General features: G+C 60.7%; 53 protein-coding genes, 1 tRNA gene and 1 pseudogene (1 of these 55 cut by a window edge). 33 read left to right on the forward strand and 22 right to left on the reverse strand.

Features of this window, described 5'->3' with window-relative positions; translation table 11 throughout:
* Positions 1–69, forward strand: the 3' portion of a protein-coding gene (locus tag L1O03_RS02735) for an NAD(+) diphosphatase (protein WP_236117873.1). The gene continues 711 nt to the left of window position 1, outside the view; the window shows 69 of its 780 coding nt (coding positions 712–780); the start codon falls outside the window, past its left edge; its stop codon occupies positions 67–69.
* Positions 62–2,122, forward strand: a complete 2,061-nt coding sequence (locus L1O03_RS02740) for an ATP-dependent DNA helicase UvrD2 (RefSeq protein ID WP_236117874.1) — start codon at positions 62–64, stop codon at positions 2,120–2,122. Before L1O03_RS02735 ends, L1O03_RS02740 begins: the two co-directional genes overlap by 8 nt.
* Positions 2,123–2,132: 10 nt before the next feature.
* Here L1O03_RS02740 and L1O03_RS02745 read toward each other — a convergent pair whose 3' ends face one another.
* The 3 genes from L1O03_RS02745 to L1O03_RS02755 all read right to left on the reverse strand — a co-directional run bounded on the left by L1O03_RS02745 (position 2,133) and on the right by L1O03_RS02755 (position 5,047).
* Positions 2,133–2,987, reverse strand: a complete 855-nt coding sequence (locus L1O03_RS02745; RefSeq protein WP_236117875.1) for a hypothetical protein — start codon at positions 2,985–2,987, stop codon at positions 2,133–2,135.
* An 85-nt stretch (positions 2,988–3,072) separates the two neighbouring features.
* On the reverse strand, positions 3,073–3,546 hold the full coding sequence (locus L1O03_RS02750) for an Hsp20/alpha crystallin family protein (RefSeq protein WP_236118054.1): 474 nt from the start codon (positions 3,544–3,546) through the stop codon (positions 3,073–3,075).
* Between the two features lie 91 nt (positions 3,547–3,637).
* Positions 3,638–5,047 carry a zinc-dependent metalloprotease gene (locus L1O03_RS02755; RefSeq protein WP_236117876.1) on the reverse strand — a complete coding sequence of 470 codons (1,410 nt, stop codon included), beginning with the start codon at positions 5,045–5,047 and terminating at the stop codon, positions 3,638–3,640.
* A gap of 82 nt (positions 5,048–5,129) precedes the next feature.
* Here L1O03_RS02755 and L1O03_RS02760 point away from each other — a divergent pair, with 82 nt between their 5' ends.
* On the forward strand, positions 5,130–6,179 hold the full coding sequence (locus L1O03_RS02760) for a YlbL family protein (protein WP_236117877.1): 1,050 nt from the start codon (positions 5,130–5,132) through the stop codon (positions 6,177–6,179).
* A gap of 53 nt (positions 6,180–6,232) precedes the next feature.
* On the opposite strand, the gene L1O03_RS02765 is transcribed toward L1O03_RS02760, so the two are convergent.
* The gene (locus L1O03_RS02765) at positions 6,233–6,889 is read right to left on the reverse strand and encodes a hypothetical protein (protein WP_236117878.1); all 657 of its coding nucleotides are present in this window, start codon (positions 6,887–6,889) and stop codon (positions 6,233–6,235) included.
* Positions 6,890–6,944: 55 nt separating this feature from the next.
* Positions 6,945–7,448 (reverse strand): PPA1309 family protein, encoded by a 504-nt coding sequence (locus L1O03_RS02770; protein ID WP_236118055.1) that lies wholly within the window; start codon positions 7,446–7,448, stop codon positions 6,945–6,947.
* Positions 7,449–7,580: 132 nt separating this feature from the next.
* Between L1O03_RS02770 and L1O03_RS02775 the strand changes: the two genes are divergently transcribed.
* Complete coding sequence (locus tag L1O03_RS02775; RefSeq protein WP_236117879.1) at positions 7,581–10,541, forward strand: UPF0182 family protein; 2,961 nt, start codon at positions 7,581–7,583, stop codon at positions 10,539–10,541.
* A gap of 70 nt (positions 10,542–10,611) precedes the next feature.
* On the opposite strand, the gene L1O03_RS02780 is transcribed toward L1O03_RS02775, so the two are convergent.
* Complete coding sequence (locus L1O03_RS02780) at positions 10,612–11,115, reverse strand: MerR family DNA-binding protein (RefSeq protein ID WP_236118056.1); 504 nt, start codon at positions 11,113–11,115, stop codon at positions 10,612–10,614.
* Between L1O03_RS02780 and L1O03_RS02785 the strand changes: the two genes are divergently transcribed.
* The 5 genes from L1O03_RS02785 (at position 11,080) to dmpG (ending at position 15,211) form a co-directional block, all read left to right on the forward strand.
* The gene (locus L1O03_RS02785) at positions 11,080–11,361 is read left to right on the forward strand and encodes a hypothetical protein (RefSeq protein WP_236117880.1); all 282 of its coding nucleotides are present in this window, start codon (positions 11,080–11,082) and stop codon (positions 11,359–11,361) included. The two genes, L1O03_RS02780 and L1O03_RS02785, sit on opposite strands and share 36 nt — an antisense overlap.
* A gap of 123 nt (positions 11,362–11,484) precedes the next feature.
* Positions 11,485–12,414, forward strand: coding sequence for a 3-carboxyethylcatechol 2,3-dioxygenase (locus L1O03_RS02790; protein ID WP_236117881.1), 930 nt, complete (start codon positions 11,485–11,487; stop codon positions 12,412–12,414).
* A gap of 44 nt (positions 12,415–12,458) precedes the next feature.
* Positions 12,459–13,241, forward strand: coding sequence for a 2-keto-4-pentenoate hydratase (locus tag L1O03_RS02795; RefSeq protein ID WP_236117882.1), 783 nt, complete (start codon positions 12,459–12,461; stop codon positions 13,239–13,241).
* Positions 13,242–13,262: 21 nt separating this feature from the next.
* On the forward strand, positions 13,263–14,198 hold the full coding sequence (locus tag L1O03_RS02800; RefSeq protein ID WP_236117883.1) for an acetaldehyde dehydrogenase (acetylating): 936 nt from the start codon (positions 13,263–13,265) through the stop codon (positions 14,196–14,198).
* Positions 14,195–15,211 carry a 4-hydroxy-2-oxovalerate aldolase gene (gene dmpG, locus L1O03_RS02805; protein ID WP_236117884.1) on the forward strand — a complete coding sequence of 339 codons (1,017 nt, stop codon included), beginning with the start codon at positions 14,195–14,197 and terminating at the stop codon, positions 15,209–15,211. Before L1O03_RS02800 ends, dmpG begins: the two co-directional genes overlap by 4 nt.
* A 14-nt stretch (positions 15,212–15,225) precedes the next feature.
* Here the strand turns inward: dmpG and L1O03_RS02810 are convergent, their stop codons facing one another.
* Entirely contained in the window at positions 15,226–15,990 is a 765-nt protein-coding gene (locus L1O03_RS02810; protein WP_236117885.1) for an IclR family transcriptional regulator, read from the reverse strand.
* 138 nt (positions 15,991–16,128) lie between these two features.
* Here L1O03_RS02810 and L1O03_RS02815 point away from each other — a divergent pair, with 138 nt between their 5' ends.
* Entirely contained in the window at positions 16,129–16,983 is an 855-nt protein-coding gene (locus tag L1O03_RS02815) for an alpha/beta fold hydrolase (protein ID WP_236117886.1), read from the forward strand.
* A 78-nt stretch (positions 16,984–17,061) separates the two neighbouring features.
* Here the strand turns inward: L1O03_RS02815 and mhpA are convergent, their stop codons facing one another.
* Together mhpA and L1O03_RS02825 are read right to left on the reverse strand one after the other, a co-directional pair.
* Positions 17,062–18,783 carry a bifunctional 3-(3-hydroxy-phenyl)propionate/3-hydroxycinnamic acid hydroxylase MhpA gene (gene mhpA / locus L1O03_RS02820; protein ID WP_236117887.1) on the reverse strand — a complete coding sequence of 574 codons (1,722 nt, stop codon included), beginning with the start codon at positions 18,781–18,783 and terminating at the stop codon, positions 17,062–17,064.
* Between the two features lie 134 nt (positions 18,784–18,917).
* Positions 18,918–19,235: a hypothetical protein gene (locus L1O03_RS02825; protein WP_236117888.1), complete on the reverse strand. Its 318-nt coding sequence runs from the start codon at positions 19,233–19,235 to the stop codon at positions 18,918–18,920.
* Positions 19,236–19,550: 315 nt separating this feature from the next.
* Here L1O03_RS02825 and L1O03_RS02830 point away from each other — a divergent pair.
* Positions 19,551–19,624: transfer RNA gene (locus L1O03_RS02830), tRNA-Met, on the forward strand.
* Here the strand turns inward: L1O03_RS02830 and L1O03_RS11635 are convergent.
* Positions 19,584–19,916: a helix-turn-helix domain-containing protein gene (locus L1O03_RS11635; RefSeq protein WP_420830283.1), complete on the reverse strand. Its 333-nt coding sequence runs from the start codon at positions 19,914–19,916 to the stop codon at positions 19,584–19,586. The genes L1O03_RS02830 and L1O03_RS11635 overlap by 41 nt on opposite strands.
* Positions 19,917–20,013: 97 nt before the next feature.
* Between L1O03_RS11635 and L1O03_RS11640 the strand changes: the two genes are divergently transcribed.
* The 19 genes from L1O03_RS11640 (at position 20,014) to L1O03_RS02920 (ending at position 39,004) form a co-directional block, all read left to right on the forward strand.
* Positions 20,014–20,229, forward strand: a complete 216-nt coding sequence (locus tag L1O03_RS11640) for a helix-turn-helix domain-containing protein (protein WP_420830284.1) — start codon at positions 20,014–20,016, stop codon at positions 20,227–20,229.
* 154 nt (positions 20,230–20,383) lie between these two features.
* Positions 20,384–21,664 (forward strand): helix-turn-helix domain-containing protein, encoded by a 1,281-nt coding sequence (locus L1O03_RS02835; protein ID WP_236117889.1) that lies wholly within the window; start codon positions 20,384–20,386, stop codon positions 21,662–21,664.
* Between the two features lie 90 nt (positions 21,665–21,754).
* Positions 21,755–22,939, forward strand: coding sequence for a hypothetical protein (locus tag L1O03_RS02840; RefSeq protein WP_236117890.1), 1,185 nt, complete (start codon positions 21,755–21,757; stop codon positions 22,937–22,939).
* A gap of 17 nt (positions 22,940–22,956) precedes the next feature.
* On the forward strand, positions 22,957–23,727 hold the full coding sequence (locus L1O03_RS02845; RefSeq protein ID WP_236117891.1) for a DUF8176 domain-containing protein: 771 nt from the start codon (positions 22,957–22,959) through the stop codon (positions 23,725–23,727).
* Positions 23,724–25,379 carry a cutinase family protein gene (locus L1O03_RS02850; RefSeq protein WP_236117892.1) on the forward strand — a complete coding sequence of 552 codons (1,656 nt, stop codon included), beginning with the start codon at positions 23,724–23,726 and terminating at the stop codon, positions 25,377–25,379. The genes L1O03_RS02845 and L1O03_RS02850 overlap by 4 nt, the downstream gene beginning before the upstream one ends.
* Positions 25,376–26,050 carry a hypothetical protein gene (locus L1O03_RS02855; RefSeq protein WP_236117893.1) on the forward strand — a complete coding sequence of 225 codons (675 nt, stop codon included), beginning with the start codon at positions 25,376–25,378 and terminating at the stop codon, positions 26,048–26,050. Before L1O03_RS02850 ends, L1O03_RS02855 begins: the two co-directional genes overlap by 4 nt.
* A 5-nt stretch (positions 26,051–26,055) precedes the next feature.
* Positions 26,056–26,325 carry a hypothetical protein gene (locus tag L1O03_RS02860; RefSeq protein ID WP_236117894.1) on the forward strand — a complete coding sequence of 90 codons (270 nt, stop codon included), beginning with the start codon at positions 26,056–26,058 and terminating at the stop codon, positions 26,323–26,325.
* A gap of 16 nt (positions 26,326–26,341) precedes the next feature.
* Positions 26,342–26,590: a hypothetical protein gene (locus L1O03_RS02865; protein WP_236117895.1), complete on the forward strand. Its 249-nt coding sequence runs from the start codon at positions 26,342–26,344 to the stop codon at positions 26,588–26,590.
* Positions 26,591–26,594: 4 nt separating this feature from the next.
* Positions 26,595–27,188 (forward strand): DUF8175 domain-containg protein, encoded by a 594-nt coding sequence (locus tag L1O03_RS02870; protein WP_236117896.1) that lies wholly within the window; start codon positions 26,595–26,597, stop codon positions 27,186–27,188.
* Entirely contained in the window at positions 27,185–28,006 is an 822-nt protein-coding gene (locus L1O03_RS02875) for a DUF8175 domain-containg protein (protein ID WP_236117897.1), read from the forward strand. Before L1O03_RS02870 ends, L1O03_RS02875 begins: the two co-directional genes overlap by 4 nt.
* Positions 27,994–29,529 (forward strand): TrbL/VirB6 family protein, encoded by a 1,536-nt coding sequence (locus L1O03_RS02880; protein WP_236117898.1) that lies wholly within the window; start codon positions 27,994–27,996, stop codon positions 29,527–29,529. The genes L1O03_RS02875 and L1O03_RS02880 overlap by 13 nt, the downstream gene beginning before the upstream one ends.
* A complete protein-coding gene (locus tag L1O03_RS02885) occupies positions 29,526–31,010 on the forward strand; it encodes an SCO6880 family protein (protein WP_236117899.1) in 1,485 nt (494 codons plus the stop codon). The genes L1O03_RS02880 and L1O03_RS02885 overlap by 4 nt, the downstream gene beginning before the upstream one ends.
* Positions 31,011–31,023: 13 nt before the next feature.
* Positions 31,024–32,814, forward strand: coding sequence for a hypothetical protein (locus L1O03_RS02890; RefSeq protein WP_236117900.1), 1,791 nt, complete (start codon positions 31,024–31,026; stop codon positions 32,812–32,814).
* 17 nt (positions 32,815–32,831) lie between these two features.
* Complete coding sequence (locus L1O03_RS02895; RefSeq protein WP_236117901.1) at positions 32,832–34,592, forward strand: peptidoglycan DD-metalloendopeptidase family protein; 1,761 nt, start codon at positions 32,832–32,834, stop codon at positions 34,590–34,592.
* The gene (locus L1O03_RS02900) at positions 34,592–35,251 is read left to right on the forward strand and encodes a hypothetical protein (protein WP_236117902.1); all 660 of its coding nucleotides are present in this window, start codon (positions 34,592–34,594) and stop codon (positions 35,249–35,251) included. Before L1O03_RS02895 ends, L1O03_RS02900 begins: the two co-directional genes overlap by 1 nt.
* Positions 35,252–35,266: 15 nt before the next feature.
* Entirely contained in the window at positions 35,267–35,953 is a 687-nt protein-coding gene (locus L1O03_RS02905; RefSeq protein WP_236117903.1) for a hypothetical protein, read from the forward strand.
* 4 nt (positions 35,954–35,957) lie between these two features.
* Positions 35,958–37,691, forward strand: coding sequence for a type IV secretory system conjugative DNA transfer family protein (locus L1O03_RS02910; RefSeq protein ID WP_236117904.1), 1,734 nt, complete (start codon positions 35,958–35,960; stop codon positions 37,689–37,691).
* 3 nt (positions 37,692–37,694) lie between these two features.
* Positions 37,695–38,162, forward strand: coding sequence for a DUF4913 domain-containing protein (locus L1O03_RS02915; protein ID WP_236117905.1), 468 nt, complete (start codon positions 37,695–37,697; stop codon positions 38,160–38,162).
* Positions 38,159–39,004 carry a hypothetical protein gene (locus tag L1O03_RS02920; protein WP_236117906.1) on the forward strand — a complete coding sequence of 282 codons (846 nt, stop codon included), beginning with the start codon at positions 38,159–38,161 and terminating at the stop codon, positions 39,002–39,004. The genes L1O03_RS02915 and L1O03_RS02920 overlap by 4 nt, the downstream gene beginning before the upstream one ends.
* Before the next feature lie 380 nt (positions 39,005–39,384).
* Here L1O03_RS02920 and mobF read toward each other — a convergent pair whose 3' ends face one another.
* The gene (mobF, locus tag L1O03_RS02925; RefSeq protein WP_236117907.1) at positions 39,385–43,779 is read right to left on the reverse strand and encodes a MobF family relaxase; all 4,395 of its coding nucleotides are present in this window, start codon (positions 43,777–43,779) and stop codon (positions 39,385–39,387) included.
* A 255-nt stretch (positions 43,780–44,034) separates the two neighbouring features.
* On the opposite strand from mobF, the gene L1O03_RS02930 reads away from it, so the two are divergent.
* Positions 44,035–44,409, forward strand: a complete 375-nt coding sequence (locus L1O03_RS02930; RefSeq protein WP_236117908.1) for a hypothetical protein — start codon at positions 44,035–44,037, stop codon at positions 44,407–44,409.
* 310 nt (positions 44,410–44,719) lie between these two features.
* Positions 44,720–44,797 (forward strand): annotated as a pseudogene (locus tag L1O03_RS11645) (hypothetical protein); the annotation flags it as partial.
* Positions 44,798–44,830: 33 nt separating this feature from the next.
* Here L1O03_RS11645 and L1O03_RS02935 read toward each other — a convergent pair.
* The 6 genes from L1O03_RS02935 to L1O03_RS02960 all read right to left on the reverse strand — a co-directional run bounded on the left by L1O03_RS02935 (position 44,831) and on the right by L1O03_RS02960 (position 47,916).
* Complete coding sequence (locus L1O03_RS02935) at positions 44,831–44,998, reverse strand: hypothetical protein (RefSeq protein ID WP_236117909.1); 168 nt, start codon at positions 44,996–44,998, stop codon at positions 44,831–44,833.
* A 268-nt stretch (positions 44,999–45,266) separates the two neighbouring features.
* Positions 45,267–45,650, reverse strand: coding sequence for a hypothetical protein (locus L1O03_RS02940; RefSeq protein WP_236117910.1), 384 nt, complete (start codon positions 45,648–45,650; stop codon positions 45,267–45,269).
* A gap of 67 nt (positions 45,651–45,717) precedes the next feature.
* Positions 45,718–46,344: a helix-turn-helix domain-containing protein gene (locus L1O03_RS02945; RefSeq protein ID WP_236117911.1), complete on the reverse strand. Its 627-nt coding sequence runs from the start codon at positions 46,342–46,344 to the stop codon at positions 45,718–45,720.
* A 212-nt stretch (positions 46,345–46,556) separates the two neighbouring features.
* Entirely contained in the window at positions 46,557–46,946 is a 390-nt protein-coding gene (locus L1O03_RS02950) for a helix-turn-helix domain-containing protein (protein WP_236117912.1), read from the reverse strand.
* Between the two features lie 13 nt (positions 46,947–46,959).
* A complete protein-coding gene (locus L1O03_RS02955; RefSeq protein ID WP_236117913.1) occupies positions 46,960–47,166 on the reverse strand; it encodes a type II toxin-antitoxin system HicA family toxin in 207 nt (68 codons plus the stop codon).
* A 180-nt stretch (positions 47,167–47,346) separates the two neighbouring features.
* The gene (locus L1O03_RS02960; RefSeq protein WP_236117914.1) at positions 47,347–47,916 is read right to left on the reverse strand and encodes a recombinase family protein; all 570 of its coding nucleotides are present in this window, start codon (positions 47,914–47,916) and stop codon (positions 47,347–47,349) included.
* Between the two features lie 428 nt (positions 47,917–48,344).
* Here L1O03_RS02960 and L1O03_RS02965 point away from each other — a divergent pair, with 428 nt between their 5' ends.
* Positions 48,345–49,022, forward strand: a complete 678-nt coding sequence (locus tag L1O03_RS02965; RefSeq protein WP_236117915.1) for an Abi family protein — start codon at positions 48,345–48,347, stop codon at positions 49,020–49,022.
* Positions 49,023–49,111: 89 nt separating this feature from the next.
* Here L1O03_RS02965 and L1O03_RS02970 read toward each other — a convergent pair whose 3' ends face one another.
* From L1O03_RS02970 to L1O03_RS11650, 5 genes are all read right to left on the reverse strand, one after another.
* A complete protein-coding gene (locus tag L1O03_RS02970; protein ID WP_236117916.1) occupies positions 49,112–54,988 on the reverse strand; it encodes a helicase-related protein in 5,877 nt (1,958 codons plus the stop codon).
* A 196-nt stretch (positions 54,989–55,184) separates the two neighbouring features.
* On the reverse strand, positions 55,185–55,586 hold the full coding sequence (locus L1O03_RS02975) for a hypothetical protein (RefSeq protein ID WP_236117917.1): 402 nt from the start codon (positions 55,584–55,586) through the stop codon (positions 55,185–55,187).
* A 53-nt stretch (positions 55,587–55,639) separates the two neighbouring features.
* Positions 55,640–55,870, reverse strand: a complete 231-nt coding sequence (locus L1O03_RS02980) for a hypothetical protein (RefSeq protein WP_236117918.1) — start codon at positions 55,868–55,870, stop codon at positions 55,640–55,642.
* Entirely contained in the window at positions 55,863–56,453 is a 591-nt protein-coding gene (locus tag L1O03_RS02985; RefSeq protein ID WP_236117919.1) for a ParA family protein, read from the reverse strand. Before L1O03_RS02985 ends, L1O03_RS02980 begins: the two co-directional genes overlap by 8 nt.
* Entirely contained in the window at positions 56,450–57,310 is an 861-nt protein-coding gene (locus tag L1O03_RS11650; protein ID WP_420830274.1) for a tyrosine-type recombinase/integrase, read from the reverse strand. The genes L1O03_RS02985 and L1O03_RS11650 overlap by 4 nt, the downstream gene beginning before the upstream one ends.
* Between the last annotated feature and the right edge of the window lie 97 nt (positions 57,311–57,407).

Consider the following 57,407-nt stretch of genomic DNA (forward strand, 5'->3'; position numbering starts at 1 on the left):
CCGGGATCCATCGCTTATCGACTCATCGATCGCTGGGTACGCGCCCAGGGAGGAACACTGCGTGATTAATCTGGAGGATCTTGACCCGCAGCAGCGGGTCGCCGCACAGGCGCCGCGCGGCCCGGTGTGCATCCTCGCGGGGGCGGGGACGGGGAAAACCCGGACGATCACCTACCGGATCGCCCACCTCATTGACCAGGGATTTACCGATCAGCGGCGGGTCCTTGCGCTCACCTTCACTACCCGGGCGGCCGGGGAAATGGCGCAGCGCCTGCAGCGCATGGGCATCGGCGGAGTCCAGGCGCTCACCTTCCACGCCGCGGCGCTGCGCCAGCTCCGCTACTTCTGGCCGCGCCTCTTCGGCTCCCTCGACTGGCGGCCGCTGGAATCCGCCTTCCGCCCGGCCATGCGCGCGGCCCAGCAGGTGGGCCTCGGTACGGATACGGCCACGGTGCGCGACGTTCTCAACGAGATCGAATGGGCCAAGAGCTCCCTCATCACCCCGGAGCGCTACCCCGAGGTCGCCTCCGCACTGCGCCGGGAGATCCCCGGCGATCCCCAGACCATCGCCCAGGCCTACCGCGCCTACGAGGACCTCAAGATCCAGGGCTCCATGGTCTCCCTCGACTTCAGCGATTACCTCCTCTACATGGCCGCCGCCATCGAAAACAACCGCTCCGTCGCCGAGGAGTTCCGCCACCAATACCGCACCTTCATCGTCGACGAGTACCAGGACGTCACCCCCCTCCAGCAGAGGGTTCTCGACGCCTGGCTCGGCGAGCGCGATGACCTCACCGTCGTCGGCGACGCCAACCAAACCATCTACTCCTTCGCCGGCGCCACCCCGCGCTACCTCCTCGACTTCGCGCGGACCTACCCTAACGCCACGGTCGTCAAACTTGAGCGGGACTATCGCTCGACGCCGCAGGTCGTCGACCTCGCCAACAAGACGATCTCCCAGGCGCGCGGCCGGGCCGCCGGCACCCGCCTCCGCCTGCACGGTATGCGCCCGCCCGGACCCGAGCCCGAATTCCACGGTTACGACGACGAGCCCACCGAGGCCCGCGAAGTCGCCTCCGCCATCGCCACGCTCCTTCGGCGCGGCGTCCCCGCCCGCGAGATCGCCATCCTCTACCGGGCCGGCGCCCAATCGCCCGCCTTTGAGCAGGCCCTGACCGAGGCCGGCATCATGTACCACGTCCACGGCGGGCGCTCCTTCTTCCAGCGCCCGGAAATCCGCCGGGCCCGCGAGCGGCTCACCCGCGTCGCGCAGCAGATGGTGGAGGACGAGGCGTACGTCGGGCCCCGCCTCCACGAGCTCGTGCGCGAGGTCCTCGCCGGAGAAGGCCTCACCAGCGAGCCGCCCGAGGGGCAGGAGATGCGCGCCGTGTGGCAGTCGCTCTCCGCGCTGGCCACCCTCGCCGAGGAAGCCGGCCAGAAGAACCCGAGCCTCACGCTGCAGGGATTCCTCCAGGAGCTCACGGACTCCCAGCAGGCCTCCACGGTCCCCGCGATCGACAGCGTCACGCTCTCCACCATGCACGCGGCGAAGGGCCTCGAGTGGGACGCCGTCTTCCTCGTGGGGCTCAGCGACTCGATGCTGCCCATCAGCTACGCCCAAAAGCTAGGCCAGGAAGCCATCGAGGAGGAACGCCGTCTCTTCTACGTGGCCATCACCCGGGCGCGGATTCTCCTCCATTGCTCCTGGTCACTCGCGCGCAAGGAGAACGGGCAGAAGAGGCACCAGCGGACGCGATTCCTCGACGGCATCCTCCCTGAGGTGGACGTCACCTCCGTCCCGCCGCGCTCGGTGCGGCCCAAGCGCTGCCGCAACTGCGGCCGGATGCTCAGCACCCCGCAGGAGAAGGTCGTGGGCCGCTGCTCCTGCTGCCCCTCGGACGCGGATCCCGGCGTCTTCGCCGCGCTGCGAGAGTGGCGCAGCTCCGTCTCCCGTGAGATGAACGTCCCCGCGTACATCGTGTTTACCGACGCCACCCTCGTCGCCATCTCCGAGGCCATGCCCGAAACCCTCGCGGACCTCCACGACATCTCCGGGATCGGCCCGGTGAAAATTGAGAACTACGGGGAACAGATCCTCGAGGTCCTCAGCCCATTCCGCTAGCCTCCTTTCGCTAGAGCCCTTCCGCTTCGAGGACACCCCGTCGGAAGCACGAGGGGCAGCCGGGATGAACCGCCCAGAGCTCCTCATCCACCGCGTGCGCATAGGGGTCGACGCGCATCATCATCCCCGGGTAGGGCAGCAGCGGCGACGTGCTGCTGGGCGGCGGGCAATCGTCGAGCAGCACGTGAAGGAGGCTGAGGAGCCGGGCGGCGAGGCTCGTCGCGCTGAGCGGATCGGAGAGCGCCGGGAGGGCCTGGGCGCTGGCGCTCAGCTGGGGGAGAAGGGGATCCGAGTGCTGCCAGTGGAGGTCGGCGCACAGTGGGCAGGGGCCCTCGCCGCGCAGGTGCACGGGCCCGATGAAGCCGTGCCCGTCCCAGGTGCTCGCCGGGATCCAGGTGCGGCCGGGTTCGTCGAGAGCACCCGCGACGTGGATCGCCTCCCCGACGAGATTGAGGAGGAGGATCGGGGTGTCGAGAGCCTGGTGGGAAAGAAAGCTACTGGGCTCCTCGCCGCGCAAAGGCTGGCGGACGCGGATGCCGGCGTCGTCGAGGAGGTGCGTCATGAGCGTAGCCAGCCGCCCCCGACCGAGGAGGGCCACCTCCCGGCGGCGGGCGCTCACCGTGCGCAGGACGCGAAAGGCGAGGAGTTCGTCGAGGAGATGCCGCGCCTCATCCGGATCCAGCCCCACCGCGCAGAGGCGGCCGTGGATCTCCTCGCGCGGAAGCGGGCGGCGCGCCCGGATGAGCTCCCGGACCAGGGCAGGGGCCAGCGGGTGGCTGATTACTCCGCAGCGTCGCGCGTCGACACCACACTGCAGGGAGGTGGGGCTGCGCACAAAAATGTGGGAGGCGGGAGTCAATTGCACAAGGCTCATACCTTGGTGAGACTCCGCCTCCCACGCGGGGGATCCCTGCCGGCCTCAGATGATCAGCCGGCCCGGGACTCGGCCCTTAGCTCTCGGCGCCTTCGGAGGCGTCGATTTCCTTCGGGGCGTCACCATCGCCCTTGGGGGCGCGCATGACCTGGATCTTGCGGGCCTTGGCGCGCTCGGCGAGCGGGAGGGTGAGCCGCAGGATGCCGTCGGCGTAGTGCGCGGAGATGCGCTCCGTGTCGACGGAATCGCTGAGGGTGAGCTGACGACGGTAGCTGCCGGTGGCGCGCTCGTTGAGAACCCACTGGACGGATTCGGATTCGGGGAGGACGGAGCGCTCCGCGGCGATGGTGAGCACACCATTGTCTATATCAATGTCGATACTGTCTGGATCGACACCCGGGAGGTCCGCGGTGAGGATGTAGGAGCTGCCGTCCTTGTAGAGGTCCATGGGCATAAAGCGCGGGGCGCGGCTCTGGCTGGCCACTCCGCCCAGCAGCTGGCGGGCGAGGGAATCAAGCGGGGTGAAGGGGTCGGTGTTGAGGTTGCTCATGATGCCTTCTTTCTCGTTGTGGGAATCAGTGACGATCACTGACACCAAGCACAACGCCCCGGCCCAAAGTGTATTCCACCACGCTCAACTTTTAGCTGTTATCCCCCTCTTTGCCCTGCTCATCGGGGGTGTCTCCTGAGTCACCCTCGGACTCCTTCTTCTCCGCTTCCTCACGTTGGAGCCGCTCGATCTCACTGATGGGGTCGAAGTCCTCGCCATCTGCCTCGCCGAGGAGGCCGTCGATAAACTCCGCGGAGTTGTCCAGGTCCTCGGCCGAGGGCATGAAGTCCGGGTGCTCCCACACGGCATCGCGCTTAGTGGTTCCGACGGCCACCTCCACGCGCCGCCACAGTTCGAGGGCCTCGGCCACCTTGGGGGCGTTGAGCTCAATGCCCACCACCCGCGCGAAGGCCTTCTCCGCAGATCCGCCGGTGGCTCGGCGCCGCCGCCACGCTTCGTTGAGTGCGCCGGTTGCTGGGATGCGCTCGCCCATGGCCTGGGTGACGACGAATTCCACCCAGCCCTCCACGAGCGCGAGGAGGGTCTCCAAGCGGGCGGCCGCCGCGGCGTTTCGCGAGGTGATCGTGGGGGAGAGGTCCATGTTCTGGAGGTTTTGCATGGCCTCCTGGATCTGCGCGGGGTCCCCGGACTCGATGTTGAGCCCGCGGGCGGCCTCCTCGATGTGGGAGGTGTCAATGACGAGCCCGTTCGCATACTCCTCCACGGAGGAGACGAGCCGCTCGACCAGCCACGGCACGTGGCGGAAGAGCCGCTGGCGGGCTGCCTCGCGGGCGCTGATGTACACCATGACGTCGCGCGAGTTGATGCCCAGGTCCTTGCCGATCTGGTCGATGTGTTCGGGCAGGATTGCGGTCACCCCGGTCGGCGCGACGGGCAGGCCAAAGTCCGAGCCCGTGAGGGCCTGGGTGGACAGCTCGCCGAGGGCATGGCCCAGCTGCACCCCGAAGCTCATGCCCGACATGTGATTCATCATGGAGAGCATGGGGCCCATCATCTCCCGGGCTTCCTCCGGAAGGGAGGCCAGCTGGGCCTCATTCATGTTCTTCGCCACGGGGGTGACCATGCGCTTCCACATGGGAAGGGTGCGGCTGAGATAATCCGAGGCGTTCCAGGCCTCGACGCTCCCCTCGGCGGTGGGCAGCTCGGTGACGTCGTCGAGCCACAGCTCGGCGAGGCGGACGGAATCAATGACCGCGGCGCGCTGCTGCGGGCTCACTGAGGGGGAGTGCTCGGTCTGCTGCCGGGCGATGCGCTCGGCCATGTCGTAATTGACGGGCTCGCCCTCCTTCTGGGAGTTGAGGGAGGCCCCCATCCCGGAAAGCATGTGCCCGAATTGGTTGAGAATATCGCCTAATCCCCCGGAGCCTCCGCCGGAAAACCCGAACGCTCCGAAGGGATTCTGATTCTGGTTGTCGCGATTCTCGCGATCATCATCATCGTCATTATTGCCAAAGGAGAATCCGAATCCATGGGTGCTCATGCCTTTACAGTACCGACCCCGCCGTGCTCCTAGCCACGACAAAATCTATGCTCTGAGCGAACACCGGGTAGGGTAGACATTCGTGTCACGACGAATTCGAACCCTCGCTTGCGGAGCCGTGCCCGTCATCGTCCTGGGTGCCTTGGTGGGAATGCGCCACATTCCCGGGACAGATATCGCCCTGACCGCCCCCTATGCTGCAGAAGGCCCGGGGCCCAGCTTCAACACCCTCGGGGAAGTGGATGGGCACCAGGTCGTCGACATCCAGGGGGCAGAGACCGACGCCACCTCGGGCAACCTCAACATGACGACGGTGGCCGTCCGCTCCGGCATGAGCATCCCGGAGGTCTTCTCCCGGTGGATGCAGGGGGACAGCATCGTGCCCATCGAGGAGGTGTTCCCCGCCGGCCAGAGCGAGGAGGAGGTACAGCAGCGCAACGCCGCGACCTTCGCCGAGTCCGAATCCGCCGCGACGATCGCCGCCATGAATTACCTGCACCGGGACGTCGTCGTCGAGGTGAAGATGGTTCTGCCGGAGAGCGCCGCTTCGGGCGTTCTCTCGGAGGGGGATCGCATCCTGGGGGTCGATGGCAGCGCCACTCCCACGCCGGAGGATGTGCAAGCGAGCGTCGCCTCCCATGAGCCCGGGGAGTCCGTGGACATCGACGTCGAGCGCGTCGACGGCCACCGCGAGACCCTCAGCGTGGAGCTCGGGGAGGACCCGGATCACTCGGGGCAGCCGCTGCTCGGCGTGACGATGGTGAGCGCCCCCGCGGACGGGATCTCCATTGATTACAACCTCAAGGAGATCGGCGGTCCGAGCGCCGGTATGATGTTCTCGCTCGCGGTCATCGACAAGCTGAGCCCGGGGGAGCTCAACGGCGGGAAGTTCGTCGCCGGGACGGGCACCATCTCCCCCGACGGGACGGTGGGGCCGATCGGCGGCATCCGCCACAAGGCGGACGCGGCGGAGGACCTGGGCGCAGAGCTCTTCCTCGCGCCGAAGGAGAACTGCCGGGAGCTTGGTGATCACAAGGGCTCCATGACCATCGTGGCCGTCGGGAATCTCGACGACGCGATCGCCCAGATGAAGGCCTATGCCGAGGGTGGGGAGCTCAGCACCTGCCACTAGGCGCCGAGCGCGCTGGGCCAGCGTCCGCGGCCCGCGGCTCCCCGCGCCCCGCGCTAGTTCTTGCGGCTCGTCGTGGTGGTGGAGCTGGGTTCGCTGCTCTCGCTGGAGTGCTGGCCCGCCTTATCAGAGAGGCCGAGCTCTTTGATACGGGTTTCCGGCTCCTCCTGGTCGGAGGACACCATCTGTTGCATGACGAGGCCCTTGTCGTTGTCCACCACTGTGATGACGGCGGTGGTCCCCAGGGTGGACCAGCCGACCACCCGGGACCCTGTGTCCTCGACCACGCGGGAGGAGCGAAGCTCGGTGAGCAGCTGCGTGGTGGAGGCCGCCTTGGCGGAGGACTTGAAGAACTGGAACTGGCCGACCTCGGATCCGGAGCACTGGAAGGAATCAGTAATGCCGCTGGGATTGCAGGTGTCCAGCTGATCGAGGAGCGAGTCGGGCGCCACGGAGCTGAAGACTTCCCTCACCCGGTCGAGGTCTGAAGTGCCCTCTGAGCTTGTGGCTTCCTTCGCGGATGAGCTCGGCGTGGAGCTCTCCGCATCCTCCGTGGGATCAGGGGAGGGCGTCTGGGTTGCCGTGGCGTCGGGGGAGCCGTCGGCGCTCGTATCCTTCTCGGAGGAGCAGCCGCTCAGAGCCGCCCCCGCGAGGGCGAGCGCTGCGAGGGCGCAGGCGAACGGGCGAACACGGCGATGAGGCGATGCGAGCACGAAAAACTCCTCGGAAGGTGGGCTGCGGAAAATAGTCCGGCTTAGAGTCTAGCCTTTAGCTCTCGTCCTCCACGATGGACGGATCCTGCTCGAGGCTGAAGCGCAGCGCCTCGATGACGGCGGGGGCAACCTCGGGGCCCCCGCGCAGCTCAATGCGGTCCTCTGCGAAGGGCCCCTGCTCCTCGAGCTCCTCCTCGGAGGGGCGGAGTTGAAGAAGGGTGAGCTCCGCGCCGTCGCGCAACACCCCGGAGAAGAGGCGCGCCGGGCGCGGCTCCGTCTGGGCGGGGTCGGAGGTGTCCCGGTAGCGGATTTCCTGGGCCAAGACGATGCCCTCGACGGCCGTCGGCCACACGGTGCGCGTGAGATAGTCGGCGAGTTCGGGGGAGCCGGGCCGGATCGTCGGCGGGAGGGGATCCTGCACGACGAGGGTGAGCGGCGTGGTGTCTTCGTCGACGTCAGGGAGCTCGACGCTCATGAGCGCGGTGGGAACGAGGGCGAAGAGCGTGGGGGAGTCGGCGTCCCAGCCCTCCGCGTGGATGTACTCCACGGCTTCCATCATGGCTGTGTTGAGAGCGTTGGGGCTCTGCGCGCTCACTGCGCCTCCTCTGGGAAAGTCTGAGTAGTCAGAACCGACGATCGGGCCGTAGAGTTAGGACATTACCACCCGTAACTCTCGTGAAGGAGCCTGACGTTGGCGACAGGTATGCCGCAGCCACCCTTAAGAATGAAGCGCCCACCTCGGAAGTTGGGCATTCTTTTGGGGATCATCGCCGTTCTGCTCATCGTGGCACCGGTGCTGGTCTCTTTCTATACCGAGTGGCAGTGGTTCGGTGAGGTGGACTTCCGCGTCGTCTTCGGGAAGACCCTGCTCACGCGGATTGCGCTTTTCGTCGGCGTGGGCATCGTGGTGGGGCTCATCACGTTCCTCGCGTGCTGGCTCGTGTGGCGCACCCGGCCGCGGAGCATGAGCCACCTGGATCCGGATTCGCCTATCCATCATTATCGACGGGCTATCGAGCGCAGCGTTCGCCTGCTCTTCATCGTCCTCCCGCTGCTCGTGGGGATCTTTGCGGGCGTGGCCGGGCAGAGCCAGTGGCGCGCCGTGCTCATGTTCTTCAACGCCCGCGACTTCGGCCAGACCGATCCCCAATTCGGGCATGACCTGGGCTTTTATGCCTTCTCCCTGCCTGTGCTCAACCTGCTTGTCGACGGCCTCTCCCTCGCCCTGCTCGTCGCCTTCCTCATTGCTCTGGCGGGGCATTACCTCACTGGCGCCATTCGGATCGGGAACCGCCTGGCGGGCATCAAGGGCGGGGTGAGTTCCGCGGCGCGCATCCAGCTGGCGGTGACCGGCGGTCTGTGGATGCTTCTGCGGGTGGCGTCCTACTGGCTGGACCGCTATGACCTGCTGGGCCAGGAACACGACATCATGACGGGTGCCTCCTACACGGACATCAACGCGGTCTTCCCGGCGAAGATCATCATGATGGTCATCGCGGCTGTCGTCGCCGTCGCCTTCTTCGCGGCGATTGTCCTCAAGGACCTGCGGATCCCGGCGCTGGCCACGGTGCTCTTGCTGCTGAGCTCCATCGTGGTGAGCAACGCGTGGCCGCTGCTGCTGGAGCGCTTTTCCGTGCAACCGAACCGCTCGGAGAAGGAGGCGGAGTACATCGCGCGGAATATTGCCTCCACGCGGGAGGCCTATGGCCTCACCGAGGAGAACGTCTCTTACACGGAGTGGGGCACCTCCGAGGCCACGACGAAGGACGCCAAGGATGACAAGGCGACCATCTCGAACATCCGCCTCCTCGACCCCGAGGTGCTCACCCCCACCTTCACCCAGCAGCAGCAGCTGCGGAACTTCTATGGCTTCCCGGACACGCTCGCGATTGACCGCTACTCGGTGGATGGCCAGCTCCGCGACTTCGTCGTCGCGGCCCGCGAGCTGGATCCGAACTCCCTCCAGGAGAACCAGTCTGACTGGATCAACCGCCACACCGTGTACACCCACGGCAATGGCTTCATCGCGGCGCAGGCCAACCAGGTGGATGAGGTGGCGCGCGACGTCGGTTCCACCCGTGGCGGCTACCCGGTGTATACGGTCTCTGACCTGCAGTCGAATGAGGCGCAGGAGCAGAGCAAGGAGTCGGAGAAGCTCGGCATCAAGGTGGACGAGCCCCGCATTTATTACGGCCCGGTGATCGCGGGCGCCAAGGATGGGGCGGATTATGCCGTCGTCGGCGGCTCGGAGCCGGTCGAATATGACACAGACACGAGCAACTACACCTATCAGGGCAAGGGCGGCGTCCCGATCGGCAACATCTTCCAGCAGGCCGTCTTCGGGCTCAAGTACCAGGAGCTCAAGCTGCTGCTTTCTGATCGGGTGAATAGCGACTCGAAGATCCTCTTCGACCGCGACCCGCGCCACCGCGTGGAGAAGGTCGCCCCGTGGCTCACCACCGACTCCCGCACCTACCCGGCGGTCATCAATGGCCGGATCAAGTGGATTGTCGACGGCTACACCACCCTCGACTCCCTGCCGTACTCCGAGAAGACCTCGCTGACGGAGGCCACGGAGGACGCGCTCTCCCCCGAGGGGACCAACCAGCGCCTCATCACGGACAAGGTGGGCTACATCCGCAACTCCGTGAAGGCGACCGTGGACGCCTATGACGGCACGGTGGACCTCTACGAGTTCGACACCCAGGACCCCGTCCTCAAGGCGTGGGAGTCCGCGTACCCGGGGACGGTGCGCCCGGCTTCGGACATCTCCGATGAGCTGCGCAACCACTTCCGCTACCCGGAGGACCTCTTCAAGGTGCAGCGCAAGCTCCTGGCCCGCTACCACGTCGATGACCCGCGGACCTTCTACACCAACGACGCCTTCTGGTCCGTGCCCGCCGACCCGACGGCCACCGGGGAGCGCCAGGAGCTCGACCAGCCGCCGTACTACGTCATGGCGGCCGACCCCGACACGGGCAAGCCGAGCTTCCAGCTCATCACCCCGTTCCGAGGCCTGCGCCGCGAGTTCCTCGCCGCGCACATGTCGGTGTCCTCGGACCCGGCCACCTATGGCAAGATCACCGTCCGCGTGCTGCCCACCGACACCCAAACCCAGGGCCCCCGCCAGGCACAGGACACCATGATGTCCTCCGACCAGATCGCCCGCGACCGCGGCCTCTGGGAGAGCACCAACCTCCTGCGCTACGGCAACCTGCTCACCCTGCCAGTGAGCGGCGGCCAGGTCCTCTACGTGGAGCCGCTCTACTCGCAGCGCAAGGACCAGGACTCCGCCTTCCCGAAGCTCCTGCGCGTCCTCGTCTCCTTTAACGGCAAGGTGGGCTACGCCCCGACGATCTCCGAGGCCCTCAGCCAGGTGGGGCTCGACGCCAGCAAGGCGCAAGACATCGCGGAGGCTCCGGGATCCGGCGAGAGCTCCACCGAGACCTCGGGAAGCTCGCAGGAGAATGAGTCGGAGAAGAAGCCCGAGCAGTCCGGCGGCGCCACGGCCGGGACGCCGGAGGCGGTGCGCAAGATCAACGACGCGCTGGCCAACCTCAAGAAGGCCGAGAGCGGGACGCACGAGGAGTACGGCAGGGCGCTCGATGAACTCGACCGCGCTGTGCAGGAATACCAGAAGTCCCAGGGCTAGAAGAGCACAGCCCAATCAGAGCCCCAGGCGGTGGACGGACCACTGCCTGGGGCGTTGCCGTGCGCGCGGATCACTCCGGGGGATCGCAAGAGGCGCCCCGGCCGGCGAGGACCTCGCGATAATACTCCTGCTTGGCATCGATGGACGCGAGCGCGCCCTCCAGGGTGGCGATGGACGCGTGGAGGGACTCGCGCTGGCCTTCGAGGAGAGCGATCCGCTCGGGGATCGTCTCCTCCCCGGCGAGGGCCAGATCCATAAACCGCTTCATCTGCGCGATCGACATGCCGCACTCGCGGAGGCGGCAGAGCCCGCGCAGCCAGGCCAGGATGAGCTGCGCCGGGGTGGCGTCGTGCTGCTGAGCGATGCTGACGAGCTCCGGGGTGCTGAACATGTCCTGGCGTCCCTCGCCGAAGGGGGCCCAGGCCTCCACGAGGACCCCGTGTTCCTGCAGCTGGGAGACGCGTCGGGACTGTTGGTGGCGGGGGTTGACCTCGATCTGGTTGACCATGGGGTAGACCTCGCTGAAGGAGCCGAGGTCGTGGAGCCTGGCCGGGGTGAAGTTGGAGACGCCGATCGCGCGGAGGACGCCCTCGCGGTAGAGGTCTTCGAGGTCCCGCCTCGCGCCATAGACGTCGCTGAAGGGCTAGTGGAGGAGAACGAGGTCGATCTACTCCACGCCCAGAGCCTCGAGGGACTTCTCCACGCTGCGTCGGGTGAGCCCGCGGTCATAGTGATCGATCCACACCTTCGTCGTGAGGAAGAGCTCCTCGCGGGGAAGGCCCGCGGCGCGCAGGCCCTCGCCGACGCCCTCCCGCGCTGACCGCCCGTTCCAATCGGCGGAACGCCGCTAGGTGCGTGGGCTATGCCTCCTTAGACTCACTGCTGTGCATGAGGTCACGTCCCATGCAGTGATTGTGCCGCTCAAACCGTGAGGAGTTGCCCCGTGAGTGTGTCCTTGCTTGCTCTGTCGCATAGCCCCCTGCTGGGCATTAATGATCCGCAGCCGGATGTCGCTTCGGACCTGGAGAAGGCCTTCGAGGAGGCGCGGGCCCGGGTGGCGGAATTCGACCCGGACCTCGTCATCGTGTTCGCCCCCGACCACTTCAACGGTTTCTTCTACACCCTCATGTCGCAGTTCTGCATCGGCTATGAGGCGGAATCGATGGGGGATTACACCTCGACGGCCGGGCCGCTCACCGTGCCGGAGGAGCTCGCGGAGGAGCTCGCGCAGTTCGTCATCGACCGCGGTGTGGACGTGGCGATCTCCCGGGAGATGCTCATCGATCACGGCGGCGCCCAGCCGCTGGAGATCCTGCTCGGCGGGATTGACACGAAGCCGGTGATCCCGGTCTTCGTCAACGGGGTGGCTCGCCCCTTCGCCCCGATGTCGCGCATCCGCGAGCTGGGCGAGGCCATCGGGGAGTGGGCCAAGGGCCGCGAGGAGCGGGTGCTGCTCATTGCGTCTGGTGGGCTCTCCCACGACCCGCCGCTGCCGCGCTGGGCTGAGGCCACCGAGCAGCAGAAGGACTTCCTCCTTCACGGCCACCCGGACCAGGCTGATCGCGACGCCCGTGAGGCCCGCGTCATCGCGGCCGGGAAGATGGGCAGCGCGGCGGCGGAGATCATCGACATCAACCCCCAGTGGGATCGGGCCTTCATGGAGGATTGCGCCAGCGCGGAGCCGCAGCGCTTTGACGCCTACACGGCCGACGCCATGGACACCGAGGCCGGCCACTCCTCCCACGAGGTGCGCACCTGGGTGGCGGCCTTCTCCGCTCTCGCCGCGGCGAACGGCGGCTACCGCGTGGACTACGAGTTCTACCGGCCGATCCCCGAATTCGTCGCCGGCTTTGGGCTCATGTCCGCGCGTTAGCCTGGGGCAGGATCCACCCACCCCATCACGGAAAGGGAGAAGACATGAGCACACCCAGCGAGTACCAGCGCGTGGCCGAGGACTTCCTCGCGGCCTATGAGAGCGGGGAGCCCATCGCCCCGCCGCGGGAGACCATCCCGGGGCTCGACCTCAACGGCGCCTACCGCATCCAGCAGCTGCAGGAGCAGGCCTTCGAGAAGGCGGGCCGCCGCGTGGTGGGCCGAAAGATTGGGCTCACCACCCCGGCGATGCAGAAGCAGCTGGGCGTCGACAGCCCCGACTTCGGCTTCTTCACCGAGGACATGGTCTTTGAGAACGGCGCGGAGATTGATACCTCGCGCTTCATCTCGCCGAAGGTGGAGCCCGAGCTCGCCTTCGAGCTGGGCTCCGACCTCCCCGCCGACGCCACCATGAAGCAGGTCATCGACGCGGTGGCGAGCACCCGGGTGGCCGTCGAGATCATTGACTCCCGCGTCCGTGACTGGGACATCGAGCTCGTGGACACGGTGGCGGACAACGCCTCGTGCGGCGCGGTGATCCTCGGGACGCCGTTCACCGAGGTGGACCTCCGCGCGCTGCCGGAGACTCGCCTCATCATGCAGGTCGACGGCCAGCCACAGGACACCGGAACGGGCAAGGATGTCATGGGGCATCCGCTCGAGCCGCTGCGCTGGCTGGCGGGCGTCCTCGGTGAGCAGGGTGTGCCGCTCAAGGCAGGCGATGTCATCCTCACCGGCAGCTTCTGCGGCGCTGCACCCGTTGAGGCAGGGTGCCGCATCATCGTCGACTCCACTGACATGGGTCTTCTTACCGCCTCCTTTGTCTAGGACAGCAGAACAGGATCACGTATGACCACATTGACGGCCGCGATCGTCGGGCCGGGCACCATCGGGACAGATCTCATGATGAAGCTGCTCGGGCGCTCGGATCGTATCGAGCTCACGCACATGGTGGGGGTGGACCCGAACTCCGAGGGTCTCGCCCGCGCCCGGGACAAGGGGCTGGCAGCCTCCCACGAGGGGGTGGACTGGCTCCTCGCGCAGGATCCTCTGCCTGACCTGGTCTTTGAGTGCACCTCGGCGGCGGCGCACGCAGCGAATGCCCCGCGCTATCGCGAGGCCGGCATCCGGGCGATCGACCTCACCCCGGCGGCCGTCGGCCCCTTTCTGTGCCCCGCGCTCAACCTCGATGAGCTGGAGGACGTCGATAACGTCAACATGATCACGTGCGGCGGGCAGGCGACCGCCCCCATCGTCCGCGCGGTGAGCGACGTGGTGGGCGTCGACTATGCCGAGGTCATCTCCTCCATCGCCGCCGCCTCCGCAGGCCCGGGCACGCGCGCCAACATCGACGAGTTCGTCCGCACCACCGCCACCGCCCTGGAGCAGCTGGGCGGTGCGAAGAAGGGGAAGGTCATCATCGTCCTCAACCCGGTGGACCCGCCCATGCTCATGCGCAACACGGTCTTCTGCGCCCTGCCGCCCGAAGCCGCCCGCCCCGGGGAGGTGCGCGATGCCATCCTCGCGAGCATCGAGGCCATGGTGGCCCGCGTGCAGTCCTATGTTCCCGGGTATCGGCTCACCGCGGAGCCCCAATTCGACGACGCCCGCCCGGAATGGGGAGGCGCGGCGCGGCTCACGGTCCTCCTCGAGGTGAAAGGCGCCGGGGACTACCTGCCCGACTACGCCGGCAACCTCGACATCATCACTGCCGCCGCGGTGGCGACCGCCGAACGCTACGCCGAGATACTCACAACGACCACCACCGAGGGGACACCATCATGACGCGAATCCGGCTCAACGACACCACCCTGCGCGACGGCTCCCACGCCGTGCGCCACCAGTACACCGAGGAGCAGGTGCGCCGGGTGGTGCGCGCCCTCGACGACGCGCGCGTCGAGATGATCGAGGTCACCCACGGTGATGGCCTCGGGGGCTCGAGCTTCAACTATGGCTTCTCCCGCACACATGAGCTGGACCTCATTGAGGCCGCCGTCGACGAGGCCACACACGCGCGCATTGCCGTGCTGCTGCTGCCGGGCGTCGGCACTGTCGAGGACCTCAAGGAGGCGCGGGAACGCGGGGCGTCGATGGTGCGCGTGGCCACTCACTGCACGGAGGCCGACGTCTCCATCCAGCACTTTCAGGCCGCGCGCGCGATGGACATGGAGACGGGAGGCTTCCTCATGCTCTCGCACCGGGCCTCGCCGACGGAACTGGCCCGCCAGGCGCGCATCATGGTCGACGCCGGCTGCCAGTGCGTGTTCGTCGTGGACTCCTCCGGCTACCTCATCATGGAGGAGGCCGCCGAGCGCGTGCGGGCTGTCGTGGAGGAAGTGGGCGCGGACGCGCAGGTCGGCTTCCACGGGCACCAGAACCTCGGCTGCGGCGTAGCGAACTCCGTGCTCGCGGTGCGGGCGGGCGCCACGCAGATTGACGGCACCCTGTACGGCCTCGGCGCCGGTGCCGGGAACGCCCCCATTGAGGTGCTCGCGACGGTCTTCGATCGGCTGGGAATCGATATCGGGGACGTCGACGCCGCCGCCCTGCAGAACGCGGCGGAGGATGTGCTGCGCCCCATGGTGGACCGGCTGCCGATGATGGACCGCGGATCCATCGTCCAGGGGCAGATGGGTGTGTACAACTCCTTCCTGTTCCACGCCGAGCGCGCCGCGGAGCGCTATGGGCTGGACGCAGCCGACATCCTCCGCGAGGTGGGTCGTCGCGGCTATGTCGGCGGGCAGGAGGACATGATCATCGACGTGGCGGTGGACCTGCAGCGGGCCGCCTCCGCCTAGCGTTGCCGCCCAGCCTAGCGTTTTCGCTCCGCGGCCCGATAGGCGCGGGAGGCGGAGGCACAGATGGTGCGCAGGACCTGGCGGTGTTCCTCGGGGTCGAAGGATCCGATAGGGCCAGAGACGGACATGGCCGCCACGGGGACGGAGCCGCAGCCGAAGATGGGCGCGGCAATACAGCTCAAGCCCACCGCGATCTCCTCCCGGTCATAGGCCACCCCCTCCCGTCGGATCTGGGCGAGGACCTGCACAAACTCGTCCGGATCGGTGATGGTGTTGGGCGTCCATTGGACGAGCCCGCGGTGGAGGGTCGTCTCCGTGAGGTTGGGATCCCACGCGAGGATCGCCTTGCCCACCCCCGTGGCGTAGCCGGGCACGCGCCCGCCGATGCGCGCGGGGGTTTCCATGGCGCGCCGGGAGAAGAGCTTGTTGGCATAGGCGACGTCGGTGCCCATCATGTAGCCGAGGTGCACGGTCATGCGCGTGCGCTCAAAGAGCGCCGAGAGGAAGGGCGTGAGCAGCTCCGCCACGACCTCCCCGTGCGGGGACGAGGTCTCCTTGGTGAGATCTGCGAAGAGAGGCCCGAGGCGGTAGGTGTCCTCGGCTTTCTGGACGGCCTCATTCTGCGCGAGGGTGGCGAGGAGCCGGTGCGCCGTCGACTTCGGAAGATCGGCCCGGCGGGCGAGCTCGCTGAGCCCGACGCCCGTGGAGGTGTCCTCAGCGAAAGCGCGGAGCAGGCTCATCGCCTTATCCACGGAGCTGCGGGGGTCCGAACGTCTCATGGCTCTCCTCGGGGTACCAGGCACAGGCGTCGACGCAGGCACCCGGCCATCCTTCTTCACGTACTTTTCCCAGTAAACCCGTTCCGTGGAGTAGAACACAACTGCACCCCTCGTATGGGCTCCCCTACAGTTTCTCTTATGACGACTGCACAGATCCCCGAATACACCACGGACCCCTTCTTTGGCCTCGAGGACAAGTGGGTAGAGACCGCCCCGGGCGAGATCACCCACTACCACGAGCTGGGGGAGGGCGCCCCGATCCTCTTTCTCCACGGCTCCGGCACGGGCGTGACCGCCGCCGCCAACTGGTGGTTGAACCTCCCGGACCTCTCTGAGGTGGGCCGCGGCATCGCGATCGACTCCATCGGCTATGGCCAGACCGTCGTCGCCGAGGGCACCGAGTACGGCATCCGCGAGTGGGTGCGCCACGCGGTCCGGGTTCTCGACGCCCTGGGCATCGAGAAGACCTGGATCGTCGGCAACTCTCTCGGCGGGTGGCTGGCCTTCCAGTTCGCTATCGACTTCCCGGAGCGGCTGCTCGGCATCGTGTCGATGGGCACGGGCGGGGCCAAGCTCACCGGCGCGCTGAAGAGCCACTCCAACCCGACCCTCACCGAGGAGGGCATCCGCGAGACCCTCGAGCACTTCGTCGTCAACAAGGACCTCATCACCGACGAGCTGGTGAGCCTGCGCTACCAGTCGGCCCTCAACGATACGGCCTCTGACCGCCTCAAAGAGGTGGTCGCCGCCCGCGATCGTGACCGCGAGGCCCTGCCCCTCGACTTCGACGTTCTCTCGACGCTCGACATCCCGGTGCTCCTCATCCACGGCATGCAGGACAGCGTGATCCCGGTCCAGCGGACGTGGGATCTCCTCCACGTCGTCCCCCACGCAGATGCCCACATCTTCAGCCAGTGCGGGCACTGGTCCCAGGTGGAGTGCGCGGAGGAGTTCAACACGGTCATCGCGCAGTGGTTGTCCACCCGGATCTAAGGTTCAGCCACACGCCAGAGCGCGTGCCCCTCGGCGAGGAGGGAGCACGCGCTCTGTTTTTTTGCGCCTACCTGCGCCTTAGCGCTGCGTGGGGAGGAGGTGTCCCGCCTCGGCGACGGCACGCACCGCCTTGGGGAGATCCGCGTTGAAGCAGGCGGCGGCAACGAAGCGATCCGGCCGAATGATGGCTGTGCCGACGGAGGCCTTATCAAACCACGCCTTCAGCGCACCGTGCGTATCGGCCACCACTGTGGTCCCGGTGTCTGCGCACTCCTGCTTCGCCCACGCAACCTGGTTGGGGGAGACGGCGCAGAGGAGGCGGACGCCCTGGGCGTCGAGCTCGGCGCGGGTGGCGTCGTCGAGCAGGGTGGCGGGGTTGAGACCCCAGGAGAGGAGAGCGAAGCCGGTGCCGAGGGCATCATCGAGGCGGACGTCCTCGCCGTCGACGCCCACCCACGGCTGGATGAACTGGGCGCCCACGGGGGAGTTCTTAGACAGCGCGTTGCGCAGCGGGATGAGCCGGGGCACGCGCCGGCGGCTGATCTTCCGGTGGGCGGTGCCGGGGGTGAGCGTTTCGTGGTCCACGACGACCCCTCGCCCGTAGCGCGGCATGGGCTTGAAGCGCATGTCCGAGAAGTAGTTTTTGACGGCGGGGGAGATGTTCATGGTGCGGGCGAGGGCGTCGCGGCCGAACGCAATCCGCCGATCGGTGGGCTTGATGATGTTCCCCATCGCGAGGGAGAGGTCGACCATCGCCTTCGCGTGGTCGCGCCGCTCGGCGCTATACGTGTCGAGGAGCTTCTCATCCGCCCTCCCCGCGAGCACCGCCTCGAGCTTCCACGCGAGGTTCGTGGCATCCCGGACGCCGGAGTTGAAGCCCTGGCCCATCCACACGGGCATGAGGTGGGCGGCGTCCCCGGCGATGAGCACGCGGCCCTTGCGGAACTCCGAGGCCACTCGCCCGTGGTGGGTAAAGACTCGACGGCGGATGATGTCCAGCTCGGTGCCCTCGGGGAGGTGCTCGTGGAGGAGCTGCGTCACGAAGGCATTGTCCTCCACGCGCTCGTTGGGCTCGTCGTCGAAGAGCATGAACTCGAAGCGGCGCACCCCGTGCGGCAAGCCGATGGAGACATAGGGGCGGGCGGGGTCCGCGCCGAGGTAGACATTCGGGAAGCCGAGCGGGTCGTTGCGCACATCGACCACCACCCACCGCGTCGAGGGCGATACCCCCACGAACTCGGCGCCAATCCACTTGCGGGTGAAGGAGCGGCCGCCTTCGCATCCCACGAGGTAGCGGGCCCGGACTTCGGTGCTCTCGCCCAGGGCCTTGTCGCCCTCGGGGCCCTCGACGTGGCGGACGATGGCCGTCACGCCGTCGGCGTCCTCCTCGATGCTGCACAGCTCCCGCCCAAAGAGCACCTGGACATTGGGGTAGCGAGCAAGGCCCTCATACATCGCCCGATCGACGAGCGGCTGCAAGAAACCGAACTTCCGCGGATACCCAAAGGGCTCACCCTGGGGGTCATTGGTCATGATGACCTCGCCGCGCCCATTGACGATCCGCATGATGTGCTGCGGCAGGGTGTAGGGCTCCACCTCCTTGAGTAGCCCCATGGCCTGGATGGTCCGGTAGGACTCGTCGTCCATGCCGACGCCGCGCGGGTAGTCGATGAGGTCCGCTCGCTTCTCGACGAGCGTCACGGCGACACCTCGCGCCCCGAGCAGGTTAGCGAGGACGAGGCCCGTGGGCCCGGCGCCGGCGATGAGGACGTCCGTGGCGAGGGGAGACGAAGAGGGCATTGTGACTTCCTTCGAGATTCGGCAGGCTGAGTGACCTGATTCATTATGAAGGGGAGCCGGAGGGAAAGACATTACCGTTCCATGTGCTGGAACGGTGGGTGTGGCGGGAGGGGACAGGACCTTCTAAGGGCCTCCTAGCAGCGAGGAAGGCTGTCGAAGCGGGGCGAGAACACAAAGCCCGTGCCGGGGATGTGCGGCGTGAGGGGATACTCGACGTGCTCTCCGGGGTTGAGGTGCAGGCAACGGGAATCCGGGCCAAACGCAACGAGCACCTTGGCGTTCTGAACATCGGTGCATGTGTTGTCGACGACGACCGCTCGCACGTCTCCTTCCGTCGTCTTTGTGCGGACGCAGAGCGGGGCCAGGTCGTCGGGCCGCTTCTCGGTAGCGCTGGGGAGCTGCTCCGGGTGGTGTTGCTCGGCGGTGGCGGAGGAGCACGAGGGGAGTGCCAAGGAAGCGAGCACAAGAGCTCCTGCGGCGCACGCGGTGCGAATAGTGTGCGAAGTGTGCGACATGCGATTCTTCTCTCTAGTGATTGCGTCCACGGGGCCGTCTCTCTGTGTTAACACCTCGTGCTTCCGGGTGCGCGGCGAGGGGCCGGGGGACGTGGATATGTGGTGGGATTGCGTCGGGATGATGTGCGACGATCGTGGCGCCTTCTCCCGGGTGACCTGGCGATTTGGCGTGTCCCGGGGAGGCATGTACAGTATTCGATGTCGCACGGAGCGGTACGCACCGCAGTGCGCGATGAACTCCGGTTCATATGACGCGGGGTGGAGCAGCTCGGTAGCTCGCTGGGCTCATAACCCAGAGGTCGTTGGTTCGAATCCAGCCCCCGCTACGAGGTCGTCCCCTTTCACTTCGGTGGAAGGGGACTTTTCCTGTCCCTGGGGGGTAACACGACGGGGGAGAAGGTCCACGACGTCGAGGCCGAAGAAGTCGGCCGCTGCATAGAGCTCGTCGATGGCCCACACCACATCGCCACGTACTTTGCGTCCCAAGTTGCTAGGGGAGGTGCCGATCGCTTCGGCAAGTGCCTTCTTGGTGACGTGACGAGTAAAGAGAAGTTGATTGATCTTCATGGAGATGCACTGCTCCGGAGTGAAGGTGCGCTTTGTTGTCGATGTCGCCATGATGCGCACTCTAGCAAGAACGTGTATTTCGCGCAACCATTAACACTTGACTCAACTTCTATCGCATGGAAGTATGTCAAACATGAACTTGTATCATATGCAATCTCCGGAGCAAGATGCTTGGCTCTCGCCTTCCCGAGCAGCGAAGTTACTTCCAGGTGTCTCTGTTCGGACTCTGCAGAAGTGGTGCAAAGACGGATACGTTCCTGGAGCCACCCATCTCCCCAATAATCGGTGGCTAATTCCTCGTGAGGGGATCATCAAGCTACTTGAGCAGGGGACGCCTAACCCCCTTGATCCAGAGGGGGAGTGATGTTCAGGCATAAGGAAAGCGCCCTCACCAGTAGCGATGGTGAAGGCGACCAAAACAAATACTTACTTCCTGCCCTGCAGGATAGCAAGGACTCGATGATGACGCAAGCGAACGTGCAGGGGACTCCCTGGCACCGCCGAGGAGGTGAACGGTAATGGGCTTCAGAGAGATGTCACTCGTCGTCGACATGGTCGGCGTGCTCAAGCCTGCACCGAAGTTCGTGCTGGCGATGCTTGCAGATCGCGCCGCTACTCGTCCCGAGTTGTACGGCAAAGCCAGTTGCTGGTGCGGGATTGAGGAACTCGCCCGTCGCACGTCCCAGTCTCAGCGCACTGTTATCCGCCATCTCCAGCTTCTTGAGTCCCTCGACCTCATCGAGAAGCAACACCGCTACATCACGAATGAGCGCGGGCAAGGTCGCAGGATTGAGTCGGTGTACATCATCGACCTACCGGCCATCCAAGCGGGCCGCTTCCTGGGAGAGATCAACGGGCCTCAGCCTGTGGAAAAAGCTATCCACAACAAGGAGAGTTTAAGTGACAACTTGTCACCTAAACCCCAAAATCCCAGGTCAGGGTATAAGTGCCAAAATGTCACCTATAGCGAGTTTAAGTGCCAAGAAGGGCCGGGTTTAAGTGACAACAGTGTCACTTACTTGAAAGAAAGAGAAATAAATAATCCCCCCTACCCCCCTTGCGCGGCCGGCGACGAGCCGGGAGAGCCACGCTCGGGAGGCGAGCCGAGCTCGCCTTCGGGCGCCGCTGACGCGGCGTCGGGGGAGGGGACAACCATCGACCACCAGACGGCTAGCCAGGTGCCGGCTGTCCGCGCTACGCGGCCTAACGCTGGCCAGCCTTCGGCGGCTACCCCTCGGCAAGAGAACGAAACCGCTGCTCAGAACGTTTCCAGCGGTGTAATTACGCCGCTGGGACCCTCGGCCAACCAGGACCCTGTGCCAGAGGATGACCAGCCTGTTTCGCCAGCTGATCGCGAACTCCTCGCGGCATGCATGCCGCCGGAATTCCTCGCGGTCCCGGCCCGTGACCTGCGGATATTCGCTTCCAAACTGCGAGAACGACTTGAGTACGGCTGGACGCCTTCCCAGATTCGACAGGTTCTCGCCTCCCGGCCCTTGCCAGCAACGGTTCGCAACCTTCCCGCCCTGGTCAACGCTCGTTTGAACGTCGATGTGCCGGTGACCTGCGCCCCGCTGTCGACCTCGCAAGCGATGATGCCGCCGGTCGTGGAACTGGTCACCTCCACCGGTCAGCCGGTCGCTCCCGGCCAGATCGACTGGTGCAAGGTCATGCAAGCCAAGGTGCAAGCCGAGGCTAACGGGGACCCGGATGCCGGGTTGTCCAAGCGCGAGTTCGCGGTGAAAAAGGGCCTGGAGAACTTCCTCGCCTGGAGGCCGAGGGCGGTGACTACGTGGTGAACATGCGGATTTTCCCCTGGTGGGAGCCCGGGTAGTACCACCAGAACTCACAACATCATATTGGTTTTCTTTCATGAAAGGACCCCTTAAATGGGTAAGCACTCGAAGACGCGTCGTAGCTACGTCAAGCTCGCCGCACTCCCGGTCGCCCTGGCCGGCATCCTGCCCCACACCCCGGTCGCTGACGCAGCACCCCAGGTGATGGCGGCTCCGGGCACGACGCGCCCCGCGCCGGCCCCGCTGATCCAGGCCGCGCCTGCTGTCAACGCTGCTGTTCAGCCACTGACCCAGTACGCACCTCAGGCTGCGCCTGCGACCATCGTCGTCGATAACCGGCCGATCGTCGTTGAAAACAAGATTGTCCAGGAAACCTCGCCCGGCTTGTTGGTTCTCGACCCGGCCGCGGCCGCGAAGCTGGACCCGGCCACGATCGTCCGCGTGTTCGGTGACAACATCAAGGAATCTGACATTCCTGTGCTCGCTGAGGCTGCTGCGAAGTCCGCTGCCGCTGGTATCGCTCTTGGCCTGCCGGTGGCTGGGCTGACCACCGTGGGTGGTGCTGTGGTCGGCGGAGCAACCGGTGCTGCGGCTGGCACCGCTGCTGGCGCTGCGACCGGCGCGGCCCTTGGTACCGCCGGTGGTGCTATCGCTGGCGGGATCGCCGGCGGAGCTGCCGGTGGCACGATCCTCGGTATCGCAGGCACCGTGGTGGCTACTCCGGTTGGCGCGGTCGCTGTGCCCGCTCTCCCGGTCATCCCAGGTGTCGCGGCTGGCACGGTGGCCGCTGGTATCGGTGTTCTCGGCGGCGGCGTGCTCGGCGCCGTGGCCGGTGGCGCACTCGGTGCACCTATTGGTGCTGCCAGTGGCGGTGTGATCGGCGCTGGAGTGGGCGGCACGACCGGCGCTCTCGCCGGTGGCGCGGTCGGCGCTGGCGTTGGTGGCACTGGTGCAGCTGCTCTTGGCACGGCTGTGGGGGTCGCGACGACTCCTGCCGCCCAGGACGCGGGGAAGCGCATCCTCGGCGACGTGGTCTGGGATCTGGAGAACAACACTCGTATCCGCAACGGCTACGACGGCCTTGTGGGCGAGAAGCCCGGCGGCAACGTTGGCGGCCGGACGCTCAACGAGGTGATCGGTGGGGCTCCGGGTAACCCCGCGGCCCAGGTGAACCAGGCGATTGAGCAGGGCCGTAACCAGGTGGATCAGGCGCTTTCCAACCTTGATGCCTCTACCCCGGGAGTCCACATTCCTAGCCTTGGTGAGCTGGGTATCTAGGGAAGGACTAAACAGCCGTGGGTGAAGATTGGAAACGATGGGCAAAAAGCCAGACTCCAGGTGAGTCTGACGAGCCCATGCCGCCCCGAGACACGGACGAGCACTCTGAGGAGACCTCCTCGTGGACGATGTGGCGCGATGTCGCCGCATCGAAGAACGCTACCGAGGAACTTGATGAGCCAGATGACGATAAGGACGCTGTCCTTGACGTCGATGATGGGGACCAACCAGTAACAACACCTGGCACCAAGTCCTTGGCGCGTAAGGCCGCGTACGTCATCTTCGCAGTGAGCTTGTGTCTCACAATCGGCGGTGTGATTTGGGCGTTTAAGGTGTTCACACCATCTAGCCCGGACACCGTTTCCGCTTCACCTGCCCCGGAAACCACCACGGAGATCATCACTACTACTCAAGAAACAACGACTTCAGTCCCCGCACCAGTGAAGTGCCCTCACCAGGTCAAAGCTGACGAGCACACACCCGAAGGGGCTGTGGTGGCATGGAATACCGCGTATTTCAGCGGTGATGCCGACGAGCTGGCCTCGATGATCGCCCCGGATTCGTATCTCAAGGACACCGACTGGGGAACGTTGCTGGTTGATCAAATAGGCGCGACGTGGTGCGCGAAGACGAAGAAGATCTCCGATACGGAAGTTCAAGCCAGTGTCACTGCCAAGCTGACGAACGGCAACGAAGTTTTATACCCGCAAAACTACACATTAGTGAAAAGTGATGGCCGCTATCTTGTGGCCGAAATCGAGAACCGTGCCGAAGGGAAAACGAAATGAAACGCGCAACACTGACCTCGCTGGGGGTGATTACGGGCCTTGTGCTGCAGCTGCCGGTGGTGCACGCGGCGGATAATATGCCCACGTTCTCCCCGCTAAACCAGGCCCCGGCTGCAAGCGCCGTGGCTCCGGGTAACCCGGCTGGGCCGACGTCGTCGGAACCGAGCGTGGACGATGTTAAGCGATTAGTTGACGAGTCTGGATGCCCGTTGATCTATGTCGTCGGGGTGCAAGGAACCGGCCAGTCCTCGATTGATACCCCTACCGATATGGACTCCGGCTTCCTCGGCGGTGTGGTTGGTGCTGCGAAGAGCAAGGCTGACGGAGATGAGAAGACCCGTGGGCTCATCGACCGGATGTACCTGCCCTATCACGCTGCGTTTGGCGGTGCCCTGGGTGAAGAAGCGATGCCGTATGCCGAGTCCGTCACTGATGGGGAAAACCGTCTCGGTGACGCTCTCAAGGACATTTCCGGTAAGTGCCCGGACACGAAGGTGTTTTTGACCGGCTACTCCCAGGGAGCTCACGTGGTCTCCCAGGTGGCGGCGGCGATTGGGAAGGGCAAGGGAGCTATCGAAGCGGACAAGGTCGCTGGCGTCGCCTTGTTCGGTAACCCTGCTCGCGCAGAAGGTGCTGAGATCATTCCCGGCGGATCGGTCAACGCTCCCTCACCTGTGCCAGGAACGAAGGGGGATGCGGTCAAAGACCTTCCGCCGATCACGATGGAAAAGACGTCTGGCGGTGGGTCAGCACCTGAGGCTGACCTTGTCAGCTCGTACGGCAAGCTCGGCGGGCGTGTAGCGGATTTCTGCGTGGCAGGAGACCTCACGTGTGATCTGCCCCCGAATACTCCTCTCGCGCACGCGGTGACCAACATTGCTGGGCAAGCAAAACTCAGTGCTGGGGATCCGATTGGGTCGCTTACCTCAATCGCGGATGCCTTGGCGTGGACGTCCTATAAGACGGCCACGGACGTGTTGAGCGAAGATGTCAAGCACTCCTCTCGCTCAGCGGTGTCCTACCAGCCGAAGAAGTCGATCGCGAAGCGAATCTCTCATGCCTCGGATCCCAGGACGGAAAAGAAAAAGCCGATTGACGTTCTCGCTTCGGCGGGAAGCATTTTCGGCTCGATCGTCAAGACGGTTGTCAAGGAGGTCATCTCCCCGGAGACTATCGCGGCGGTCGCTACCGCGGGGCTTGTTCGCCCTGAGGCTGGGCTTGCGGAGCTTGGCCGCCGGTTCATTGATGCGGCGATTAAGGTCGTCGCCCCGGAGGGTGCCACCGGAACCACGAAGAAGGTCTTCCAGACTGTTACTCGTGAGATCGAGGACAACGAGGGCCTTATCGATCTGGCGACCAACGTGAAGTACTGGCAACACCAGAAGAATCATTCCTCGTATGGGCAGGTGCCAGTCGCTAACACCGTGACCGCTACCGAGTACGCCACGAGATGGATCCTCGCGGCCGCTATCGATCAAGCTCCTGTGGCGGTGAAGAACCAGTCGAAGAAGACCACAACTGCAACCGGCTCAGCGGTCACCACTGCTGCCACTACGGCGGTGTCGTCTGTGCCCGTATCTGCGGGTGTGGCTGGTGGTGGGGACAATGTGCCGACGTTCTCCCCACTCAACACCCCTGGAGAAGAAAGGTGACGATCACCTTGCCGAACCATCTTGTACTAGTCGATGATCAGATGATCGAAGACGCTGCGGACACGATGCGCGTAGAGATTCCCGGTATCGACCCGCCTCATGCCCACGAGTGTCTCCCTCTGTCCCAGGACCGGCTCCCCGTAAAGGGAGCGGAGCCGGCGATGTGGTGCGTTGCCGCGCACGGTGGGGCGGGAGCGACAACCTTGGCTGCACAGCTTGCCCCGGTCGGTGATACCGGCGGGGTGTGGCCAGCACATAGGGATCAGTCCCCGTATTGCGTGATTGTCACCCGCGCGACGGTAGGTGGCTTTAAGGCCACGAACCGGCTGCTTCGGCAGTACGTGTGTGGGCTTGCTGGGAACGTGAGAGTCCTTGCGGTGGTGGTGATCCAGGCGAGTCCCAAGAAGCCGTCGAAAGAGATCCAGCGGGCCAGGGCCCTTGTCGAACCTATCGGCAACTACGCCTGGGAGGTTATCGATATTCCCTTCATCGATGACTACCTGAACCACACCCCGGATGAGCTGGCCTTGTGGACCCCAGGGGAGGAAGAAGAAGAGAAAAAGAAGAAACAACGGCACATCAACCTCGCTGACAGGGTGCCAGACAGAATCGAAAGTGTCGGCGAGCAACTCATGGACCTTTTCACCACTGATCTTTCCAGTAAGGAGTAATCCCTATGACTATCGACATTCTCGCCAACGTGATCTCGACGACCCCTGTCGCCCCTCCCGGGGCGGACCGTTTCCAGTGGCTGGTGAGCATCTTCACCTGGTTCTGCTACATCGCCGCCGTGCTCGGCATCGTCTACGGCGGTGCCCGTTTCGCCTGGGAAAAGTGGGTGCGGGGTGGTGATCTCCAGGCCCCGAAGATCATCATGGGCGCCCTGATCGGTGGTGTGGTGATGGCCATCGCGCCGTCCCTAATCGCCGGCGCGATGGGCCAGTAGCGGCGTTCTCGGTGCCATGATCGTTCTCGCTGAGCACATGCCCGCAAGCGTGTGGGAACCACTGCTGACCGGCCTGTCCTGGATGTACTGGATCGTCCTCGCGGCACTCACCGCGAGGATCGTATTCCTCGGAGGCCGGTTCTGGATGGACAAGCAGGTCAACGCCGTGGAGTCGTCCTCGGGGATCGAACTCGCCTGCACACTAGCCGCCACCGTGATTGTCGGTGTCTCCCCGAAGATCGCCACTGCACTTATTGGAGCGTGAAAAGATGAAGAAACTCAAGATCAGTCTGCTAAGCGTTGCTGCGGCAACCCTCATGCTCAGCGGGTGTTCGTCCGATAACGAGGCGGAAGAGTTCAACCCTAACGCCGCCCCGCAAAATATCACCTGGGTAGACGTGCAGGGGATCAGTGTGCCGGTGAACCCGACCACCTACGGGCCAAAAGACTCCTCGGGAGTCGTAGCACACAAGTACGAGCATTCCCCGCAAGGGGCGGCTCTCGCAGCAATCGGTACCTCGGCCCGGCTCGCGGTAGCACCAGATGATCGATGGGACGAGCTGGTCGGGCTCACCGTCCAGCCGAATGAGGCACGTGACCAGTGGATTATCGCCCGCGCTCAGTCACACGTGGAAGGAATCGACGAAGAAGCGAGACCGACCATCACCGGCTACTACATCACTGCTTACGACGATAAGGCGGCGGAAGTCGATGTGTACTCCACCTACCCGGATAACTCGATGGCGAAAGCCCATACCCGTGTGGTGTGGGCCGGCGAGGACTGGAAACTCGACTTGTCTTCCGAACAAAGAATCGAAGAAGTCGAGTCTATGTCTGATGGGGCGGTTACACTTCAATCATGAAACAGAAGAATCTCATCATCACGCTGATTGTGATCGTCGTTGTCCTTGTCATCGGCCTCGCGGCAACCGTCTTCCTCGTCCTGGACCAGGAAAAGAGCACCACTGCCCAAGGTGACCATGGCCTGTCAATGAGCAAGAACCACAACTGCGAGTATCGGACATCAGTGTCCAATATCGCTGGGGATGAAATAAAGGTTCCCGTTGATACCAATGGGTGTTTGTTATCAACCGCGCTAAAGGATGTTGACCCTAATGATACGGAACGTGTTCCCGATGATTTCGAGTACCAGATCCTCCCCGAAAAGAACTACTATGTGATCGCAGTGTCATCATCTGACGGGCCTACACGGTTCGATGGGGATATTCCGACTGGTTATGCACATACGGTGCAGGGGGCTGTGATGGCCATGCACAATTATATGCGCGCATTTAGCCATTATGACCTGTGTGTTCAAGTGGCGAAGCATGATCATCACATTCTTGACCGTGGTGCGCCATCCCAAAAAGACGCTGAGGAACAGTGTCGAGATGCAGCTGAGTATCGTCAGGTACTAAATGAAAAAGTTCGAGATAAAGGTCTCGATCCCAACCTGGACTTCTTGAGCATTATTGGGTATCGGGTGAAGAACTACAACGAGAACTCCGCAGAGTTCGAGTTCTGGCGTAAAGGGCCGGCGGACGGTCCTGGCCCACGATACTCACGAGTTAATAACCACATGATGTGGGTCGATGGCGAGTGGGTATTTGGTCCCGTTGCGGACGATAACATTTACAATGAGGATTCTGTCCCGAAAGATATGGTGCGATGGGATATATAAAGCGTCTGCTCCTTGGCTTTCTCCTCATTGTCTCCCTAGGGTTTGTACCACCATATGCATTTGCTGACGATGTAACCCCCACGTCGGAGCCGCCGGCAACTACCTCTCAGCCGACATCTGAGAACGCGGCGGAGCCTAGCGGCGAGAACTCGGGTGGTTCGGATGAAAAACCGGAGGAAGATAAGAACTTTCTTGAGAAAGGAATTGAAACGGCCGGGGATGCGGCCGCAGCTGTTGGCGAAGGTATTTCTGACGCCTTCAATTCGGCAAAAGAAACCGTAAATAGTGTTGCACATCCAATCTCTAGCAGCGTTGAGTCGTTTGCTAAATCTGTATTAGAAACTGCGGGGAAGATGGTATCGACCACTCTTACCTGGTGGTTAGAGATCCCCTCGGATAAACTCAAGGATTCCGACTCGTTCTATGAGCGTATCCAGGGCTACACAATGGATATTCAGCTCGCTCTCATGACGCTGTCTATCGTGATGATCGCGTTTCGTTTCGCTATGAGCAAACGAGGCATGATCTCTGACAGTGTGACAGAATCGGCAGCCGCCTTATTTAAAGTGCTGGTCGCCTCGTGCGTGTGGGTTCCGCTCGTGATGATGCTGACTCGAGCAGGCGATGAGTTTTCTCACTGGATCCTGGATCAAGGAAAAGACGCCTCGGCCGAGGAGCTCGGCAAAGCACTAATGGTGATGATGAACAGCGGTGGATTAGCGCTGGTGCTCATTGTTGGACTGTGCTCAGTGATTACGAGCCTTATCCAGTTGGTTTTCATGTATGTGCGAGCCGCGCTCCTGATTCTCGTCGCCGCTATCCTTCCGCTCGCGGCGGCCGCGGGCGGCACCGGGCTCGGCCAGGATGTCTATAAGAAACTGCAGTCCTGGACCATTGCGCTACTGCTGTTCAAACCGGTCGGCGCGCTGATCTACTTCATTGCGTTCATGGCGATTGACACCTCAAAGGAGGATGACTGGGAGTCCGGCTTAGCCGGATTTATCCTCTTTGGCCTGGCGGTGTTCACCCTCCCGATGCTGATGAAGCTGATCGCGCCTGCGGTTTCCCAAATCGGCACCGGGCCATCGATGGCTGGGGTTACGGCTGCGACAACAGGTCTTGCTGTCAAGGGCGCGTTGATGGCTGCCGGTGGTGTCGGCGGTGCGGCTGCTGCGGGCGGTGCGGCGGGAGGAGCTGCCGGCGGTGCTGCCTCTGGAGGTGGCGGCGGTGCGGCTGCTGCGGGCGGTGGGGGAGGCCCTGCCGCGATGACCAACATGCCGCCGGCTGATAGCGGGCTGACCACTGGTGCCCAAAACACTGGTGGTGGTGGGGGATCCTCGCCGGGGATGGCCTCGGGTGCACAGATGACTGGCGGCGGGGGAGACAGCAAGTCCAACCCGTCGTCTGAGGGCTGGAACATGGAACAAAACCCGACGTCTGCGCCAAGCTACCGGTCGGAAAGCCCTAGCCCGATTGAGACGATGATGAACCGTCCGACTGACTACGGAGGATTCGCACGATGAGGCAAGGTGAACCCTTAACCTATTCCGGCTGGCAAATCCCCCGCTCGGAAGGTCTTTTCGGGCTCTCGACGGGTGCCACGATCGGTGTGATCGTCGGTGCGGTGATCTCGATTATCTGCTTTGCAACCGGCGGGCCGCTCTTCGGAGCAATCATCACAGCGGTGTGGGTGTGTTGCGGCGCCCCGCTTCTTATCCGAGTCGATGGCCGCTCCCTTTACGAAATCACTGTGACGAGGTGGCAATTCATGCGACTGAAGAAAAAAGGACTAACCAAGTACATCTCCGGGCCGTTCTCGAAGGTTCCGGGTGGCCACTACATGCTGCCTGGAGTGCTGGCCACGACACGCTTACACGAGTACACCTCACCTGGCGGGCGTCGCTTCGGAATTATTCACAACCCCCAGAAAAACGAGTACACCATCGTGTTTCGTGTCTGGCCTCAAGGCGACGAGGCAGTCGATCAGGACGTCACCAACAGGAACATCTTCCAGTGGGGCTCCTACCTGGCCTATCTCGGTAGTGAGGGCGACATCGTCGGCGCGACTGCGGTTGTCGAAACCGTCCCGTCGACCGGACAGCGTGTCCGCCAGGAAGTTGCCTCCATTACCTCGCCGTCCTCGCCCCGTCTTGCCCAGCAGATCATGGCAGAAGCGGCCGATATCCAAGCAACCGGCCGGCTGGAAACTCATGCCCGATTGGCATTAACGTTTACCGCTACTACGAACGAGCGTCGTCGTCACTGGCAAGACCAAGCAGTAGTGATCGGACAGCGTCTTCCCGCTCTGGCAAGTAACCTCCAGTCGGCAGGTCTTGTAGTCCGCGAGATGACCAAGGACGAGATCGTGCAGGTTGCAGCCCGCTCGTATTCACCAGCGCGGGCAGAAGAGATCGAACAAGCAGCCTTTACCCAGGAAGGACACGGGCTTGGCTGGGAAGACGCCGGCCCTGGGAGTGCGGAACAAACACCTACTCTCTACAAGCATGACGGTGCGGTATCCACCACCTGGGAGATGCGCGAGCCACCGCGTGGCTCGGTTACCGATAAGGTGCTGCGCTCGCTTTTGGCCCCTAACCCTGACTTGCCACGTAAGCGTGTAGCGCTTTGTTATCGGCCTCACTCAGCAGCTGAGGCAGCCAAGATCGTCGATGATGACTACTCGGATGCCCTCCAAGCGGTCAGGGGATCCCGCAAGGCAACTCCGTCTGCCCAGGCGATGATTCGTCTTGCCTCTACAGAGCAGGCCACGAAGGAAGAAGCTCGTGGGCACGGGGTGAGCCGCTTCGGTATCTTGCTGACGATCACAGAAACCGATGAAGCGAAGATCCCTAACGCGGATGCGGTGCTAAAGAGCTTGTCCCAGCAGGCTCGTATCAAGATCAGACGACGTTACGGCTCCCAACAGATCAGTTTCGCCGCTGGCCTTGGCCTTGGCGTTCTGATCCCCGAGCACGTATCTACCGCCGGCATGATGCAGCTGTAAAGGGTGATACGGCATGGTGAAACTTCTCACTGAGAAAGAGCGGGAAACACTCGACGAAAAGATCGCCCGCGGTGGATTGTCTGGATGGATAGCAAGCAAACGGCTGCGCCTTGACGATGAACGCCGGCTTCATGCCGAAACAGTCGCGACTACCACCGCGGAAACGTGGCGCGGGAAGGTGAAACTCTCCTCCCGCGGATTTCATATGCCCTTCGGCGGGCCGGATCAGATCGTGGGACCAATGCCAGAAGCACGTGCCACAACAGTCCAGCTCGCCGGCCTTAACCCCTGGGCAGTGGGGGCGGGTGCCCCGCTGGTAGGCACCCCGGTAGGACTCCACCTTGTCACCGGTGGAAGTGTGCACTTTGATCTCACTGGCTGGATGGTGCGCGGCGGCTACATCACCGCGCCAGTGATGCTGCTCCTCGCGCTCAACGGCTACGGCAAGTCCTCACTGGTCCGCCGGATCCAAACCGGGGCAGTCGCCCAGGGGAGAACATCGCTTGTCCTCGGAGACTGTAAGCCGGACTTTCGCGCCCAGACTGAAGCATTCGGCGGGCAGGTCATCGAACTCGGCCACGGGCACGGGACCTTGAACCCGCTCGATGTTGGCGCGCTCGGCCGTGTCATCCCGGTATTCGAGGAGGAAGCCGACAAGGAAGACAAAGCGGGCAACACCACCCGTGCGGAACTTCTTCGCGAGAAAGCCTCCAGCCTTCGACTCGAAGTCAGGCAACGCCAGCTGACAATGGTGGCAGGGCTTATCGAGCTGATTCGCCATGGCAAGGTCGGTGACTTCGAAGAGACCGTGATCGCCTCGTCGCTGCGGATCCTCTACGAGGAGGAAGGATTCGATGCAGAAAACCCACCACTTCTTCAAGACCTTCTCGAAGTGATCAAGTCCTCGCACCCAACACTGATGGAAGATGTCGGTGTCGATGTGCACCCGACGTGGGCGAAAGCCGATGACGAGGACTACTCCCGTATCGCTCTCGAAGAGTACTCCCACCAGATCCAGCCTCTTCGCCGCTCGCTTCGCGCGCTGATCAAAGGTGAGTTCGGAGAGATCTTCAACAATCAGACCACAACACGGCTTGACTTGGATGCGCCGGCGATTTGTGTCGATGTGTCCAAGATCCCGCACTCGGATACCTCGCCGCTTCGCGCGGCGGTACTGATGACCTGCTGGTCGGAAGGGTTCGGTGCTGTCCAGGCCGCCCATGAGCTCGCGGATATGGGGCTTGCCCCGAAACGTACATTCCAATGCATTATGGATGAGCTCTGGCAGGTGCTCGGTGCGGACTCATCGATGATCTCAAGGGTTAACGAGCTGTCGCGTCTGAACCGCACGATCGGTACCGAGCTGATCATGATTACGCACTCGATTGCTGACTTCGGTGCTTTTGACTCAGCCCGCGAGCGAGGACAGGCCGAAGGCCTTGTCGAGCGTGCCCGTGTGAAGATCTTCGGTGCACTGCCTCCGAAGGAAGTCGCTCGCCTAAGGGATGTGGTGGGATTGTCTGCCACGGAAGAATCGATGCTGACCTCGTGGGCTGCGACCACGTCCCTTACAGGTGAGGGTGCTCGCCCTGGCGAGGCCCCGCCGCTTCCTCCTGGAACAGGCAAGTTCCTGATCAAGGTCGGTGAACGCGGCACCCCTGGCATCCCTTTCCAGCTGATCTTCGCCCCGTCTGAACGAACAAGCGGTGTCCATGACACCAATGCGCGGTTCGCTGACGCTGGAAAACGAGCTGGTCTTGAGAAAACGGCGATGACGCCGGATGAAGGCAAGCATCACCGTTAAGTAGGGGTATAAGGACTGTGAAAAAGCTTCTCGCCGGCGTGTTGAGCTTGGTGCTCCTTCTCGTATTGTTCGTCGTCATGTTAGGCGCTGAGGACGAGGACGATTGCGCTCCGGGCTCATCGTCGTCTGGAGGCGGGGTTGCCGTGAACGGCGACTACGCCTATCCGACAGACAAAAACGCCACCCAAGTGTCTTCCCCTTTTGGGTGGCGTGACATAGGTTCAGGCCAGGAATTCCACAACGGGATCGATCTTGCAGGACCTAAAGGCACCCCGATCTACGCCTTCGCTGACGGAACAGTAGTCGCCGCCCAGGACCAAGGTGTACAGGGCTTCGGCGGGTGGGTTGTCCTCGACCACAACTTCGATGGGAAGAAGTACCAGACCGTCTACGGCCATATTGAGCCAGGACACGTTCATGTCAAGGTTGGTGACACGGTGAAAGCCGGTGACCGAATTGCGGATATGGGCACCGCCGGGCGCAGCACAGGTGATCATCTGCATTTCGAGGTTGTCGAAGGTGACCGCGCAGCCGGTGGCCAGCAAATAGACCCTGCCCCATGGTTGGAGAAGGCAGAAAACGGCACTCCTACTGGGGAAACCGGAAAGGATAACGATAAAGACTCCGGGGACGACAACGACGACAACAAGGAGGCTAAAGCCAAAGAGTCGAACAAGGACACCTCTGCGGGAATGGATAACGCTGGTGTTGTAGAAGGAGTTGAAGGGCTAACCCCTCGCCAGTCGGCGTTGGCGAAGCAAATCGTTGCTGTCGGAGAGCTTAAAGGAATGGACCGCGAGGCGATCATCATCGCGCTCGCGACAGCGAAGCATGAATCACAGCTGAAAAACCTCGCTGCAACAGGAGAAGCAGCAGGAGAAAGCGCTGGAGCCTCACCGGCCACAGCTGCTGAGATCGCGGAGTCGATGAACTACCCCCACGATGATGTTGTCCATGGAGATAACGCCTCTGTCGGCACCTTCCAACAGCAGATCGGATTCTGGGGAACCGCCAAGGAACTGATGAACCCTGCCCACCAGGCATCCCAGTTCTACGACAAGCTGAAAACCATCGACTACCACAACATGACCATCGGGCAAGCCGCCCACACGATCCAGGTCAATGACACTGGAGAAGGCGTCTATGATGCTGAGGCGGGCATCGCAGAACGCCTCTACGAGCACTTCAAGGGCGCAGGTAGTCAGATGACCCCGGAAGAGATCGAAGCACTAGGTATCTCCGGAACAGTCGAGTCGTCCGGGAAGGTCTGTCACGGTGGAAACCGTCGAGGTGGAACACCGCTTCCCAACGGGCCCATTGCCGAGAAAATCATTGCCGCCGCGAAAGAACAGTTTGGGCTGCCCTACGTGTGGGGTGGCGGAAACTATGATGGGCCAACAAACGGTGGTTTTGATTGCTCTGGGCTCGTCCTCTACTCCGTTGCCCAAGCAACGGATGGAAAGATCCAGCTGTGCCACAACACAAACTGCCAAAAGGATGATTCCAGGCTTGAAACAGTGTCCTGGGAAGACAGACAACCAGGCGATTTGCTGTACTTTGGAACACCCGGCGGCGACTACCACCACACTAGTATCTACGTGGGCGACAAAGACGGCACCCCGTATCATTATGAAGCCCAGGACTTTGGTGTCCCGGTTGGTGAGTTTCCGGTACCCTTAGGGGAAGATATACAGGTTCGCCGGGTTCCTCACACTGATTCTGATAAGAATCCGGCGGAAGAAGCAAAGAAGCTCACCCAGAAAGCGGAGGATAAGTAATGAGACGTACATGGGTGTTGTGGGTGATTATTGTCGCGTTGATCATAGCGATCGGCGTGGTCGCCACAGCACTGTATATGAAAGTGTTCAGCCCTGTGAAGTATGAGGGCACGGATGTAGGGATGCCTAATCCGACAGTCTCAGGTTGGGAGCAGCCGCCCATCGATGATCCTCACGACCTTTATGGCCAGGTTGATCAAAACAATGCCGAAGACGTGATCAGAGCGGTGATGACTCAGTTCTTCTCCTTTGATTTCCGTCCGGGGCATGATGAGACCATCCAGGACGCCCCGGAACGGACGAAACCACTGTTGCTACCTGAGTTCTATGACAACAACCATCTCGGGTTTTCTGCCCAGGTCGGATTGCCAGGGACGGTGTGGACGAGGTGGAAAGCCGATCACGAAAAACCCGCGGTGGCGGTCAAGGTGCTAAAAGATGACCACCCTCAAGATAGTCCAGAACACGTATCCCGGGTCGTTGCCATCGAAGTGACCGATAGTAAGAAGCACACTTACCAGTGGACCGGGTACGTCACAGTAACGTCTCGGGGTTGGTGGCGTGTGTCGTATATCCACTTCTCAGATCAAGGCGTGTTGTATACAGGTGGCGGTGATACGCCGCTAACGAGAGATCTGAAGAATTCGCACATTCACTAAGGGAAGGGAATAGTCATGGCATTGTCAGAGAAGGAGCGTAAGCGGTGGCAGATGATCGATACGATCATTGCAGAAAACAAGAATGAGCTCAAACAGGCTACCACCCATACGGTGTTGAAAGAATTCGCTGAGGAACAGGGGTGGATGAACAAAAACGACTTCGGCAAGTTCAAGGTGTCGTTGCGTAAGCTCGGCGTGGATTATGACCACCTCCGCGAGGAGACCTTCAAAGAACTCGATCTCAAGCGGGCTAAAGAACTTGACGCTCTTGACGATAGTGCACCGTGCGTGTATCTAATGACCGGCGCGGTCGATGACGAGTCAAGCGGAACCGGTTCATTCGCGATCATTGGCGAGGACGGTGAAGCCTACTGGTACGGCGCGTTTTTCGGTGATGATCTAACTTATAACCCCGGTGATCTCGTCAGCGCGGAACAATCCGTCGCGGAAAAGGCCGTGTGGTTCGCCGCAAAGTGCTTGCGCGAGAAGGGGATTGAGTGCGGGCGTGTAGAGATCACTACAACGTGTCCTGACCTGGATGAAACGACGTTGAAGTCTCGCGGTGTGCGTCTCGGAGTCAAGGTAGACGTCCATGTCAATGACGAGGATCTTCGCGCGGTAGACATGGCCGAAGCGCCAGGGTTTAAGAAGTGGCAGGAAAACGACCTTGCCTCTCTCGTCATGGTTGACGAGGAGGAGTAGTCAGATGGCGAGGAAACAAACCCGCAACACCCCGGTCTTTGATGGGGAAATGCTGGCGATGATGGCCTTCCTCGGGCTCGTCGTCGTGATAGCGCTGGGGCTCGTCGGGGGTGCGGTGGCAGAAAACCTCGCCGGGAGGGGAAACGTCCCACTGAACCCTCTCGCGTTGGCAAAGGGGCTTATCGCGGGCACGTACTCGTGGACAGCACCCATGACGGTAGGGGTAGTGGTCCTCGTCGTCATAGCTGCGGCTATTGGTGGCGTTGTGGCGGTCGGGGTAGCGCGCCGAGAGCTCAAAGGTGATAGCGAGATTCGTCAAGCCCAACGAACACTGCATTCTTCGCAGGCTGTGTCCTCGTTGTCGAAGAAGCAGGTCTCCGCCCAAACGACGAAGCTACTAGGGGAGACGGTGTCTAGTGACTGGCCTGGATTCCAGTTCGCCCATGTGGCAGGTAGGCCTAAGCAAGGGCTTTTCTCCGGTGCGGAAGACCTCTTCCTCATCATCTTCGGTCCGCGCATGGGTAAGACGACTACCCAGGTGATCCCGGCGATCATCGACGCCCCTGGCGTGGTGGTCACAACGTCGAACAAACCCGACATTGTTGACGACACTATTCGCTATCGCACTGGTAAGGGCGTCGTGTGGGTCTTCGATCCCCAGCGCATCACCATGAGCGCGGATCAGCCGTTTTGGTACGTGGATCTTCTCGACATGATCCGAGGAGACAAAGACCTCATGGACGCGAAAGCCGCTAGGCTAGCCGACATCTTCTGCTGCGCGGCGCGCGGCGCGACCAGCGGTGGTGGAACAGATACCTACTGGGTTGACATGGGTAAGAACCTGCTTGCCTATTACCTACTGGCTGCCACCATCGATGAGCGGCCCATCACGGATGTTTTCATGTGGATCATGGATCCCGACAACCACGACCCGGAAGCAATCCTCGCTGCTCATGAGGAGTTCACCCAGCTTGCTGACGCGCTCAGCGCTATCTACCGACTGCCTGAGCAAACGCGCGGCGGCATTTTCTCACAGGCGCAACAGATGGCCTCGCCCTTGGGCCGAATCGAAGCAAAGAAGTGGATCACACCACGCCCTGGTGCAACGAAATTTGACGCCGCGGCCTTCGTGCGGTCAACAGGGGATACCCTCTACGTCTTAAGTAAGGAAGGAGCCGATAACGCGGCGGCGCTCACGACGGCGCTCGTCGCACTCGTGATGAGTGAGGCAGAACGCTACGGGGAAGAACACGGCGGGAGACTCCCCGTGCCGCTTCTCGCGGCCCTTGATGAGGCTGCGAACGTGGTCACCTGGCCGGAGCTCCCGGCCTTGTACTCGCACTACGGGTCCCGCTCGATCATCATCATGACGATCCTGCAGTCCTATGCCCAGGGCGTCAAAGTGTGGGGCAAGGAAGGCATGGAGGCCCTGTGGTCGGCGGCCGCGATCCTGCTCTACGGCGGCGGAGTGCGCGACAAAGAGATGCTAGAGAAGATGGAATCCCTCGTCGGCCGCGTTGATGAAGAGACCTTCTCTCAGTCGTATTCCTCGCAAGGACGCTCCACCTCGTCAAGCCTGAGGGAAAAGACCATCCTCACGGTCTCAGACCTGGCAAGCCTTCCCAGGGGCAAAGCCGTGCTGTTCGCTGCAACAAGGGCGCCACAGATAGTCGAACTAGACCCTTGGTGGGAACGAGACTGGCCAGATGAGGTCAAAGCATTGGTAGGAAAGGAGTAGAAGATGAGCGGTTTCGACCCTGAACTCGACGATGTAAACGAGCCGTCGATGGACGACCTCGCGAGCCTCTACGACGAGGACAACGAACTGAATGAGGGAAGCGAGGGCGCCGAGGACACAAACGATGGAATGATCAATGATCCCTACTTCCCGGATGTGTATTCCTTCGTTGAAGACTTCCTTCTCGGCCTGTATCCAACAACGCTCGCGGACCAAAAGCAAGTGAACTGGAACAAGTGGTGGTACAAACACGAGTTCGCCATCGCCCGGCTTACGGCGTTATGGATGCGCTATGAGCAACTACGGGTAGAAGATCCACAGGCCCATCTTGAGACCTTCCTCCGCGTGCATGCCGACTACCACATGAAATGGCTCATGACTGATGGGGAGTTCTTCTCACGGACCAAGCGGACTAACCAGGATGCTTGCCCCCTGCCGAGTGATGCCAGGAAGGACTTTGAAGACCAGTGAAAAACCTCGATAAGTGGGTACAAGAAACTCTGGAAGAGCGTCTCGCTGTGGCAAGCCAGACGCTACCGTGTGCCAGGAGACTAGATGTGCCAGGGCCGGAAGAACTCGCCACGCTGCCGCTACCTGAACTCGTCGCGGAAGCCTCCAGGCAGCTCACCGAAAACGGTGGGCTTTTGCTCCCGAAAAGACGAGACGCACTAGTCGAGACGTTCGGGCTGCGAGGATTCCAGCACACTGCGCACATGATCGAGCGGGTACCAACTCAAGGCGATCTCGACATGATCGACGCCTATCGGGAGTATCAGAAAACAGCTGCCCTTTGGGATGATCGATCTAATCGTCAAGATGAGCGTGACTTGGTGCGGGGGGTGAAAAAAGCGATCAAGCGCCATGAAAAAGGCGAGGACCTACCGGAGATTAATCATTCCGATATGTTCGATTACACCCGTTCTGGTACGAATACTGCAAACGATACACCGCGTATCGTGGCTACGATGTACACAGAGAGCATGCCGCCGAAGCAAGAAGAAATCGACACGGTTCTTGATTCTAAACAGAAGCAATACCAGGTGGCGTTCGATGAAACAGACATCGGGGATGAGGAAGAACTAAGGAACCGGTCTGTCGACGTCAACACGGATAAGATGTCAACCATGAGCCGCGAGAAGGCAAAAAGTAAAGATAGACGACGCTTAAACCCTAAAGTGCTCAGAGCGGCGCGAATGATCAGTATGGTTGGGGCCCAGGAAACCCTTCGCCATGTGGAGAAAACTAAACGCGCTTTCGAGGAAGCAGCTACTCCACAGCATTTGCCTTCCTATACGAAGAATCGTATAATGTAGGCGGGCGGAAAGGCTATGTGCTGTCGAACCTGTATATAGTCTTTCAGCTCTCTGCAACAACATCCGGGTTACGTTTTCTATCTGCTGCTTCATGATGAAACCTAATCTGGAGAACTCCCCGTTAGCGATCAACGCTAGCGGGGAGTTTCTTATCCTCTAGAACCGTCATGACGGCGTGACGGCTAGCCGTCTGGACGGCTTGACGGCCCCACAAGGAGGCGTTGTGATAGCAGACGCGACGGAAGGGCGGCCATTTTCCGAGGTTTTCGCCACTCTCCGAAGGGGATAAGTGCGGAAAAGGGGTCTAGACGCTCTACGGGGCCGTGAGAGGCCAATTTGAGCGTGTCGACTTTTCAGCGTTCTAATATGTGTGCTGTGTGCTACATTGTTCGGCCTTGGTCGCGACCGTTGTCTAGATGGTGGGTCTGCTGGTTCTGGTCCTGGTTCGTAGGCGAGTGCCGTCGCGTCGGCTGCGAGGTGGTGGGGCGGTACTTATCCGCAAGCTTCGCTGCCTTACGGGCGGTCTCGCTTGTCGGCTCCTGCCCGGGGCGGAGTACCGGCTTCGGCTTCCACGTGTCAGTGTCCTTGCCAAGCGGAAGTTTGCGGTAGTTCACACCGCGGAGTTTGAGCTCCTTTTCGAACACCGCCCAGTCGGTTTTGTTCATCCACCCCTTGTCACGGGCATAGTCTTTGACCTGGTTACGAGTCTTCAACGTGTAGAGAGCTGCCATATCCTGGAGGACGGCCTTCTTGATGACCTTCGGGTCATGGCCTTGACTTGCCTGGGCCGTCGTACCGGTGCGAGGACGCGAGGCTTTGAGCCTGGCGAGCATCTCCGCTTTCTTCGCCTTCGTCTCCTCGGACAACTCGACCTTGCTACGGATCGGAGCCGGGGTGTCCACCGTGGCCGCTGCCCCTGCCGACGGTGTGGCAGTGATGTCAGCTCGATGATGGACAATGAAGTCCCGGAAGTGGTGATTACCGGCCGGGTGGTTAGGCGGCAGATGCCCCACACCACCTTCAACGCAGCTGTGGCGGGCTGGAACATGCTGGTTCAACCGGTACGCGATGATGCGTTCAGGGTGATCAACCTGGTCAAGCCTCTCACAGGCTTGGTGCATGAGGTTCCTCGGATCCACGCCTGCATCGATGAGGTTCTGCCAGGCCTTCACGATCCCCCTCGTCGACGACGGGCTGGTGATGATCCTGGTATGCAGGTCGTCACCTAGCCGGTGGAGGTATTTCGGCAGGTAACAGGTAATAAACTCCTGGCACAACACATCCCGTCCTTGGCGAAGGAGTCTGGTTTTCTCCTCCTCGCTAAGTGCAGTTGTGTAGTCGCGCATGATCTTCTCAGCGGTCGCGACCACCGGCGGGGGAGTAGTAGGTGATTCGTGACGGTGGTGGGTTGCCACCCAGTGGTAGAGTTCCTGATCCATCCCCGGGGTCATCGGAGGAAGACCACGTGGGGCATCATCATCTAACAGGCTGGTCAGCTGGTCTTTTAACGGAGTGATGATGTCAGCTTCCACGTTCGGTGTAGCAGTGCCGTACAACAGATCAGTCTCGATGAGGTCCCTGGGATCTAGCCCATAGGATAAGAGGTCTTTCCAGAACACGCCCAACCTTTTGGCCATATGGTTATGGGCTGCGAAGTAGTTGCTGTAGGTGGGGGGAAGATTCTGGATCCACTCGGTCATGTGCAGCTCGATGAACTGGTGAATGAGCTGATCACACCCCCAGGTATACAAAGCTTCCTGCCGTTTAATCTGCTCGGGAGCCTCCGGGTTAGCCTTCTCCCAGAGAGTGTCGGTGACAGTGTGAAGCGATGACTCGTTAGCAAGACATATCTTGAACACGTCTTCCGGTGTGGGGGCTTTCGTGTCTCCTTGATGGTGGAAGTGTTGCTCCTCGGCCAGCTCGTCGAGGGGGGTATCGGTGACCATGTAGGCGTGGTTAGCGTACTTCCCGCGCGTCATCGCGACATAGAGTCCTCGCCTCGTGGTGGTGGGATCAATCATCGCGTGCGTGGTATCAACGGTTGCTCCTTGAGCGCGATGGATCGTCGACGCATACCCCAAGTGGACAGATTCCTTAACATAGGACGCTGGGATGTGCTGGGTTTTCCCGCTCGTGTGGTGCCTACCGGTGATCGACCCATCCGCATGGATTCTGGTGACGGTGAATAGGTCGCCGTTGATGACTTGTCCTTGCACCCCGTCGTCTTCCATGGTGAAACGTGTGTTCGTCCTGGTGATGATCACATCACCTTCTGCGATGTCTTCCCCACGAGACGAGACGACACTGTGGCTAAGATTCGTGATCTCACCACGGGTAATCTTCCAGTCCCTAATGATCTGGTTGAGCTGGTCAACATCCTGGTTCGTGGGGGCGATCATGAGCGAGGATCGCCCTGCGAGGGTGTCGTTCTTGTACGCCTTCGAGACAGATTCCAGCATGTCGTGGCGGGTTCCACCGTGTATACGGCCATGCTTAGTGTAGAAGTCCAGGCACTCGTTTGTGCCATCGCGAAGCGCAAGCGAGGCAGCATTCTCCTCATGATCGGGGGTGTTATCTGCCCTTTTAAACCGCATGACCTGGTCGAGCTCCACGGTGGGGGAGATGCGGGTAAGAGTACGGAAAAGACCGCCGGTTTCCACCGCATCAAGCTGCTTATGGTCACCAACAAGACGCACAACCGCGCCCCTAGCTCGTGCAATCTCGATGAGTGTTCCTAGCTGTCTGGTAGAGGCCATGCCAGCTTCATCGACAAGGATCATATCGCCAGCGTGGATCTGCTGGATCTTCTCTGCTTGCTCGCCGTGGTGATCCCATTGCCAGACAAGTGAGTCGATCGTATTCGCTACGCAGCCGGTATCCTCACCGAGGATGCGTGCCGCGGCGGCGGTTGGAGCAAGAGCGATGACGTTTTTGTCCCCTTGTTTCCAGACATCGGCGACTAGTTTCATCGAGGTTGTCTTGCCGGTACCGGCAGGTCCTACGGCGGTAGCACACACGGTTCCGACACCAACGAGGTGTCTGACCATTGCTTCTTGGCCGGTGTTCAGTGACCATCCTTGCGTCTTCTCGTGCGCCTTAAGTGCTTGGTCGACTTCGGCATTGTAGGCGATATGAGTGCTCAACTCGCGTGCAGCATCACAGACTTTCTGCTCCGCGTCGATAACGTCCTTGGTGGTAAACAGCTCACTATCTGCCCGGTAGTCGATGGGTTTACCGTCCTCACGGAGCATCGATGCAGGCAAATTGAGCGCCTCATGGTCCTCGGACAGGTTGATCAGATACGTGTCCTTGATGCGGTCAAACACCGCTTGGAACGCCTCATTGAGGTCATGACCTTTGGTGAATCGGTAGCCAGTAAGCTTCCCGGCTAGGGCTGTGTGGATGTGCGAAAAGTTAAAGGTAGGCCTACGCCTGGTGACCGTATCGATCACATCTCTTGCGATCTGATCAACCTGATCCGGGCATGAAGCAGGGTCGAAAACAGCCCGCGTATCGGCAGTCTCGAACGGGTTGGTAAGCGTCTTTTCGATCAGATCGTCTGCTGAGTCTGCGAGGTGTAGCCCTAGTTCATCTCGCCATTGGGCACGCAACTCATCCAAGGATTGTGCTGGTTTCTTCGCATCCCGGGTGTCGAGGATCGCTTGCTGCCACAGCTGGTTCTGGATGCGTTTCGTCGGTGTGCACCCGTTGGTTTTCACATACTCTGCGACAAGCTGGTCGTAGACCGGCCTGGCGAGGATGCGTCGTTTGGTGAAAAACGAGGATATTTCCTTCGGGATGCCTGCTAGTTCGTAGACGGGTTCCTTCATGGATCCACGCTCGACGGGGACAAACGACACGCCGAGTTCCTCAGTCAAACGGTCCGCAAGGATCGCGTCATAGCGAAACGATATCGCCTGGTGATGCTTGTGAAGCGTTTTCGAGTCGATGCTTCGCCAGTCCCCGTCAACACCTTGGACCTTGTTCGCAACCACTACATGAGAGTGCAGATCAGGATCCCCAGCGCGGGTATCAAAGTGGGTGAACTCGGTCGCGATAAGACCCTTTGTCTTGATCTGTTCGATGCCCCCAGCGCCACATCTGGTGTAGATTGCGTGCTCGTTGGCCCACTCCAAGGTCGCACGAACTGCCTCGTGATGACACCTCATAATGGTAGAAGCGGTGTCCTTATCTGCTAAAGCCCACAGCACAGAAATGCTCTTGGCGGGGGAGAAGGTAAGGTCAAAACCTGCCACCCCTTGGCGTACTTGCTGCTTCTTCTCGTTCACCCAATCAAGAAGTTCTCTGCCGGATTCGGGCTCCACACCATGGGTTTCAACGAAGAACGGGCGAGCAACTTCCAAAGCGATATCTGATCGTTCCTGTTGTGTTGGAAGACGGTCATGGGTGATCTTGAACTCGCGTTCTTCTTTCGTTAGAGCGCGAAGAAGCGGGTCTCCTTTGGTGTAGTTAGGGAAGGCACGACCAATTTTCATGTCCTCATACCCGGCCCCCTCAGCAGCCATCTTGTCGGCATCCGGGTGGACACCTTCACCGAAAAGTGCTGCCATGTGCAGCTCTGTGACGAGCTCACCCTCGCTGAACCCACGGCCAAAACACTCAACTCCAGGGCCGATCCACCTTCCCGGTGGGGTGCCCTTCGCGGCGTAGTAGTCGGCAAGTTTCGTAGGCTTCTGGTCCTCGTCGTTGTGTGCCACGCTTCGAAGAAGGTACTCATACCCTGAGCCAGAGTTGACCTTCCGAAGCGACATCATGGGCAACATGATACCCCACCTGATCCGTGATTCACTAAGAGTGCCTATAGTGTATTGATTTTTCGGCGATTTGGGTTCATGTAGGAACGTAGTTGCGTTGTGATGAGGTGGGTGGTGGTTACTGCGGGCGTGCCAGGGATGCGGACTAGGTGGTGTTGGTGAGCAGTGGGGCGTAAGCCGGTAGGGGTGCTTCCCAGGAGATGACCTCGGGGTAGGTGTTGCACTCGGGTGGCTGGCTAGGGGATACTTGGTCGCATGAAGGTGTCACGGAATGTGTCTCGTCGGCAGGAGGCTCGGAAGGATTACCTGGAAGGGCTTCACGAGCGTGTCGAGATCACGAAGAAGATTGAAACGTGGATGAAAAAGCAAGCCGAGAGGGACGAAGAGCTCGCCGGCCTGATCTGTGATCTCTACGCGGCGGGGGAGAGCAAAAACAACATCAAACTGCTCACCGGGCTTACTCAGAAGGAGCTAGCATCCATCCTGCCCGGGAAAGATGATGCCGCTCGCCCCGAAAGTGACGACGAGGACCATGATGAGTCCTCCAGCGAGGAAGAGATCGCGTCTAGTACCTCGGCTGATAGCGAGGATGCGCAAGACGGCGACACGCTCGCCGGCGGGCACTACTGACCGGCTTAGGGGCTTGGTGGTTGCGTTAGGGTAGTTGATGGAAGACACGTGGGAAGACATACCGCTTCCCGGATTCGAGGCGCTTAGTCCTCCACCTCACGCGCGGGGTCGGGAGCCTGGGGCGCTTCCCGGGCTTCCCTCCCCCCGCCTTCGCGAGGACCTCACGATCCCCTATGAAGTCATCCGCCGGTTCAATGCCCGGCTCGTTCACGTCCCCGACGACTACGGCGGGTGCTGGCTCTGGCCCGGTGCCATCAGCAGTGACGGCTACGGGAGAATCAACTGGACCGTGAAAGGCAAGCAAACAACCATGTCCACTCACAGGTTCGCGCTTCTCACCCACCACGGGGTGCTACCCCCGGGGCTAGTAGCCGAACACGAATGTAACCAACCTCTTTGCTGCCGGGTAGGACCCGGGCACTTACGCCTGGTTACCCAAAGTGAAAACATCCTCCGCGCGGTAGACGACCACCGCCACGACGGCAACAAACTCGTCGTGGACTCCAGGTGTAGACGGGAGCGCTCGGTACGGCTGCGTGACGCAATCAAAGACGGCTTCACTCTCACTGCGTACCTCGATGCACTGCACGCCCGGTTCCCCGCCCAAGAATCACTCTGGGACTAACCCCGCCGCCTGCATACTTCACACAAGTCCAGTCATCAGGAGCTGGTGCTGCTATGATCAATGGTGCGGAGAACAGCTGAGAATTACGTCACCTCTCCAAGGTCTCCGTCCCCGTGTAAGCGGGGATCGCCCCCTTTCCGTGGCTCGCGAGAAGGGGGCTTCATGATTCTTCCCCTCGTCTCACGGGAAGGACGGCTGCCACAGCTCTCGTGGGGTCCTCGCGGCCGTCGTGCTAGGACGAGGACGACGACTCAGCCGGGATGATACGCCACTCGAACTCCGCGGCCTCCAAAGCGATGACGCAGTGCCCAAGCAACGCGTTGTGCTCGGCAAGAGTGAGCCCGGTGCGTTCCATGCATGTCTCTTCGCTCTCATAGGCGAAAAGCTCAACACTCTCGCCGATTTCTTCAAGGTTCTCCGCCATCGCGAGGATGTCGGCAACACGCTTAGAGTAGAGCGCAACCTGTCCTCGGAGATACTCGTCAGTGCCCGCTCGCACGGGCTCGCCTGCCTTCCACCTTTCAACCGTGCGCACTGCGACCCCAAGTCGTGCCGCGAGCACCCGGGGGATAAGACCTAAAGCTGTCAGAGTGATTCGACGCTCGGCGGCGTTCATGTGGTGACCTCCTCAAGGAAAAGGGACCCGCCCCCTCGCGGTGAAGGGGGCGGGTAGTGGTGCTGGCTTACCAAGGATATTTGTCTTCCATCCGGTAGGCGAACTCTTCGGCCGTGCTGATAGCTTCTTCAAGCTCATCGACGGGTGCTTCTGCGATGTAGAGCTCGTAGATGTCCTTGCTCGCGCTCAGCGGGATGGGGGACTCGCCAGACAACCAGTGGCGAACAGTTGGCTTTCCCACGTTGAGCCGGTCGGCAAGCTCGCCGGTGCTCAGCCCGGTAAGAAGCTTGATCGCCTGGAACTCACTCGGGAAGGTCGCCTTGATCCGGCCTTCAAAAGCCTTCACATGCCGTGCGGGAACATCCCACATGTGGGCCGCCATCTCTACCACGTGATCGATGCTGAGAGGGACAGGCTCGGGCATGGGCTCGAAGTCCTCGGGCTCGGCTTCCGTCTTACGCAGCGTGTCGTAATCGGCGTATTCCTCCCACTGTTCGCGGGTAGGGGCAGGGGTGTGGTAGTACGCGCACAGCGCTTCCCACTGGTAGTCCGCCGGATCCCCAACCTGGGACACGAGCCACGATTGCAGCTCGAAGAGAGTGCCAGTCACCTGGTATGCCTCGGGATCCATGTTTCGCCCAGGGATCTGATGCGGATTCTGGATCGTGTATACGGTCTCGTTAGACGTTGTCATGGTACTGAGCCTTTCTGCTCTCGTAGGGAGGAGCCTTGTGCTCTCTCGCTGACACCACAAGTATGTCACACTTACCGACACAAATCAATGCGGGGGTAAAGTGGCTACCCCCGCACCCTGGGATAGGGGCTGATACCGCCTAGCATTCCTTCTCGGATGTCACTAAGTGCAGATCATTAGCTCTAAACAGAAGTTCTGTGCTGCTTCCTGGTTTAGCTATCAGTCGCGGATGCTTTCACTAGCTGCGTGACTCGCTGTCGGGATATGCCAAGCAACTGGGCAGCCTCTACCTGGGCCATACCGGTATCCAGGAGCTGCCGCACTGCCTTACCTCGCATTCTTGCGGCATGTGCTGCCAGATCCCGTGCCTGTTGCTCCTCTTCTGAGGCCTTGTACAACGTCTCTTCGATATCTTTATCGAGTGCCAGAGTAAGAGTTACCGAAACGTCCTCTTCGGGTATCTCTAACCACAGTGCGGTGATCTCCCGGGCCACGTCTTCAGCCTCGGCCAGACGGGCGGCTTGTCCCACAATGTCATATTCCGGGACCTTAACAAGCCACCACCGGCCATCGCGGGTAACGGTAGCGTCAACATGCGTCATGATGAGCTCCTCCTTACTTCCAGTTCTTTGGAGTGTTCGGTACTTTCTTGATGATGTCTGCCACGACACCTGCACTGATTTCGCGATGATGGGGGATGACGAGTCTCCCACCGTCTGGGCCAGCCCAAACCTCGTGACTGCCTTTGCCTTGTCGCTGAAGGGTCCATCCCATGGAGCGAAGGAACTTCACAACGGTCTTGTACTTCTGCGGCTTTGCCATAATTCTATGCTACCCCTGGCTTGCCCACAACGCAAGGGAGGGGTAGCACTTCTTTAGTTTTTTGTTGTATGTGCTGTTGAGGGCATGGTTTAGTCAACTGCAAGCTGTTGTGCGGCCGTGTCACTTTGTGGGGGCGCTAGGGATGGGGAACTCCCCACAATTTCGATGCGGAAGCCTGGCTCACTTCGTGCCGTAGGCCTTCTTGCCCGCCAGGGCATCTGCGAGCGTCCATCGCGAGACCCCAAACTTGGCTGCCACGCGAGTCTTCGGGACCCCCTCCTCAACGAGGCGGCGCGCCATATCGATCTGCTCTGTCGAGAGTTTCGGCGCCCGCTGGTACTTGCCCCTCGCCTTAGCTAGGGCGATCCCCTCGCGCTGGCGCTCCTTGATCAATTCTCTTTCAAACTCAGCCACAGCCGCGAGCACTGTGAGAGTGAACTTGCCAGACGGGGTCGCTGTCGAAAGTGCCGGGGAATCAACGAAGTCCACGCTGACCCCCTTGGACTCGAACTCCTGAAGGAGGGCAAGCAAGTCCTGTGTAGAGCGGGCTAAGCGATCCACACTTTTCACCCTCACCACATCGTTGGAGCTGTCACGTACGTAGGCGCGAAGTGCGGCAAGCTGCGGGCGGTGCGCGTCCTTCCCGGAAGCATGATCGACGAAGAGCTTATCCACCTCTCCAATCGCGGCGATCTGCCGCTCGGGGTTCTGATCAACGGTACTGACACGGACATAGCCGATAACAGACATGATGCCTCCACGCATCTCCCAAAGTGGTGAACGAGGTCTAAGGCGTGACCTCACCTTAGTAGAGTACCGCTTATTACCATGTTGTTCACCATTCGGAAGGGCTGAGCGGCCGGTGGGGAATGGGGTGCACCCACATCACCATGCACGCCCTGCCGTGTAAGGGGTGTTATGCCACGACAGTATGGTTATGGGGGAGCCAAAGGGGAAACTGTCGAAGAGTCGCACACTGTAGCTTGCGTGCTACGGGCGTTGAAGGGGCTGTGGAAGCGGCCGTGCTCCGACATCGGCCATGAACAGCAGTACCGGTGTTTACGAATAGCAATAACCCCGGTGATATGCAGTGCTACGATGAGCCTGCAGGGATCGCTCCGGGGTCTTCGCTCCTGAGCGTATCGCTAGATCGCATGAAAGTCAAGGGGGCCAACTCGATGGCACAGCTAGATCAGTGGTTCTCGTCGGCGAGAATGAGCACATACAGTTTCCATCCGGATCCGGAGGCACTTTACGTGTGGAATACCCGCATCACGAAGGCCTTTCTTGAGGATATTCAACATATTGAGGTGTTACTCCGGAACAGGATGGACGATGCGCTGACGAGTCGCTGCACGATGAAAAATGGATCGGAAACCGTCAGCTGGTTCTCTAATGAGAAATTAGCATTATCGAAAAAGAATGGGGAACAGCTTAATCGCGCTATCAGAAAGGTAGAGGATAAGTGCGGAGTATCAACGCATGGCAAGGTCATCGCTGAGCTTCCTTTCGATTTTTGGTACTACCTGCTGTCCAAGAGTTACTCGACTACTGTATGGCCCTGTTTTCATAAGTTGTTAAGGGTGGAATCGGCCAAAAGGGTAAAGGGCGGACTTCAGCGAATTCCCGTGCCTGATCGTCAACAGTTTAAAAAACAAGTGGGGATAATATACACCCTACGGAATCGATGCTCACACCATGAACCTATCGTAAAAGATAACTTCAAAAAAGAATCTAGTAGCTTAGATAGGAAACAGATGGCAATAGAAAAGGTAGCAAATTGGTTGGATCCTGATGCGGCCGATTGGATTCTAAAGAATTCGAGAGTGAATCTCGTGAGAGCGCAGCGTCCTTGACGTATAGAATGATGCTAAGGTGGGGGGCGGCGTAGGGGTAGGACATACTCATCCGAACAGGTCTTTCGTATGAGTCCCTACGCCGTCTTTCACATCCCCAACTCAGGGCCGTTACCGCGGTGTTGCTCCCACCCGGGGGAATTCTTCTGCCTGCGAGAGTTACGGTTCTCCTTCGGGGCCTGGCGCTGGATTTTGACCGGTTTATCCATCCCGAGAGTCTTCAAGATCCCACCAGTTGCTGCTCCTCGCGGGGTGCGCGGCGTCGGGGCAGGCTTCTTCAGCTGCTGAAGGTAGGACTCCCCATGGCGGATAGCCTCGTGGGCTCTCGCATGCTCCATCGGGCCTATAGCCCCGTGCAAGCACAGTGCATCGACTTCATCGATTTTCGCTTGCTTGATCGTCCCTTCCACGGTTCTCTTCTCAACGAGAGCGGCATACTGTGTCGTCGGATTCAACCGCAATGACCACCCCGGTTTGCGACCGTGAAGCTCATTGCGCGCTGCCCTCGCCTTGAGGATTTTCTGCTGCCTTTCGGACTGGTTTGTTTGTCTGATTTCTTCACGAAGGACCTCACGCTGCGCGCGCTTCTCCTTAAGCTCGTCCTGCTGAGTGAACTCGGGAGGGGCCTCTGATCGGAGTTTGTCGAGTTTGTCTGCGGCAAGCTGTTTCGCTTCCTCTGCAACCGAGATCATTTTCCCCATTGAGGTAACCTTGTTCTCTAGTCGAGTAAGGAGCCCGTACTCTTTGTCGGTAGCGCCTTCTCTGTGCAGCGGATTGCCAGTATCTGTGAAGTACAGCGGATCCATGTCGATCACCCAGTTTTTCGGCAACACTTTCGGGTCCACCCCTTCTGGGTAGATCGTGAGGCACTGCTTGACGACTGAGTAGCCGATAGTGAAGGTCACTCCGCCGATAGTGGCGAGCTCATCTCGTCGCGGCGCGCCACCGCGTTCTGGGCGCATGTACTCATACTTGTTGTTCAACACGCGCAAGGCGGCAAAATAGCAAAAGCGGGCTGCTTTCGCTCTGTCCGTCGTGGTCCCGCCGATAGGGGGAGTCCACTCCCGCTGCTCGGCGTTCTCCCATTCCTCGCACGGCTCTTTGTGGGCTTTAGCCCACCTGACTAAAGACCTCTGCTTAGCAAGCTCTGCCTCCTGGGCCTTAATCCCGAACTGGCGGCCCTCTACTGCTGAGACCCACTCCTGATGGGCAACCTCAAGGTTTTTGACCTCCTTATCGAGGTTCGCAAGCGTGATATGCCGTGGGTCGCCTGTCGCCACTGCCTTATTGTGTGCGGCGGCGTCTTCAGTACTTGATTCAAGGGAGTCCATCTGGCGAAGAGAACGGTCTGCTGACATGAACTGATTGATGAACCGGGCCTTACGATGCACGGTCTGCCAGCGCACGGCATCTGTTGTGCCCCTAGCGATGTAGTTGAAGGTCTGCACCTGGGCGTTCTGGTTGCCCTGGCGCTCAATACGCCCGATACGCTGCTCAAGGTCAGCTGGACGCCACGGCACATCCACGTTGTGCAGAGCGACAGCCCTAGTCTGAATGTTTGCGCCCGTGCCAAGCTTTTCAGTCGAGCCGATGATTACGTCGATCTCGCCTTCACGGCACCGGCGGAAGAGCTCGGCACGGTCATCGTCGAACTCGTGAACATAGGCGATACGGGAGGGATCCATGCCTCTGTCCGCACACGCGCGGCGGATTTCGTTGTAGACGCTGTAGCTGCCGTCTGCTTTCGGGGTGCCTCGGTCGAGGAAGATGATCTGGAGTCCACCTTTTCGCGGATGCGGTGTGCCATCGTCGCGGAGGTACTCGTTATCCTTCGTGTCCTGCCAGACTCGCGCGACAGTGTCGGCTACGGCGGTCACCCGTGGCGAGTAGCCCTCGTAGTCGAGATTGACCAGTCGGGGATCAATAGAGACTTTCAACCCATCACTTTGGATCTTCAGCGCGTTATCAATCGCCTGTGCTTCCTCCGGGAATTGGCTTGCCCAGGGGTTGGTTTCCCGATAGACGAAGTCCGCGATGAAATCCTTGGATTGTTGGTCAATATCAAACTCGACACTCACCGTCTCATTGCTGGGGCGTTGTGCCTCGATTTGGTCGCCTGTCACCACATCCATAAACGGTTCACAAAGACCAACGAGTTGGCCAACATTATTAAATCCGACCGTACGCGACACTGAACGAAGTCCCACACCTGAAGCACGGACCTCAACTTCCTCGCGTCGTTTAACGAACGACGCGGCAAAACCCTGCACCGTGGGCATTGCAGCGTGGTCAAGAATGTCGGGCCGTAAGAATCTCATCATGACCCAAATCTCTGCCAGGTTATTCGCAATAGGCGTACCTGTGGCAAAGGTTGCCACAGGCTGGTGGAGGCCGTTTTTCTGATCTCGAAGGTATTGCATCTTCATCTCAAGATCACTGGCCCGCTGGGAACCACTGGAGTTGATATCATCGATCGTGCTAAACCGTGCCAGATTCTTATACTCATGAGCCTCGTCAATAATTAGGTAATCGCACGGAGTATCCTCAAAGCACATACCGGCATCTCTGGGTGAATCGAGGAGCTTTAATCGACGGTCATCAAGAATTTTCAGATACCGTTGGATCTGCTTCGTCGTCTTAGAGTCAGGATCCCCCGCTATTTGGGCCTCGACCAGTGCTTCCTCAGCCTGGGATCTCTCGCGATCTAAGTAGTCCGCCTGCATCTCTGAGGAGACAGGTATGCGCTCAAAAACTGAGCGTGGTACGACAACGAAGTCCCAGTCCTCAGTAGTGGTCTGTGCGACGAAGTTCCTCCGCTCTTCCGGGGTGCTCAGACCCGCTGCGGAGAGCACCTTTGCGCCTGGATACCACCTGTTCGCGTCCGCCGCGATCTGCTCACACAAGTGATTAGGTACCACGATCCAGGGCTGCTTGACCTTTCCAAGACGCTTGAGCTCCGCTGCGCCCATGAGGAAGGTCCCGGTTTTCCCAGCACCCACCGCATGATTCAACAGCACACCGGGCTCGTTGACCATCCTCTCTACCGCGTTCAGCTGGTAGGAATACGGGGTGAAATTATCACTTAACCCGGGCATGGAACGGTACGATCCATCCCACTTGGCTGCCACATATGAGTTGTAGTGGCGGTTATAGGCGTCTAGAATCTCATTCCGCCTTGATGGATCATCCATGATCCACTTGGTGAACTCCTCGCGAAGCTGATCTGCCTTACGGCTCGCGAACTGTGTCGCCTCGGAACACACCCCAGTGCTGAGATTGTTCTCTTTCCGCCAGTCCTGCGAGTAGTTGATCGTCGGACTATCCTGGTTCATTACCGCTTGAAGCATGGTGATAGCACTGACAACCTCACCATCATGTCGTGTTGTTGCTAGACCCTGGTTATACTCCTCTGCCGCCTTTGGGTTAGACGACTGGTAATTAGGCTGTCTGCGAGTGATGTTGTTCGCAGCGATCACACCGTATTTAAGGTCTGCATCCTCTTTCCATTTCATTACTGGATCATTTTTGACTTCAACACGCCACTGCTCTCTACCGATACTCGGCGGGTGAAAATCGATCTTGTTGGGGTCTACCCCGAATGCGTGATGAGCGAACTGCTTATAGTACTCCTCACTGATCCAGGTCACACCCGGCTGGATGATAATGCCAGTCTCGACGCGCTCGGGGAGCACCTCGGTAAGCGCATCAACGTTCGCTTTAAACCGCTCGTCCCTCATCGCGGCTTCCTGCGCGATGATGAGCTTGTCCTCGACAACACCGGAAAGATAATGCTCGGCACGAATGAAAGCATCCGGATTCTCGGGATTACGGAACGCGATCTTCTTGTCGATGAGCTCTTCTTCAACAATCTCTTGGTCGAGACGGGTTACCTCGCTCACCCGGCGGGGATCGATGACCCCGTGCTCGTCCAGGCTGACCTCCACACCCTCCTCAAGGGTGTCCACATGATCAACATGGAGGGTGGGCCTAGCGGGGTTATCGAAGAAGATGACAGTCTTTTCAGCGGTGCCGTGGTCGCGGTCATAGTGCTCGATCGCCGTCATCTGCTGGATGAACGGATCAGTTTGCAGAACACCTATGTGCTTTTTGACTTCTTTTGGCCGCTTCGTCGGAAGTGCAGCCTGCTGGCGAAGCTCCGCCTCGACTTCCGGTGTTGGCTCTTCAGTGTGGCCAAGGTCGTTGTCGCGCCTCCACTGCGTAACAAGCTGCTTATACCGCTGCGCCTGCTGCTTTTGTGTGGGCTTGCGCGGTTTAACCAGCACAAAACGGTTCAACGGACCATAAGTGGCAACGTAGTCGTCATACTGGGTAGCTAACTGTTGGCGAAGACTCTCAACCCCAGGGGTGCCTTCACGGTAAGCTTCGCGGAGCTGACGAGACGTATCTCGCAAGTCCAGCAACGCCTTCCACTCACTAGCGGACGTGCCCCTCGGTGGGACAATTTCGTCCCATTTCCCCTTGGCTTTCAATCTCGCGAATGTTAGTTCGTCACCGTTTTGGGTGTAGCGGACAGTGCCGGGTATCTGTTGGTCCGCAGCACTCTCAACACGCACCTGGACAGGCGCCTGCTCGCTAGCCGGCTGAGGAGACAACCCCAGATGGTTGTTTAAGGCCGTGAGCATATCCGTTTGGACAAGGCGACGAAGACTCGCCGAAAGCTCCTCGCCAGGAACCGGGGCTCCCTGCAATACCGGCTTGCCAAACCGGTCACGAACAACCCTCGGGGTGCCCACGACCCGCTCCGGATGGTCTGCGAACACCCCGTTGACCCGGGCTATTGACTCATCGTCAAGCGAGTACTCGTCAGTCTGAATGAATCGCAAAGACTGCTCGGTAGGCTCCCTATCCTCCTCGCGGACCCGGAAGATCAGCAGGTCAGCCGACACTGTCGTGCCTGCGTTGTTTTCGAAGGTGCTCACTGGGAGGCGCGTGGCGCTGACAAGGTCCGCACGGTCGATCATGTCCTTGCGGGCAAGTGACTTCTGGGCATCAGATGTCGAGGAACTGGTCACCACGGCTACATAACCACCGGGGCGCACTGCGTTTAGGGCCTTGACAATGAAATGGTTATGAATCGTGTGGTTATTCGGGTTGTGCTCAGGGTCATGAAGGCGGAAGTTCCCGAACGGCACGTTCCCGATAGCAAGGGAGAAGCTGTCGTAGTCCAGGCGCGTCTTCTCGAACTTCTCCGTAACGATTTGGGCCTCAGGGTAGAGATAATGCGCAATCTGAGACGCGATAGGATCCACTTCGATGCCCACGACCTCGGCGCTGTTCGGCGCCGCGCCGATGAAGTTCCCGGTCCCACAGCCGGGTTCCAACACCGGGCCACCGGTGTACCCGGCGGTTTGCACTGCCTCCCATACCGGGGCAATCACCTCGTCCGGGGTGAAAAACGCGGTCAACGTTGTCTCAGCTAGAGCAGCATATTCGCGCTGATCAACGATGCTTTCTAGCTTGCTACGAAGATCGGCCATGCTTGTATTACCACGATCAAAGACCTGTGATGCCGCACCCCATGAGGTGTATCCGGCTAGGATCACCTGCTCCTCTGGGGTAGCGAATCGGTCCTCACGTTGGAGCGTGCGTAACACCTCAATTGCATCAATATTGGCCTGCACGCGTTCCCGAGGTGTTGCCGGTGGTGCCGGCCGCAGCGTCGGATCAAACGTCACGGCAGGAAGAGACGGTGTAACCGGCTGCGGAGCGTCTTCTACAGATGAAGACTTCGTTTCCTCCGAGGTCGGCTCGTCGACGGAGGAAGCGGGAGGGCTTACCTCAATCTGCTCGGAATCCTCCTCGGCAGTATTGACAGCGGGGCTCTCAATTGGCGCTGAGGCCGCCTGGTCTTCAAGTGCGGCCTTTTGCTCCTCGGCCTGGAGAGTGAGTACGTCGAAGAGATCCATCTCATAAGCATTCGGATCATGACGGTTTCGACGGCGCATAGAGCCACTCCTCCAAAGGTAAGACGAAAAAAAGTACCAACGATTCTACTGGTCACATGGACTTTTCCCGGTGCCGTCAAGCCGTCATGACGGCTTGACGGCTAGCCGTCCAGACGGCATGACGGCTACCTTCTACCTGCGGAAACAAGAAAAAGGGGAGGGCAATGTGCCCTCCCTGCGCTAGGGTGCTGTGGCCCTAAAAGAGATATTGCTGTTCTTCGCGTGCCCAGTTGTCGGGGTCGTTGAGGTCGTCTTCGTCCTCCTCGGGCACCCACCTGTCGTCCTCCTCACCACCAAAGGGCTCGGGGTGCTTGGCGTAATACTCACGAAGGGGCCCGTTGATGTACTCCTCGCGCACCCATTCTTCAGCGATTTGCGCGGCGCGTCCAGAAGTCGCCATGGTGCATTCGGGGGTCTGCATTCCGTGACGAACTTCCGGGTGTTCCTTCCACCACTTCTCCATGAGGCCCAAGTGCAATTCGGAGAAATAGTCTGTGAAGTCATCACAGGCGTCAAGATATAGCTCTTTTACGGTGTCGTCATCGTAGGGCTGGCCGAGAGTCTTCTGAACCATACGGATATCGGAAGGCGTGATCATTGTTGTGTTCCTTTCTTGTAGTAAGCCGTCATGACGGCTTGACGGCGTGACGGCTAGCCGTCGCGACGGCTCTGAGAATTATGAAGAAGATCCTCGACCAGCTCGGAGATGATCTCACGGATCGGCTTCTCTATCTGCTGAGCATAGACGTGAAGCTCGCGACGAAGATCAGCATCCATGCGGATCGTGAGCTTCGGATCATGCTGCGCGGTCCTGATCGTCTGCTTCGCCTGACTGGGGGGTGTAGCCCACTTTTTCGGGCCCATAGCACTCTTCTTACTCATCCGTAGCCTCCTCGGAGGTGAGAAACTCAGCTACATCGTCATAGCCATGCCAGGCAACTGGCTTCATGCCCCATGAGCGTTTGATGTCCTGCCGGAGCGGAATCTGCGTAGGGATCCTCGGGGTGCGTTCATCGCGAAGGACCTCAAGAAGCTCCTCGGCCTCCTTCGTCCCGAACCTCACACTCGTGAGAAGCACGTAGGCGGTCTTCGCGTGCGCGATAGCCAACGTATTCCACATGCGAGAGGTCTCGATAGCTGACGGGCTCGTCGGCACGATCACGAGGTCGGCAACCGAGATCGCGGTGTCGATGACGTCGGTGCCGCCGGGAGGGCAGTCGATAAGGACGAAGTCCTCGCGATAGCTCTTGCTGATGGTCCGCTTATTTGCAGGAGAGACCTCAAAGTCCAGTGGTTGGTCGTTGGCCTCAGCTTCCTCAGCCCACTCGGTCGCAGAGCCTTGCGGATCTAGATCGAGGACGCGGACGCTGTAGCCCTGCGCCGTCAAGGCGCTTGCCAGGTAGATGGTCGTGGTCGTTTTGCCAGTGCCGCCTTTAAGGTTGCACAGCGCGATGGTCGTCGTCATAGTCTGATGCCTTTCAATGATGCTGCACGGATGACTTGAGTGAGATCAATCGCCGTATCCGCGTAGCGCTGAGTTGTAGTGATTGAGGAGTGCCCGAGAGCTCTTTGCACCGCGACAAGGTCGTGCCCGGTCGCGTTATATGCGGTTGTCGCGAACCGGTGTCTGAGCGTGTGCAGTGTCCAATTGCCAGGGAGGGCTCGCGATGCCAGGTGACATACCCAACGAGGAGATAGGTGCCCGTGATCGTTGCCAGGGAAGATGTAACCCCCATATGGGGCTAATTCCCGCATGGATGTGAGCAACGTCTCAGTAAGTGGGAGGAGGCGGGCTTTCCCGCCCTTACCCTGCACTTTTAGGATCACGAGTCCGCCTGCTCGGATTTCAACGTCTTGGCTATGGATCCGGGAGATTTCTCCGGCCCGTAACCCCATCTCGGCCGCGAGGCGAAGGATGAGTCGGGTCCTCGGCACCGCACACGCCAGTGCTTCATCGAGTTCCGAGTCCGGTATAGGCCTCGGAGGTGGGAGTTGTCGCCTGATCGATGAGAGGCAAACCGTGGGATTCGGGTGGTCATGCGTTCTTTCAAACCACCGGAAGAACTGCCGGAAAGAAGAGTAGTAGGAGTGCCTAGTTTCTGGGAGCCAGTTTTGCCGGCCGCACCACAGTAGTAGTTCGCTTTCTTGTATGCGAGGCGACGGGTTCTCGATGCCACGCGCAAGAGTTCGCAAGTGTGTGATGCGCGTCCTAATAGTGTCTCGTCTGCGCCCCAGAGCGACAAGAATGAGCTCGAACTCTTCGATGGCTTCCCTCCAGGCGGGAGGGACGGTGGGGCTACTTGCCCCGTATGATTGCTGCATAAAATAGGTATGACACAGCAACCACAAGTGCTAAAAGACCAGGTCATAAGCGGGCCGTCGTGACGGCGTGACGGCCTGCCGTATAAACGTCCGGACG

Source organism: Corynebacterium uropygiale (genome assembly GCF_021568315.1).
GTDB classification, from domain to species: Bacteria; Actinomycetota; Actinomycetes; order Mycobacteriales; family Mycobacteriaceae; genus Corynebacterium; species Corynebacterium uropygiale.

What these genes read in the sequence shown, in the direction of transcription:
- L1O03_RS02970 (WP_236117916.1), bottom strand. Translation starts at nt 54,988, where the DNA reads ATGCGCCGTCGAAACCGTCATGATCCGAATGCTTATGAGATGGATCTC.
- L1O03_RS02955 (WP_236117913.1), bottom strand. Translation starts at nt 47,166, where the DNA reads ATGGCAAAGCCGCAGAAGTACAAGACCGTTGTGAAGTTCCTTCGCTCC.
- L1O03_RS02800 (WP_236117883.1), top strand. Translation starts at nt 13,263, where the DNA reads ATGACCACATTGACGGCCGCGATCGTCGGGCCGGGCACCATCGGGACA.
- dmpG (WP_236117884.1), top strand. Translation starts at nt 14,195, where the DNA reads ATGACGCGAATCCGGCTCAACGACACCACCCTGCGCGACGGCTCCCAC.
- mobF (WP_236117907.1), bottom strand. Translation starts at nt 43,779, where the DNA reads ATGATGTCGCTTCGGAAGGTCAACTCTGGCTCAGGGTATGAGTACCTT.
- L1O03_RS02960 (WP_236117914.1), bottom strand. Translation starts at nt 47,916, where the DNA reads ATGTCTGTTATCGGCTATGTCCGTGTCAGTACCGTTGATCAGAACCCC.
- L1O03_RS02930 (WP_236117908.1), top strand. Translation starts at nt 44,035, where the DNA reads ATGAAGGTGTCACGGAATGTGTCTCGTCGGCAGGAGGCTCGGAAGGAT.
- L1O03_RS11640 (WP_420830284.1), top strand. Translation starts at nt 20,014, where the DNA reads ATGCAATCTCCGGAGCAAGATGCTTGGCTCTCGCCTTCCCGAGCAGCG.
- L1O03_RS02890 (WP_236117900.1), top strand. Translation starts at nt 31,024, where the DNA reads ATGGTGAAACTTCTCACTGAGAAAGAGCGGGAAACACTCGACGAAAAG.
- L1O03_RS02965 (WP_236117915.1), top strand. Translation starts at nt 48,345, where the DNA reads ATGGCACAGCTAGATCAGTGGTTCTCGTCGGCGAGAATGAGCACATAC.
- L1O03_RS02755 (WP_236117876.1), bottom strand. Translation starts at nt 5,047, where the DNA reads ATGAGCACCCATGGATTCGGATTCTCCTTTGGCAATAATGACGATGAT.
- L1O03_RS02865 (WP_236117895.1), top strand. Translation starts at nt 26,342, where the DNA reads ATGATCGTTCTCGCTGAGCACATGCCCGCAAGCGTGTGGGAACCACTG.
- L1O03_RS02885 (WP_236117899.1), top strand. Translation starts at nt 29,526, where the DNA reads ATGAGGCAAGGTGAACCCTTAACCTATTCCGGCTGGCAAATCCCCCGC.
- L1O03_RS02850 (WP_236117892.1), top strand. Translation starts at nt 23,724, where the DNA reads ATGAAACGCGCAACACTGACCTCGCTGGGGGTGATTACGGGCCTTGTG.
- L1O03_RS02835 (WP_236117889.1), top strand. Translation starts at nt 20,384, where the DNA reads ATGGGCTTCAGAGAGATGTCACTCGTCGTCGACATGGTCGGCGTGCTC.
- mhpA (WP_236117887.1), bottom strand. Translation starts at nt 18,783, where the DNA reads ATGCCCTCTTCGTCTCCCCTCGCCACGGACGTCCTCATCGCCGGCGCC.
- L1O03_RS02975 (WP_236117917.1), bottom strand. Translation starts at nt 55,586, where the DNA reads ATGATCACGCCTTCCGATATCCGTATGGTTCAGAAGACTCTCGGCCAG.
- L1O03_RS02905 (WP_236117903.1), top strand. Translation starts at nt 35,267, where the DNA reads ATGGCATTGTCAGAGAAGGAGCGTAAGCGGTGGCAGATGATCGATACG.
- L1O03_RS02910 (WP_236117904.1), top strand. Translation starts at nt 35,958, where the DNA reads ATGGCGAGGAAACAAACCCGCAACACCCCGGTCTTTGATGGGGAAATG.
- L1O03_RS11650 (WP_420830274.1), bottom strand. Translation starts at nt 57,310, where the DNA reads ATGCAGCAATCATACGGGGCAAGTAGCCCCACCGTCCCTCCCGCCTGG.
- L1O03_RS02950 (WP_236117912.1), bottom strand. Translation starts at nt 46,946, where the DNA reads ATGACGCATGTTGACGCTACCGTTACCCGCGATGGCCGGTGGTGGCTT.
- L1O03_RS02815 (WP_236117886.1), top strand. Translation starts at nt 16,129, where the DNA reads ATGACGACTGCACAGATCCCCGAATACACCACGGACCCCTTCTTTGGC.
- L1O03_RS11635 (WP_420830283.1), bottom strand. Translation starts at nt 19,916, where the DNA reads ATGGCGACATCGACAACAAAGCGCACCTTCACTCCGGAGCAGTGCATC.
- L1O03_RS02940 (WP_236117910.1), bottom strand. Translation starts at nt 45,650, where the DNA reads ATGAACGCCGCCGAGCGTCGAATCACTCTGACAGCTTTAGGTCTTATC.
- L1O03_RS02985 (WP_236117919.1), bottom strand. Translation starts at nt 56,453, where the DNA reads ATGACGACGACCATCGCGCTGTGCAACCTTAAAGGCGGCACTGGCAAA.
- L1O03_RS02810 (WP_236117885.1), bottom strand. Translation starts at nt 15,990, where the DNA reads ATGAGACGTTCGGACCCCCGCAGCTCCGTGGATAAGGCGATGAGCCTG.
- L1O03_RS02945 (WP_236117911.1), bottom strand. Translation starts at nt 46,344, where the DNA reads ATGACAACGTCTAACGAGACCGTATACACGATCCAGAATCCGCATCAG.
- L1O03_RS02770 (WP_236118055.1), bottom strand. Translation starts at nt 7,448, where the DNA reads ATGATGGAAGCCGTGGAGTACATCCACGCGGAGGGCTGGGACGCCGAC.
- L1O03_RS02750 (WP_236118054.1), bottom strand. Translation starts at nt 3,546, where the DNA reads ATGAGCAACCTCAACACCGACCCCTTCACCCCGCTTGATTCCCTCGCC.
- L1O03_RS02860 (WP_236117894.1), top strand. Translation starts at nt 26,056, where the DNA reads ATGACTATCGACATTCTCGCCAACGTGATCTCGACGACCCCTGTCGCC.
- L1O03_RS02870 (WP_236117896.1), top strand. Translation starts at nt 26,595, where the DNA reads ATGAAGAAACTCAAGATCAGTCTGCTAAGCGTTGCTGCGGCAACCCTC.
- L1O03_RS02900 (WP_236117902.1), top strand. Translation starts at nt 34,592, where the DNA reads ATGAGACGTACATGGGTGTTGTGGGTGATTATTGTCGCGTTGATCATA.
- L1O03_RS02795 (WP_236117882.1), top strand. Translation starts at nt 12,459, where the DNA reads ATGAGCACACCCAGCGAGTACCAGCGCGTGGCCGAGGACTTCCTCGCG.
- L1O03_RS02980 (WP_236117918.1), bottom strand. Translation starts at nt 55,870, where the DNA reads ATGAGTAAGAAGAGTGCTATGGGCCCGAAAAAGTGGGCTACACCCCCC.
- L1O03_RS02915 (WP_236117905.1), top strand. Translation starts at nt 37,695, where the DNA reads ATGAGCGGTTTCGACCCTGAACTCGACGATGTAAACGAGCCGTCGATG.
- L1O03_RS02875 (WP_236117897.1), top strand. Translation starts at nt 27,185, where the DNA reads ATGAAACAGAAGAATCTCATCATCACGCTGATTGTGATCGTCGTTGTC.
- L1O03_RS02840 (WP_236117890.1), top strand. Translation starts at nt 21,755, where the DNA reads ATGGGTAAGCACTCGAAGACGCGTCGTAGCTACGTCAAGCTCGCCGCA.
- L1O03_RS02880 (WP_236117898.1), top strand. Translation starts at nt 27,994, where the DNA reads ATGGGATATATAAAGCGTCTGCTCCTTGGCTTTCTCCTCATTGTCTCC.